Origin of the sequence: Dolichospermum sp. UHCC 0260, assembly GCF_009711985.1 — a bacterium.
GTDB classification, from domain to species: Bacteria; Cyanobacteriota; Cyanobacteriia; order Cyanobacteriales; family Nostocaceae; genus Dolichospermum; species Dolichospermum lemmermannii.
Genome location: NZ_VIKZ01000004.1, coordinates 57,672 through 115,342, shown reverse-complemented (window position 1 = coordinate 115,342; position 57,671 = coordinate 57,672). Strand labels below are relative to the sequence as shown.

46 protein-coding genes and 3 tRNA genes (1 of these 49 only partly in view) are annotated in these 57,671 nt (G+C 39.1%); 27 read left to right on the top strand and 22 right to left on the bottom strand.

The window, feature by feature from the left end; translation table 11 throughout:
- From FJR08_RS03155 to alr, 6 genes are all read right to left on the bottom strand, one after another.
- Window positions 1-257, bottom strand: the 5' portion of a protein-coding gene (locus FJR08_RS03155) for an NUDIX hydrolase (RefSeq protein ID WP_174782899.1). The gene continues 211 nt to the left of window position 1, outside the view; the window shows 257 of its 468 coding nt (coding positions 1-257); its start codon is at window positions 255-257; its stop codon lies beyond the left edge, outside the window.
- A 69-nt stretch (window positions 258-326) separates the two neighbouring features.
- Window positions 327-3,236 carry a hybrid sensor histidine kinase/response regulator gene (locus tag FJR08_RS03150; protein ID WP_168632124.1) on the bottom strand — a complete coding sequence of 970 codons (2,910 nt, stop codon included), beginning with the start codon at window positions 3,234-3,236 and terminating at the stop codon, window positions 327-329.
- 50 nt (window positions 3,237-3,286) lie between these two features.
- Window positions 3,287-5,911, bottom strand: a complete 2,625-nt coding sequence (locus FJR08_RS03145) for a methyl-accepting chemotaxis protein (protein WP_168632123.1) — start codon at window positions 5,909-5,911, stop codon at window positions 3,287-3,289.
- 60 nt (window positions 5,912-5,971) lie between these two features.
- On the bottom strand, window positions 5,972-6,469 hold the full coding sequence (locus FJR08_RS03140) for a chemotaxis protein CheW (protein ID WP_168632122.1): 498 nt from the start codon (window positions 6,467-6,469) through the stop codon (window positions 5,972-5,974).
- 181 nt (window positions 6,470-6,650) lie between these two features.
- Window positions 6,651-6,732, bottom strand: a tRNA-Leu gene (locus FJR08_RS03135).
- Window positions 6,733-6,837: 105 nt separating this feature from the next.
- Complete coding sequence (gene alr, locus FJR08_RS03130; RefSeq protein WP_168632121.1) at window positions 6,838-8,025, bottom strand: alanine racemase; 1,188 nt, start codon at window positions 8,023-8,025, stop codon at window positions 6,838-6,840.
- Window positions 8,026-8,404: 379 nt separating this feature from the next.
- Here alr and FJR08_RS03125 point away from each other — a divergent pair, with 379 nt between their 5' ends.
- The 12 genes from FJR08_RS03125 to FJR08_RS03075 all read left to right on the top strand — a co-directional run bounded on the left by FJR08_RS03125 (window position 8,405) and on the right by FJR08_RS03075 (window position 18,894).
- Complete coding sequence (locus FJR08_RS03125; protein WP_168632120.1) at window positions 8,405-8,902, top strand: HNH endonuclease; 498 nt, start codon at window positions 8,405-8,407, stop codon at window positions 8,900-8,902.
- 653 nt (window positions 8,903-9,555) lie between these two features.
- Window positions 9,556-10,845 carry a bifunctional oligoribonuclease/PAP phosphatase NrnA gene (locus tag FJR08_RS03120; RefSeq protein WP_168632119.1) on the top strand — a complete coding sequence of 430 codons (1,290 nt, stop codon included), beginning with the start codon at window positions 9,556-9,558 and terminating at the stop codon, window positions 10,843-10,845.
- Window positions 10,846-11,027: 182 nt separating this feature from the next.
- Complete coding sequence (locus FJR08_RS03115) at window positions 11,028-11,438, top strand: RusA family crossover junction endodeoxyribonuclease (protein ID WP_168632118.1); 411 nt, start codon at window positions 11,028-11,030, stop codon at window positions 11,436-11,438.
- Window positions 11,435-12,679 carry a hypothetical protein gene (locus FJR08_RS03110; protein WP_168632117.1) on the top strand — a complete coding sequence of 415 codons (1,245 nt, stop codon included), beginning with the start codon at window positions 11,435-11,437 and terminating at the stop codon, window positions 12,677-12,679. The genes FJR08_RS03115 and FJR08_RS03110 overlap by 4 nt, the downstream gene beginning before the upstream one ends.
- Window positions 12,680-12,869: 190 nt before the next feature.
- A complete protein-coding gene (sixA, locus tag FJR08_RS03105) occupies window positions 12,870-13,364 on the top strand; it encodes a phosphohistidine phosphatase SixA (protein WP_168632116.1) in 495 nt (164 codons plus the stop codon).
- Between the two features lie 87 nt (window positions 13,365-13,451).
- A complete protein-coding gene (locus FJR08_RS03100) occupies window positions 13,452-14,588 on the top strand; it encodes a citrate synthase (protein ID WP_168632115.1) in 1,137 nt (378 codons plus the stop codon).
- A 29-nt stretch (window positions 14,589-14,617) separates the two neighbouring features.
- Window positions 14,618-14,755 carry a hypothetical protein gene (locus FJR08_RS23085; protein WP_158310528.1) on the top strand — a complete coding sequence of 46 codons (138 nt, stop codon included), beginning with the start codon at window positions 14,618-14,620 and terminating at the stop codon, window positions 14,753-14,755.
- 318 nt (window positions 14,756-15,073) lie between these two features.
- Entirely contained in the window at window positions 15,074-16,192 is a 1,119-nt protein-coding gene (gene nuoH, locus FJR08_RS03095) for an NADH-quinone oxidoreductase subunit NuoH (RefSeq protein WP_015080283.1), read from the top strand.
- Between the two features lie 88 nt (window positions 16,193-16,280).
- Window positions 16,281-16,856 (top strand): NAD(P)H-quinone oxidoreductase subunit I, encoded by a 576-nt coding sequence (gene ndhI / locus FJR08_RS03090; protein ID WP_015080282.1) that lies wholly within the window; start codon window positions 16,281-16,283, stop codon window positions 16,854-16,856.
- Window positions 16,857-16,945: 89 nt separating this feature from the next.
- Window positions 16,946-17,557, top strand: a complete 612-nt coding sequence (locus FJR08_RS03085) for an NADH-quinone oxidoreductase subunit J (protein ID WP_015080281.1) — start codon at window positions 16,946-16,948, stop codon at window positions 17,555-17,557.
- A gap of 104 nt (window positions 17,558-17,661) precedes the next feature.
- On the top strand, window positions 17,662-17,967 hold the full coding sequence (gene nuoK, locus FJR08_RS03080; RefSeq protein WP_015080280.1) for an NADH-quinone oxidoreductase subunit NuoK: 306 nt from the start codon (window positions 17,662-17,664) through the stop codon (window positions 17,965-17,967).
- Window positions 17,968-17,973: 6 nt separating this feature from the next.
- Window positions 17,974-18,894 (top strand): NAD(+) kinase, encoded by a 921-nt coding sequence (locus FJR08_RS03075; protein WP_015080279.1) that lies wholly within the window; start codon window positions 17,974-17,976, stop codon window positions 18,892-18,894.
- Window positions 18,895-19,137: 243 nt separating this feature from the next.
- Here the strand turns inward: FJR08_RS03075 and gntT are convergent, their stop codons facing one another.
- Together gntT and FJR08_RS03065 are read right to left on the bottom strand one after the other, a co-directional pair.
- Window positions 19,138-20,484, bottom strand: coding sequence for a guanitoxin biosynthesis MATE family efflux transporter GntT (gntT, locus tag FJR08_RS03070; RefSeq protein WP_168632114.1), 1,347 nt, complete (start codon window positions 20,482-20,484; stop codon window positions 19,138-19,140).
- Window positions 20,485-20,561: 77 nt separating this feature from the next.
- Window positions 20,562-20,855: a hypothetical protein gene (locus tag FJR08_RS03065; RefSeq protein ID WP_168632113.1), complete on the bottom strand. Its 294-nt coding sequence runs from the start codon at window positions 20,853-20,855 to the stop codon at window positions 20,562-20,564.
- A 385-nt stretch (window positions 20,856-21,240) separates the two neighbouring features.
- Between FJR08_RS03065 and FJR08_RS03060 the strand changes: the two genes are divergently transcribed.
- From FJR08_RS03060 to FJR08_RS03040, 5 genes are all read left to right on the top strand, one after another.
- The gene (locus FJR08_RS03060; RefSeq protein WP_015080277.1) at window positions 21,241-22,029 is read left to right on the top strand and encodes a GNAT family N-acetyltransferase; all 789 of its coding nucleotides are present in this window, start codon (window positions 21,241-21,243) and stop codon (window positions 22,027-22,029) included.
- Window positions 22,030-22,262: 233 nt separating this feature from the next.
- Window positions 22,263-23,402: a glutamate--cysteine ligase gene (gshA, locus tag FJR08_RS03055; RefSeq protein WP_015080276.1), complete on the top strand. Its 1,140-nt coding sequence runs from the start codon at window positions 22,263-22,265 to the stop codon at window positions 23,400-23,402.
- Between the two features lie 213 nt (window positions 23,403-23,615).
- Window positions 23,616-24,077 carry a tRNA (cytidine(34)-2'-O)-methyltransferase gene (locus FJR08_RS03050; protein ID WP_168632112.1) on the top strand — a complete coding sequence of 154 codons (462 nt, stop codon included), beginning with the start codon at window positions 23,616-23,618 and terminating at the stop codon, window positions 24,075-24,077.
- A gap of 766 nt (window positions 24,078-24,843) precedes the next feature.
- Window positions 24,844-27,186 carry a peptidoglycan DD-metalloendopeptidase family protein gene (locus FJR08_RS03045; RefSeq protein ID WP_168632111.1) on the top strand — a complete coding sequence of 781 codons (2,343 nt, stop codon included), beginning with the start codon at window positions 24,844-24,846 and terminating at the stop codon, window positions 27,184-27,186.
- A 146-nt stretch (window positions 27,187-27,332) separates the two neighbouring features.
- Window positions 27,333-27,406 (top strand) — tRNA-Met (locus FJR08_RS03040).
- Window positions 27,407-27,490: 84 nt separating this feature from the next.
- Here the strand turns inward: FJR08_RS03040 and FJR08_RS03035 are convergent.
- Window positions 27,491-27,982, bottom strand: coding sequence for a GNAT family N-acetyltransferase (locus FJR08_RS03035; protein ID WP_148760321.1), 492 nt, complete (start codon window positions 27,980-27,982; stop codon window positions 27,491-27,493).
- 81 nt (window positions 27,983-28,063) lie between these two features.
- Window positions 28,064-28,783: a class I SAM-dependent methyltransferase gene (locus FJR08_RS03030; RefSeq protein WP_168632110.1), complete on the bottom strand. Its 720-nt coding sequence runs from the start codon at window positions 28,781-28,783 to the stop codon at window positions 28,064-28,066.
- A 520-nt stretch (window positions 28,784-29,303) separates the two neighbouring features.
- Between FJR08_RS03030 and FJR08_RS03025 the strand changes: the two genes are divergently transcribed.
- Together FJR08_RS03025 and FJR08_RS03020 are read left to right on the top strand one after the other, a co-directional pair.
- Window positions 29,304-30,170 (top strand): hypothetical protein, encoded by an 867-nt coding sequence (locus FJR08_RS03025; RefSeq protein WP_168632109.1) that lies wholly within the window; start codon window positions 29,304-29,306, stop codon window positions 30,168-30,170.
- Between the two features lie 573 nt (window positions 30,171-30,743).
- A complete protein-coding gene (locus FJR08_RS03020; RefSeq protein ID WP_217357472.1) occupies window positions 30,744-31,280 on the top strand; it encodes a sterol desaturase family protein in 537 nt (178 codons plus the stop codon).
- Between the two features lie 294 nt (window positions 31,281-31,574).
- Here FJR08_RS03020 and FJR08_RS03015 read toward each other — a convergent pair whose 3' ends face one another.
- Window positions 31,575-33,242 (bottom strand): ABC transporter ATP-binding protein, encoded by a 1,668-nt coding sequence (locus tag FJR08_RS03015; RefSeq protein WP_168632107.1) that lies wholly within the window; start codon window positions 33,240-33,242, stop codon window positions 31,575-31,577.
- Between the two features lie 361 nt (window positions 33,243-33,603).
- On the opposite strand from FJR08_RS03015, the gene psaC reads away from it, so the two are divergent.
- The 3 genes from psaC (at window position 33,604) to FJR08_RS03000 (ending at window position 36,940) form a co-directional block, all read left to right on the top strand.
- Complete coding sequence (gene psaC / locus FJR08_RS03010) at window positions 33,604-33,849, top strand: photosystem I iron-sulfur center protein PsaC (RefSeq protein ID WP_015080270.1); 246 nt, start codon at window positions 33,604-33,606, stop codon at window positions 33,847-33,849.
- Between the two features lie 256 nt (window positions 33,850-34,105).
- Window positions 34,106-35,983 (top strand): glutamine--fructose-6-phosphate transaminase (isomerizing), encoded by a 1,878-nt coding sequence (gene glmS, locus FJR08_RS03005; protein ID WP_168632106.1) that lies wholly within the window; start codon window positions 34,106-34,108, stop codon window positions 35,981-35,983.
- Window positions 35,984-36,307: 324 nt separating this feature from the next.
- Window positions 36,308-36,940: a thermonuclease family protein gene (locus FJR08_RS03000; protein WP_168632105.1), complete on the top strand. Its 633-nt coding sequence runs from the start codon at window positions 36,308-36,310 to the stop codon at window positions 36,938-36,940.
- A 71-nt stretch (window positions 36,941-37,011) separates the two neighbouring features.
- Here FJR08_RS03000 and hsdR read toward each other — a convergent pair whose 3' ends face one another.
- The 7 genes from hsdR to FJR08_RS02965 all read right to left on the bottom strand — a co-directional run bounded on the left by hsdR (window position 37,012) and on the right by FJR08_RS02965 (window position 44,766).
- Window positions 37,012-39,396, bottom strand: coding sequence for an EcoAI/FtnUII family type I restriction enzme subunit R (hsdR, locus tag FJR08_RS02995; protein WP_148766749.1), 2,385 nt, complete (start codon window positions 39,394-39,396; stop codon window positions 37,012-37,014).
- 513 nt (window positions 39,397-39,909) lie between these two features.
- Window positions 39,910-41,118: a restriction endonuclease subunit S gene (locus FJR08_RS02990; RefSeq protein ID WP_254435671.1), complete on the bottom strand. Its 1,209-nt coding sequence runs from the start codon at window positions 41,116-41,118 to the stop codon at window positions 39,910-39,912.
- A complete protein-coding gene (locus FJR08_RS02985) occupies window positions 41,111-42,148 on the bottom strand; it encodes a PDDEXK nuclease domain-containing protein (protein WP_323294486.1) in 1,038 nt (345 codons plus the stop codon). Before FJR08_RS02985 ends, FJR08_RS02990 begins: the two co-directional genes overlap by 8 nt.
- Before the next feature lie 29 nt (window positions 42,149-42,177).
- Window positions 42,178-42,372: a type II toxin-antitoxin system HicA family toxin gene (locus FJR08_RS02980; protein WP_168632103.1), complete on the bottom strand. Its 195-nt coding sequence runs from the start codon at window positions 42,370-42,372 to the stop codon at window positions 42,178-42,180.
- Between the two features lie 210 nt (window positions 42,373-42,582).
- Window positions 42,583-42,801, bottom strand: coding sequence for a type II toxin-antitoxin system HicB family antitoxin (locus FJR08_RS02975; RefSeq protein ID WP_039204653.1), 219 nt, complete (start codon window positions 42,799-42,801; stop codon window positions 42,583-42,585).
- Between the two features lie 50 nt (window positions 42,802-42,851).
- Complete coding sequence (locus FJR08_RS02970; protein ID WP_168632102.1) at window positions 42,852-44,420, bottom strand: N-6 DNA methylase; 1,569 nt, start codon at window positions 44,418-44,420, stop codon at window positions 42,852-42,854.
- A gap of 272 nt (window positions 44,421-44,692) precedes the next feature.
- Window positions 44,693-44,766, bottom strand: a tRNA-Pro gene (locus tag FJR08_RS02965).
- Between the two features lie 125 nt (window positions 44,767-44,891).
- On the opposite strand from FJR08_RS02965, the gene lipA reads away from it, so the two are divergent.
- From lipA to FJR08_RS02945, 4 genes are all read left to right on the top strand, one after another.
- Window positions 44,892-45,761, top strand: coding sequence for a lipoyl synthase (gene lipA / locus FJR08_RS02960; RefSeq protein WP_168632101.1), 870 nt, complete (start codon window positions 44,892-44,894; stop codon window positions 45,759-45,761).
- 80 nt (window positions 45,762-45,841) lie between these two features.
- Complete coding sequence (locus tag FJR08_RS02955) at window positions 45,842-46,813, top strand: NAD(P)H-dependent glycerol-3-phosphate dehydrogenase (protein WP_015080258.1); 972 nt, start codon at window positions 45,842-45,844, stop codon at window positions 46,811-46,813.
- A gap of 763 nt (window positions 46,814-47,576) precedes the next feature.
- Window positions 47,577-48,812 carry an RNA polymerase sigma factor SigC gene (gene sigC, locus FJR08_RS02950; protein WP_168632100.1) on the top strand — a complete coding sequence of 412 codons (1,236 nt, stop codon included), beginning with the start codon at window positions 47,577-47,579 and terminating at the stop codon, window positions 48,810-48,812.
- A 166-nt stretch (window positions 48,813-48,978) separates the two neighbouring features.
- Window positions 48,979-49,434, top strand: a complete 456-nt coding sequence (locus FJR08_RS02945) for a Fur family transcriptional regulator (RefSeq protein ID WP_148760299.1) — start codon at window positions 48,979-48,981, stop codon at window positions 49,432-49,434.
- A 268-nt stretch (window positions 49,435-49,702) separates the two neighbouring features.
- On the opposite strand, the gene FJR08_RS02940 is transcribed toward FJR08_RS02945, so the two are convergent.
- Complete coding sequence (locus FJR08_RS02940; RefSeq protein WP_168632099.1) at window positions 49,703-50,740, bottom strand: peptidoglycan-binding protein; 1,038 nt, start codon at window positions 50,738-50,740, stop codon at window positions 49,703-49,705.
- Window positions 50,741-50,759: 19 nt separating this feature from the next.
- Window positions 50,760-54,533, bottom strand: coding sequence for a cobaltochelatase subunit CobN (cobN, locus tag FJR08_RS02935; RefSeq protein WP_168632098.1), 3,774 nt, complete (start codon window positions 54,531-54,533; stop codon window positions 50,760-50,762).
- Between the two features lie 171 nt (window positions 54,534-54,704).
- Here cobN and FJR08_RS02930 point away from each other — a divergent pair, with 171 nt between their 5' ends.
- Window positions 54,705-55,559, top strand: coding sequence for an Rpn family recombination-promoting nuclease/putative transposase (locus tag FJR08_RS02930; protein ID WP_168632097.1), 855 nt, complete (start codon window positions 54,705-54,707; stop codon window positions 55,557-55,559).
- 203 nt (window positions 55,560-55,762) lie between these two features.
- Here FJR08_RS02930 and FJR08_RS02925 read toward each other — a convergent pair whose 3' ends face one another.
- Window positions 55,763-56,980: an RNA-guided endonuclease TnpB family protein gene (locus tag FJR08_RS02925; protein WP_168632096.1), complete on the bottom strand. Its 1,218-nt coding sequence runs from the start codon at window positions 56,978-56,980 to the stop codon at window positions 55,763-55,765.
- A complete protein-coding gene (locus FJR08_RS02920) occupies window positions 56,958-57,569 on the bottom strand; it encodes an IS607 family transposase (protein WP_168632095.1) in 612 nt (203 codons plus the stop codon). Before FJR08_RS02920 ends, FJR08_RS02925 begins: the two co-directional genes overlap by 23 nt.
- Window positions 57,570-57,671 lie beyond the last annotated feature (102 nt).

Genomic DNA, 57,671 nt, shown 5'->3' with positions numbered 1-57,671 from the left:
CCCACTAAACGGCGAATTGTGACCACTTCTAGCCCTGTTTCCTCCATCAATTCCCGACGGACTGCATGAGGAACATCTTCTCCCCAATCCACCATACCACCAGGCAATGACCAACGACCATCATCCTTTCTTCTAATGAGAACAATCTGACCATCAGGTAAAATGGGGATAATACTTGTACCAGTAATGGGGTGGCGGAATATAATACCCAGTACCGTTTGTCCAAAGTGCCATAAACCCCGTGTGGACTGAATCATTGGTTTAAAAACAGCCAAAATTTTCAAATTTAAAATTGCTTTATTGTATTTTATATATTTTTAATTCAATCATGTTGTTTCTGCAATCTGGAAAATTATTTCTTCTAATGTCCTTAATAATTCTTGCTCATTATATGGTTTGGAAAAATAGGCTTTTGCCCCTAATTGCATAGCTAACTGACGATGTTTACTACTACTACGGGAAGTTAACATGGCTACAGGAATATTTCTTAACTCTGTATTGTTATTAATCCGCTCTAAAAAGCTATAACCATCAATACGGGGCATTTCAATATCACAAATTACCGCTTGCACTTGTAAACCACTTTCCAGCTTTTCTAAAGCTTCTTGACCATCTTTAGCTTGTTCTACTTGATACCCACCTTTTTCGAGAGTTAGGGCGAGGTAACGGCGGACATTAATCGAATCATCAACAATTAAAATCACCCCTTTTTGGCGACTAGGTTGTTTGACAGTTGCTACTTTTGGCGGTTTGAGGAATGCAGTTTGTAATCTTGTTGTTGGTAATTTATTACTGATATGGGGACGTTCACCTGTTGTAATCCATAAGACTAAATCATTAGTATTAATCAGGGGAACTACTCGACCATCACCAAGAATTGTACAGTTATTAAACCCACTGGGAAGGGGAATATTACCTTCTACTTGACGAATAGCTACCTCTTGCTCACCCCAGCAGCGTTCTACTTGAACTGCGACCTGTTGATGATCATGTTTGACTATCAATACACTTATAGCATTAATGATCGGCAAAGTTTCTAATTCCAGGTTATTGTAGCGGGAGCAGTTAAACTCAAAGTAACTATTTAGACGCAGCAATGGTAATTGATGGTTTTGCCAGTTAATAAATTCTTTGCCGTCTAGGAAGAAGATTTGCTCCTGTTCTAGGAGGAAAATTTCCTCGATTACGTCTGTAAAAAATGCTAACACTAAGCGATCGCTCTCAACCAATAAAACCCGCGCGACTGACAAGGTAAATGGGACTGATAAAGTAAATTTCGTCCCCACTCCGGCTTGGGTGTCAACATTCACATCTCCTCGCGCTAATTTCAGGTTATTACGGACTACATCCATGCCTACTCCCCGACCAGATAAAGCTGTTACCTGTTCCGAGGTGCTAAATCCTGGTTCAAAAATCAATGATAGTAGTTCTTCATCACTAGCGCTCGCCAATAAAGAATCATCCAAACCCATTTTTAAAGCGCGGTGACGAATTTTTTCTAAAGAAATACCTTGACCATCATCACGAATAGTAATAATTGTGCGATTACTATGATAAACTGCCTTCATTTCAATTAACCCTTGTTCGGGTTTTCCTTGAGTTCTACGAGTAGTAGGATCTTCAATTCCATGATCAAAAGCATTGCGTAACAGGTGCATTAAAGGCTCATTTAAAGCCTCTAAAATACCTCTTTCAATTAAAGTATTTCCACCTTCAATTTTCAACTGCACATTTTTTCCATATTCAACATTTAAATCTCTAATAGCTCTAGGAAAACGTTCCACTAAATCAGAAAAAGGACGCATTCTCACCTGAGTTAATTGTCTTTGCAATTGTTTAGAAGTTTTATTCAGTTTTCGCGCTATTTGGTCTGTATCATCCACACTTAATTGGATATCACTGGTAACTTCTGCAACTTGAACAATAGTTTCCATGACATTTTGAGATAAAAGATTCAATTTTTGATAGCTATCTTGTTCTATAAAATTGTTTTCTGTTCCTTGATTACCATGATTAGTTGATTCTTCTACCAGATGATTATGGGTTATCATTTTTGCATAAGCTGTTCGCAGTTCTTGATTTTCTTGATCAAGAATTTGGACTCTTTGACTAAGATTACGCACCAATTTACGTAATCTTTCCATTTGCACATTTAACCCATTACGTTGAATAATTACTTCTCCAAACAAATCATTAATTTTCTCTAAATGTTTACTAGGAACTCTAACTGTATTTTCCTGATTTTCTCTTTCTTTGGGAAATAAATGAATATCAGTTTTGCGTTCGGTATATTTGTAATCTATTGGCAGATTCTCTGAAGCCAATCCGCTATCAGCACTAACAAAATCAGCACTTTCTGGAGATAATTCGACATTTTCTAATAATTGAAGATCAGAAATAGCTGATTTATTTAATAAATAATCCTGTTTATTTAATGGCTCAGAAAGATTATGATTAATAACTTCACCAAAATCAATTCTTGTTGGTAAATTACCTCGAAGATTACTTAATACTAAAGCTTGAGATTGTCGCCATGCTTTTAATGCTAAATCAGCAATTTCCATAGCACTATCAGGATCAGTTTCTAAGTAATGACTAACTGATTGACATAGTTGGGTAAATGCCGTTAATTGCAGCATTTCTCCTAACCCACCTAACTCAGTTGCCATCATTACTAACTCTGCTCTTAATCCCGATTTGTTACTATTTTTTAATCTAGCTTCTAGGTGTTGTAAATACTCTTCAACTTCAGTTTCAAATAATAAAGAAATAATTTCTGGATCATCTTCTGATGATAGTAAAGTTGTGATATCTTCTGGGGTAGGTTCACCTAAACGCTCATAAAGTTCGTCAAAAATTGGGTAACAAAATTTTCCTAACCAACTATCATCTAAATCATTACCCTTGGCCAGTAATTCCACAATCTGTCGCAGCCAATCAACACTAGATAGTAATAAACTTTGTAAATGAGTATCAAGTTCCAAGGAATCTTTCTGAGTCTTTAAAACTTTAAAAGCATCTTCCAATTTATGAGCTAAATCACTTAATACCCGAAATCCCATCATAGCTGCTCCACCTTTAATAGAATGAGCGGCTCGCATAGCAGCATTAATATGTTCTAGTTCGATGCGTTTACTGGTGTCAATTTCCAGTAATATTCCTTCTAAAGTATTGAGATAATCAGTTGCTTCTTCCAGAAATTGCATCTGGATTTCTAATTCTTTATCTTTCGTCATTAGTCCTTAGTCCTTAGTCATTAGTTATTAATTCAGAACAAATGAGAATATCAATTAGGTGGAAAAGTCTCAATAGTATCTTTTAACTCCTGAAAAATATTTACTACTTTTTGTAAAGATTGGGAAACCTCAAGAGAATTATCACTATTACGGGCTGATATAATAGTAATATCCTTAATAGTTTGACTAACAATTTGTGATGTTTGGACTTGAGATGTAGTAGAAATCAAAATTGACTGAACTAAGGTATTTATTTGCTGTGATCCATTAACAATTTGTTGTAAACTATGTTTGGCATCTTCGATAATATGGCTACTTTGGGTAACTTGATTAGTTCCCATGATCATTGTTTTTAATACTTCACCAGTTTCTCGTTGAATTTTCTCAATTATTTCCTCAATTTCTTGAGTTGCGGCTGCACTTCTGGCGGCTAATTCTCCTACTTCTTCAGCTACTACCGCAAACCCTTGACCCTCTTCCCCGGCTCTTGCAGCTTCAATTCCGGCATTAATTGCTAATAGATTAGTTTGCATAGCAATTTGATTAACTACAGAAACTACACGGGAAATTTGTTGGGAAGATTCTCCTAACCGTCTGACCTTTTTAGCTATTTCATTAACTGTTTCTTGGACAGAGAAAATATTTTGCAATGTTAAATCCATCGCTGCTTCAGTTTTAGTAGCCCTATGGTTAACATCATTAACAATGGTAACAGCTTGTTGTGCTATATCAGCTATAGATTGAATAGCAATAGTCATATTGTCAATGGTTTCTAAGCTTAGGTGTATTTTTTCAGGTTCGATAATTGCTTCTGTTGTGAATTTTTCCAAATAAACATTTACTTCACCAATAGCTTGTTGAATTTGATTGACAATTTGCTGAATACTATTCTGAAAATTCTGGAGTTCTGAATTGTCTTGATTAGTGTTTGTCTGACTATGTGCTTTTAATCTTTTTATCTCTACTAGTAAATGGGATTGTTCTAAAGCATAGCCAATTTGTGTAGCAATTTGGGTCAAAAAATTAATTTCTTCAGATTGCCAAATATGAGAATTATGGCAATGATGAGCAATCAAAAATCCTTGAATTTCTCCATGACTTAAAATTGGTGCTGTTAAACTGCTTTGCACAGAAAATTTCTTTAACCACTCGATATAACTACTCGTTAAACTTGACTCTTGTTCAATATTTGATATTGCCTCAAATTGACTATTTTTACCAAGTTCTCGCCAGTGGGAATCATTATTATATACACCGAGCATTTTTTGGTAATCATCAATTACTGATTCAGCAATTACCTTAACAGCTTGGGTTTTTCGATGCAGTTTATAAACGATAACTCTGTCTGTTTTTAGAACTTGACTAACTTCGGAAATGGCAGTTTGATAAATAACCTCAGACTGAAGATTTAGACGAATTTTTCTAGTAATTTCTAGGAATAATTTTAGCCATTCAATTTCTTTTTCTTGTTCCTCTTCTTTATTAAATACATCTAAATGTATTTGCTCTTGAATTTCCTTAGAGGATATTATAGATGTACTAAAAATTTTAGAATTAATCCACTGACCTAACCAAGCTATAAACAACGTCATCAATAATGCAATTAATGGTGTTGTACTAGCAATTAATGTCAAAAATTCTCTCTGCGGCTTAAAGGCAATTGCTGCATCTTTCGCCACAAGTAACTGCCAATTGATATTCGGTAAACCTGATAATATTGGCAATGGTACATAACTAATGAGTTGCTGCTTTTGATTATTTTTCGACCTGGCTGTAAATGTATCAATATTTTTCGCATTTAAAACATTAGTTAAACTAGGATATATACCTATCAACTTCTCACCAAATAAATTTTGATCGGAACTAATTAAAATTCTTCCTGTTCCATCTAAAAAATAATATTGATTAGTCTCATCTATATAACCTTTTATTACTGTTTCTAAAGCCTTTACAGGCATACGGGTTCTGACTATACCAATAGTATTACCCCGAATTGGATCTTTAATTGGTGCAGCTATATAAATTACTGCGCCTATATTTTTAACTATTTCTGCTTGACTAATAATAGGAGTATTTTGTTTGATTACTTCTTGAAAATAGATCCGTTGTTTTTCGGAAATTAAAGATTCTCCGGCTGATTGAATAATCACTTTTCCATTAAGATCAAATACAGCGACACTATCATAAACCTTAACAGTTTTTATCAAGCGATCCCAGGATGCTTGTGTTTCTATATTAATGATGGTGACATCAACTTTACTGGTTTTCCTAGATTTTTCTGATCCGGCTTTGTTTCCAGAATTAGCAGGACTTAAAAAAGATATACCAGATAATACTTGAATATCTCCATAACGTTGTCCAATAAAATTATTAACTTTATCACTCAAGTTAATTGCTTTAGTTTCTTGGGATGTAATAATTTGCTTTGTAATTAATTTGCTCCCAAAAAGATAAGCGATCGCCCCAATTCCCAAAACTGGTAAAGTACCAATAGCTATGGATAAAATTATAGCTTTTGTACTCAATTTAAATTGTCGCAAATATCCTATTCCCTGATGCCACACCCTATTATAACTAGAATTTTCTCCTCTAACATCAACAACTTTTGCTGAAGAAATTAAAGATGGGTTATTTTGAGAATTGCCACTTTGTTTGATATCAGTTTTATTCAACATATATTCCTCATACCACATCTATAAAATAAAAAAACTACCCCTTCTTCCGAGTATTAATTATTAGTTAATACCAAGAATATCCGAACGTAAAATATGCACTGCATCTAATACCAATAAAATTTCTTCCTGTTGCACCACACAACCACACAAGTAAGGTACTAAACTAGATGCTACTTGTCCTACGGGAGAACGAATATCATCAGCAATAAATTTAGTTGTGCCTTTAATCTCTTGAACAACTAAACCCAAGATCATTGATTCTATTTGAATAACAATGATATTATACTGACGCAACCGATGATCAAGACATTCTAAATTAAACATCTTAGGTAAATCAACTACCCAAATTATATGACTGCGCCAATTCATCAATCCTAATATACAAGCGGGCATATTCGGAATAGCTGTAACCGATGTCACAGGCACAACAATTGCTTCTTGAGTATGAGCAATGGATAAAACAGCACCAGTTTGTTGATTAAGTTGAAATTTAAGATAGCCATTTTCTCGGCTGTTGTATACGGCTTGATGATTAAAGTCAATGTGTAATTTTTTCATGGGCGAGTATTATGAACATTAATTTATGGGGTTATATAGCAATACCTTTGCTGTTTTTTTTGTAAAATATATGTCTAAAATCACTCTGCTATGTTTTGATCAATGAGTATAATATACAGAAAAAAGCACTATCAGGATTTAATTTTCCTGAGTGCTTTTAACTTGGCTATTTATTTAAAAGTGCGGATAAAAGGACTTGAACCTTCACTCCTTTCGGAACTAGAACCTAAATCTAGCGCGTCTGCCAATTTCGCCATATCCGCATCTATACCTTACCTTAGCACAATAAAATATTTATGGCAATAGGTAAAAATACAAAATTTAAAATCAGGGTATGGGGTATTGCTGATTTCCATAACCCCAAGCCTTTAGATCACAGCTACACGAGGTAGACGGTGCTTGAAGCCGCAAAGAATTTCCCAAGAGATGGTATTGAGGCAATTTGCCCAATCATCAGCGGATATTTGTTCTTTTCCCTGTTCTCCTAGCAAAGTGACGATTTCCCCTTCTTGCAAATCGGGGATGGAACTCACATCTAACATAATTTGATCCATGGTAATTGCGCCAATTTGTGGCACACGCTGTCCACGGATTAACACCTGCATTTGGTTAGAAAGATGACGAGGAACTCCATCTGCATAACCAATGCCAACTACAGCCAGACGCATTTCTTGAGGAGCAATAAAATGATGACCATAACTAACTCCAGTTCCTGCGGCTATGGTTTTAACTTGGGTAACTCTAGCTTTGAGTTGTAAAACGGGTTGCAGTTTGATGTGATTTTGTAAGTGATTAGCAGGATAAAGCCCATAAATGGCTAAACCTACCCGCACCATATCATAGTGTAATCTTGAATCTGCCAGGGTAGCGGCTGAGTTGGCTAAATGTAAACTGGGAATTGTGATCCCTTTAGCTTTGATGTGGGCGATCGCCTCTTCAAATCTGCTATGCTGTTCCATCATCACCGTAGCGTCGGGACTATCTGCTGTTGCTAAGTGAGAATAAATACTGGCAATATCTAAATGGGGTAATCCTTGTACCAACTGCACAAACTCCGCCGCCTGTTGCCAATTAGTGCCTAATCTAGACATTCCCGTATCTAATTTGATATGTACAGATAAAGAAGAATTATAGTTAATAGTTTCTAATGTGTTGGAAAATTCTAAAGCTTGCTTAGGACTACACAGTGTGGGCTGAAGTTGCCAATGAGCGATCGCCTGAATTTGCTCTGGCGTGTTGGTTGCCCCTAAAATTAAAATCGGGGCTTTAATGCCATCTTCCCGCAATTGAATACCTTCAGGAACAGTCGCCACACCTAACCAACCAGCACCCGCTTCTAAGGCAGTTTTAGCAACTGCTACCGCCCCATGTCCATAGGCATCCGCTTTAACAACTGCCATTAATTGGGTGCGTGGTGATAAAAACTTGACCAACTGCTTGACATTATCAGACAACGCCCCTAAATCAATTTCTACCCAAGCCCGCTGAGAAAACCAAGCGTAAGTATCACATTCCTGATTGTCAGCAAAAATCGGGGTTTGCTTGCGACTTAACATTGCACTTCACTCCTATCACACCACCGAAAAGCTTCTCACATCCCCTAGAAGCTATATCACTTTAATCAGGAAGTTTAACTTTGATCCGGTAATTTACACAAGATAGTAGCACGAGCAATATTATTAGTGTGTCTGAATACTCAATAATTCCAAAAATTATTGGAAGATAGTTCTTCCTTATCAGTTTCATCATAACAAATTTAAAATCAAATGTCAACCCCTAAATCCTCTTTTATGGCGATTTTAGGTAAATAAGATCCCGGACTTCTTTAAGAAGTCCGGGATCTGAGTCAAGGACAAAAGTATAAATTATTCTCATATCCCCAGCGGAGTATATTTGTGTTAATATGTGTAAAACTAATACCTTGAGCGCAGATTCATGAGGAAGGTTTTAGTCCTGAACGCCTCTTACGAACCGCTCAACATCACCAGTTGGCGACGTGCCACCGTGTTGTTGATTAAAGGCAAAGCTGAACGCTTAGAATACAACGGTAAATTCCTTTACTCGGATTTTCCCATGCCGACCGTGATCCGGTTGCGCCATTATGTCCGCGTTCCTTATATGGAAATTCCTCTCACTCGGCGAAATATCCTGCATCGTGATAGCCATACCTGTCAATACTGTGGTCACACAGGGGACGGGTTAACTCTAGATCATGTGATACCGAGATCACGAGGAGGTGGAGATACCTGGGAGAATATTACTACTGCTTGTGTACGCTGCAATATCAAAAAAGGCTGTCGTACACCTCAAGAAGCCCGAATGCCTTTGCGTCATTTACCCCGTCAACCTTACAGTAGCCTCTACTTTGAGGTAACGAAGCATCTGAAAAGTGGACTTCACCAGGAGTGGCAAAAGTATGTCATAGGTCTTTGACATTACCCAAAATTAACTACAAAAGTTCAGGTCAAAATTTACCTGTAGATATATCCGTTTGACTAAATAAAGTCAACGATAGTGACTACAAGTAGGGGTTTCACTTGCTTTTGATGAGTATTGAATACAGCTTATGGCAAGTTTCCACTAAGCTGATATTTTCATGTCCGCAGCATCAAACAACCTTAATTTCCAGAATTGGCGTTTTGTCCTTTAAAAAACGATATATAGATAGATTTTGTTCTTAACTGATAATTTGTTACAATTATAAGTGGATGACTTGCCAGCTAGAAATTGAGATGTCAATTTGCACACGGAATGTCCAAGATAACACAAGTCAAATAAATATTCAAGATAATTATCAAATTTTTTTCATAAAAATCTGCATATTTGTTTAGACAAAGCCACAAATTATGAGGTTTTATATAACCCAAGAGGTAAAGCGTACCTGATTTTCAGCATCTCTGTAGCACTTGAGGTAGATGTAGTAGATCCTTGACTCATGCTATTGACAAAAATAAACCGCCCGACAAAGTGCCAAGACAATTAATTTTAGATTGTTGCCAAGTCTCCTGTAGCTTTACAAGCGCATTATTGCTTGGATTATGCCTGAATGGACACCCCCCTTTCCCCGCTTAAAAATACAGTTACTTATGTACGTGAATTATCCGGCTTCTCAATTTGAGAGTTTATCATTGACCACAGATCCGCATCCAGAGGAAATAGAGAAAGAGAAAGAGAAGGAGAAAGAGCTAATTGAGCTTCCACCTTTAACCCGGACTTCCTTATCATCCTCTAATGGTGATGGAGGTATCTATTTAGTTCAGCGTGGCAATTCTCTAGCATCTCAAAAATCAGAAGAGTTACAGAAAACGCTGCTTGCACATCGCCATGAACGTCAATTAGTGATTTTACAGGATTTTCCCGATCCTGATGCTCTTTCTTGTGCTTGGTCTTACCAACTAATTGCCCAACAGTATGATATTAAGTGTGATATTGTTTACGCGGGAACTTTAAGCCATCAGGAAAATATTGCTTTAGTTAAACTAACTAATTTACCTGCTCAACGCTGGACGATGCAAACTTTAAAAAATAAAGATTTGTCGTCTTATCAAGGGTTTGTGTTAATTGACAACCAGGGAACTACATCTCAATTATTACCAGCAATCCAACAAGCGGGAATTCCCCTGATAGTGCTGGTGGATCATCATAGTTTACAAGGGGAACTCAAGTCAGAATTTGTTGATGTTCGTCCTTATGTACGAGCTACAGCTACAATTTTTACTCAATACTTACAAGCAGGATTATTAACTTTAGATAACAGCATTAGCCAGCACGTTAAATGTGCTACAGCTTTAATGCACGGTTTGCGCTCAGATACAAATCGGTTGATGCAAGCCCAAGAAGAAGATTTTATGGCTGCTGGGTATTTGAGCAGGTTTTATGATGCTCAGTTACTAAATGCTATTTTGCAAGCAAATCGTTCTAAGCGGGTGATGGATGTGATCGAGCGATCGCTTAAAAACCGCATCGTTCAAAATAACTTTTCCATAGCTGGTGTTGGTTACTTGCGCTATGATGACCGGGATGCAATTCCCCAAGCCGCTGATTTTCTCGTTACGGAAGAAAATGTGCATACCGCAGTAGTTTATGGAATTGTTCATGATGAAGATGACGAACTAGAAGTAGTGATAGGATCTCTGAGAACCACAAAACTTACTTTAGATCCTGATGAATTTATTAAAGAAGCCTTTGGACAAGATAGCACTGGGCGATTTTTTGGTGGTGGAAGAACGGGTGCAGGAGGCTTTGAAATTCCCATGGGTTTCTTATCTGGTGGTAATGAAAACTCGGCTTATGCCAAAATCAAATGGGAAGTTTTCGACGCACAAATCAAACAGAAATTATTGAGATTGGTGAATCCGAGAGATAATCCAATTTAGTCTTGAAACCGGATTAAAAGACTTGATTGATTTAGGGTTTAGCAGTGCTGAACCCATGCAGATGAATTTAGCTTTTGCTGTCAAAGAAACAGGTATAAATTTGGTACAATTTAGAAATATATCCAAGATTTGTTGAAGGTGCTTATAAGTTTGTTAAGTTATAATCAAGAGATGCACTGGGAATGCCAATAATACCTTTTGAATTTCTCATTTCCAGACGGCCTGTTTCATTACAAGCAAAACCAAAAGGACTGAATGAATGGAAAAATTTTGTTCGTTCTGAAGCCGAAAAGTTTTGGAAAGGTGACAGTCCAATTAAAGTATCTTATCTACAGCTTACGCTAGTTTACATTTGTAGTGATGATTCTCCACCTGATACTGATAACATTATCAAACCAATACAGGATGCACTTATAGGCTTAGTTTATGAAGATGATAATTTAGTATTAGATGTAGATAGTCATCGTCGGTTTATGTCAGATCCGATTGATACTACAAATCTACCTTCTTTATTACAGCAAGGTGTCTTCACACGTCAAGAGTGTGTTTATGTAAAAGTGAGTGAATCTAAACCATTGGAAAAATACTTATGATTATTAACAACACTAAAACTCTACATCATGATAAGGTCAAATCTCTAGCAGAGAAGTATGTTAATGAAGGATTTGACGTTGTGATTGAACCCAAAATGAATCAATTACAATTACCCTTCAATTTAGGTAACTATCAGCCGGATATTATTGCTACCAAAAATAACTCAGGTTTGGTAATTGATGTGAAGACCAGCACCAACCGAGTTTCTGTGGAGAATTTACAGGCTATATCTGAGGAAATTAGCAGACATCCAGACTGGCGTTTTTTATTGGTAACACTTGAAGATATAGAAGCCGAATCATTACCTGGAACATCGGAAGAACTACCTTCCTGGGAAGAACTAATCAACTATTTTAGTCAAGTTAGCAAGCTGATTGAAAATAATAATATTGAACCTGCTTTTCTTTTTCTCTGGAGTGTTTTTGAGGGAGCATTAAGAAAAAGAGCAGTTGATGTATCAATTTCTGTTGAACGTTTACCAGTCATAAGATTGCTAAGATCAATGTACTCTTTGGGAGAGTTATCAATTTCTGAATTTGATATTGTTCAAGCTTATTTTGAAAAGCGCAATCGTCTAGCTCATGGATATATTCAGAAGCTAGATTCGGAGGTTTTACATACCTTTGTAATATTGGTTGTTAAGTTATTGGGAGAATGGATTTCTAATATATCTGAGAACCAAAAAATAGCAGTTCTACAGGTTTTCAGGCAAATTATGGTTAGTATGACAAAAAATAATCAGGAAACTACAGCACAAAGGAATCAGAAATTTCAAGAAATATTAGTTTCTGTGTTACACAATGAACCAACAGAAAAAAAAGATGAAATATTTGCAAAGATTAAGCACGCAGTAGAAAAAGAAGAAGGAGGAACTAATTTTTTCAATGAACTTCAACACTTATCTGATGAGTATTACGATCTTTCTACTGAATCTAAAAATCAACAGCCAAACAAAAATGAAATAGTTTTAGATGATAACGCACAAATAGCACTTGATACTTTACCAACTCAAGAGAAAGAAAAGATTAGTTATGCTATTAGTTGTCTAGAAAACTTTCCTGATTGTTCAGAAATTGAATTTTCTAATCTGAATTCAAGCCCAGATAATGATTTTATTGCCAAGGTAGGCATATATCGAATCATTTTTGAAGTTCAACCTAAAAAAGTAACTATTATTGATATAGTTAATTACAAACGGATTCAAATGTTATATGGATTATTAGAAAAGGCTAAAGTATGAAAAATCTAGATTCTTTATCACGAAAAACCTATATTTGTAGGGGTTTAGAACTGCTAAACCCTTACCCACACAATCAAATAATTAAGCCGTGTTGAGTATAAACTACTGATTCCTGCATTCTTCTTTGCGCCTTTGCTTCTTTGCGTCTTTGCGCGAAACAAAAATAATATAAAAACACCCAACTAAAAACATGGAACTATACTTAATTCGTCATGGCATTGCCGAAGAACATCAACCTACACTAAAAGACAAAGAACGACAACTCACCCCAGAAGGACGACAAAAAACCGAGAAAGTCGCTCAAAAATTAGTAAAGCTAGAATTACATTTTGATCTAATTCTTACCAGTCCCCTAGTCCGTGCTTACCAAACAGCAGAAATACTCATTGCTGCTGGACTGAGTTCCCAATTAGAAGCATCAGATCATCTTAGCTTTAATGGTAATATTCAAAATTGGTGGCAAGAATGGCTGAAACCTAGAAATTATCCCCAAAAAACCCGACTAGCATTAGTCGGTCACGAGCCTAATTTAAGCCATTGGGCAGAAATTCTCCTGTGGGGAGAAGCAAAAGAGAGCCTCATCCTCAAAAAAGCAGGTATGATGGGAATAAAACTACCAGATGATGGTTCAGCTTGGGGTCGTAGTCAAATGTTTTGGTTGACACCACCCAAGTACCTGCTGTAATAGTTGTTACATCTGCAACTTTTGTGGTGAAAATAGTCTCTGGTGAGTTAGCGTGAGCAGATATTTTACAAAGTAAATGGTGTTGCCATGACGGTATGCGAATACAAGCCTGGTTTAGAAGGTATTCCCGCAGCCCAGTCGAGTATTAGTTATGTAGACGGGCAGAAAGGAATTCTAGAATATCGTGGTATCAGGATTGAGGAATTAGCCGAAAAAAGTACATTCCTAGAAACTGCATATCTGTTAATTTGGGGTGAGTTACCAAATGAGGAAGAACTAAAAGCATTTGAGCATGAAGTTCTCTTCCACAGACGCATCAAATACCGCATTCGGGATATGATGAAATGCTTTCCTGAAAGTGGTCATCCGATGGATGCTCTTCAAGCCTCGGCTGCTGCTTTAGGTTTATTCTATTCTCGTCGGGATTTACATAATCCTGTCTATATTCGTACCGCCGCTGTCCGTCTAATAGCGACTATTCCCACGATGGTAGCAGCGTTCCAGTTAATGCGGGAAGGTAATGATCCAGTTAAGCCTAGAGATGATTTAGGCTATGCGGCTAACTTCCTGTATATGCTCAATGAGAAAGAGCCTGATCCTTTAGCCGCTAAAATCTTCGATATCTGCTTAATTCTTCATGTTGAGCATACAATGAATGCTTCTACCTTTAGTGCTAGGGTAACAGCTTCAACATTAACTGATCCTTATGCAGTAGTTGCCAGTGCCGTAGGTACTTTAGGTGGACCATTGCATGGTGGAGCGAATGAAGAAGTAATTCAGATGTTAGAAGAAATCGGTTCTGTAGAAAATGTTGTCCCTTATGTGGATAATCTTCTGCAACGCAAAGCTAAAATTATGGGTTTTGGACATCGAGTTTACAAAGTCAAAGACCCCCGCGCTACAATCTTACAAGGCTTGGCAGAGCAGTTGTTTGAGAAGTTTGGCTATGACGAATACTATGAAATAGCCGTGGAAATGGAACGGGTAGTTTCGGAAAAACTGGGTGACAGAGGGATTTATCCTAATGTTGACTTTTATTCCGGTTTAGTGTATAGGAAAATGGGAATTCCTACAGACTTGTTTACACCAGTATTTGCGATCGCTCGTGTAGCAGGTTGGTTAGCACACTGGAAAGAACAACTGGTAGAAAACCGGATTTTCCGTCCTACCCAAATTTACAACGGTCGTCACGAAATCGCCTACACTCCCATGGACCAACGTTAACTAACAAATAAATTAACTCTAGATTTTGGATGTTTAATTCAAGTCCTCTAATGGGCAGATTGATAACTGTCCTATCTACCATTGAGGCTTGTCGTCCAAAATCAAAACCCGCTAAAATTGGCAACTTGACAGCAGCAGCCAGTGTGGGAAAATCAGACAATTTGTAGACCATAGACAACCGTTACCAACTCGGAAGCGGCTAATTTGTCTTGTTTAACGACTTAATGGGGAAACTTTTGCCCATTTCCTCACCCACCAATCATCAATTCCCAATCCCAACCATAAGTAGAAGTTGTCTTGTGGAGTCTCATGGTGAAAACCATCCAAGGATATACTAGACTCATGAATTGGCAAATGTATTGAACTTCAATCGGTCATCATCTCAGCAGAGATTATTACTAAAGCTGAAGACAAAAGATGAAAATTAGAATAACTGATTTCATCCTTCACAGTTCATCAGCACGTTGACTTAAAGAGCAGCAAACATGAATCCAGGAATTGACCTCCAAGGAACTTTTATTCAATCTGTCAAGGACTTAGGCGTACCCCCAGGAGCGGCCAAAGCCCTATGGATGCCATTACCAATGGTATTGATGCTGATTGGGGCTACAGTAGGTGTCCTAGTGGCCACATGGCTAGAACGGAAAATTTCTGCGGCAGCACAGCAACGGATTGGTCCTGAATACCAAGGACCATTTGGATTGTTAGTGCCTGTGGCAGATGGTCTGAAGCTGGTATTTAAAGAAGATATCATCCCCGCTAAAGCAGATCCTTGGCTATTTACCATTGGTCCAATTATTGTCGTTTTACCAGTATTTCTGTCCTATTTAATTGTGCCATTTGGACAGAATATTATCATTGCTAACGTCGGCATGGGCGTATTCTTGTGGATTGCATTATCCAGTATTCAGCCCATTGGCTTATTAATGGCGGGTTATGCCTCCAATAATAAATATGCCTTGTTGGGAGGTTTACGGGCAGCAGCGCAGTCCATCAGTTATGAAATTCCCTTAGCATTGAGTGTACTAGCGATCGCTATGATGTCCAACAGTCTCAGCACCGTTGACATCGTTAATCAGCAATCTAATTTTGGCATTTTGGGCTGGAACATTTGGCGACAACCATTAGGTTTCGTGATCTTTTGGATAGCCGCCCTAGCAGAATGCGAGCGCCTACCCTTTGACTTACCAGAAGCAGAAGAAGAACTAGTTGCAGGGTATCAAACCGAATATTCAGGCATGAAATTCGCCCTCTTCTACCTCAGTTCCTACATTAACCTGGTACTTTCTGCCTTACTAGTAGCAATTTTGTACCTTGGTGGTTGGCATTGTCCTATACCCCTGGAGATGATCACTGGTTGGTTAGGAGTCAGCGAAAGTGACCCAGCAATTCAGGTAGTCACAGCGGTTATAGGTATTACCATGACCGTAATCAAAGCCTACTTACTAGTATTTTTCGCCATCCTCATTCGTTGGACAGTACCACGGGTACGGATTGACCAATTGCTAGACTTAGGATGGAAATTTCTCTTACCAATAGGCTTGGTAAATCTCCTATTAACCGCAGCCTTCAAACTAGCCTTTCCCTTCGCCTTCGGTGGGTAAGGCAATTTTAGATTTTAGATTTTGGATTGAATCTGAAATCTAAAATCCAAAATCCAAAATCCAAAATTGTAAAGAGAGAGACACAAAAATGCTTAAATTCCTCAAACAAGTTGGTGATTATGCCAAAGAAGCAGTCCAAGCAGGTCGTTATATTGGTCAAGGATTATCTGTTACTTTTGACCACATGAGACGGCGACCTGTTACCGTCCAATACCCCTACGAAAAATTAATTCCTGGTGAAAGATTTCGCGGTCGCATTCACTATGAGTTTGACAAGTGTATTGCTTGTGAAGTCTGTGTGCGTGTTTGTCCCATTAATCTTCCTGTCGTTGACTGGGAAATGGACAAAGGCACTAAAAAGAAAAAGCTCAAACACTACAGTATTGATTTTGGAGTTTGTATCTTCTGCGGTAACTGTGTGGAATATTGTCCCACCAACTGTTTATCCATGACAGAAGAATATGAACTAGCTACTTATGATCGCCATGAACTTAATTACGATAGCGTAGCCCTGGGACGTTTGCCCTATAAAGTTACAAACGATCCAATGGTGACACCATTACGAGAACTTGTTTACCTACCTAAAGGCGTAATGGACCCCCACGGAGTCCCCGCCGATGCCCCCCGTGCAGGTTCTCGTCCAGAAGACTTGGTAGAAAAATAATTGACAACTAACAACTGACAACTAACAAATGACAAATGACAACTAACAACTGACAACTAACAACTAACAACTAACTAAGGACAAAAACAGTGAATCTAGCCGAAGGAGTACAGTCTGTATCACTTGGCATTCTTGGCGTAATGATGATTGGGACAGCACTAGGTGTGGTGCTATTCTCTAACATTGTTTATTCCGCCTTTTTGCTGGGAGGTGTATTCATCAGCATGGCGGGAATATACCTATTGCTAAATGGTGATTTTGTCGCATCAGCACAAATCCTAATTTATGTTGGTGCAATTAACGTTTTAATTCTGTTTGCCATTATGTTGGTAAACAAAAGACAGGATTTTTCACCATTACCTAGTGCGGGATTACGGAAAGTATTTACAGCTTTAGTGAGTTTTGGACTATTTGCGCTTTTAAGTACAATGGTATTAGCTACGCCTTGGGCTTATACAACTAATCCCGTAGTTAGTCAAAATTCCATCATTGTCATTGGTGAGCATTTCTTCAGCGACTTTTTGCTACCCTTTGAATTAGCTTCCGTTCTGTTGCTAATAGCAATGGTAGGAGCAATTATTTTGGCACGTCGGGAATATTTACCTGACCAAGTACCAACTTCTGACCTACAACAAACAATTTTAACCCTACCAGAACGCCCCAAAGAACTCATCGGCACTGGTAGAAGTTCTGACAACTGACAACTGTACGGGCGAAGCATTTGGAAGATAAATTATCGGTAGTTGCGAAAAATGCTTCTCCAAATGCTTCGCCCCTACCAACTAACAACTGACAACCGACAATCATGCAACTCCAATACTTTTTATTACTAGCCGCAGCTTTGTTTTGCATTGGGATTTATGGTTTAATTACCAGTCGCAACGCAGTGCGGGTACTGATGTCAATTGAGTTATTGCTGAATGCCGTTAATCTAAATTTAATGGCATTTTCCAACTTCCTTGATTCAACCTTAATTAAAGGTCAAGTTTTCACAGTTTTTGTGATTACAGTCGCAGCCGCAGAAGCGGCAGTGGGTTTAGCGATTGTGCTGACGATTTATCGCAACCGCGATACCGTTGATATGGAGCAGTTTAATCTTCTGAAGTGGTAATAGTGCGTGCAACTCAAGCAGGTAATCATTGCTTATAAAGCACGAGATCCCCAGAGTAAAAGCTGGGCTGAACTTTGTGCTAAACAACTAGAAAATCGTCATTGCCAAGTATTGATGGGACCTAGTGGTCCAAAAGATAACCCCTATCCGGTTTTTTTGGCCTCTGCTAATCAACCAATTGATCTCGCTTTGGTACTTGGTGGTGATGGTACTGTCCTCACAAGTGCCAGACATTTAGCCCCAGCTGGTATCCCCATTCTCGGAGTGAATGTAGGCGGCCATTTGGGGTTTTTAACTGAGTCAGTAGATGAGTTTCAAGATCCAGAAATAGTTTGGGACAGGCTGTTAGAAGATCGTTATGCTATTCAACGGCGCATGATGTTACAAGCAGCGGTATATGAGGGAACTGGCTCAAATTTAGAACCAGTAACAGAAAGTTACTTGGCTTTAAATGAGTTTTGTGTCAAACCGGCTTCTGCTGACAGAATGATTACCTCAATTTTGGAAATGGAAATTGATGGTGAGATAGTAGATCAGTATGTGGGAGATGGGTTAATTATCTCTACTCCCACAGGTTCTACTGGTTATACTGTTTCTGCCAGTGGACCAATTATGCACGATGGGATGGAAGCAATTACCATCACTCCTATTTGTCCCATGAGTCTTTCTAGTCGTCCTCTGGTTTTACCCCCTGGTTCTGTGGTCAGTATTTGGCCTTTGGGCGATTATGATTTAAGTACCAAACTCTGGATGGATGGTGTGTTATCTACTTCCATTTGGCCAGGACATCGTGTTGATGTCCGAATGGCTGATTGTCGCGCTAAGTTTATTGTGTTACGGGCAAATAATTCATATTATCAAACACTGCGGGAGAAGTTACTTTGGGCTGGAACGAGAGTTCGCTACAACAATAATCACCGCAATTGATTTTTATGTTTATTTTCTAAATATTGTCCCGTTAAGTCCGTCATAGTAAATTCAACTTCGCCCCCAATTTTAAGATATTTGGGGGTTTTTAATATCTATTCTTACTGACAATTGAAAGTATGAACTATAGCAGGAGTCAGAATTTACCGAATCAGAATTCAGAAGTTAAAAGTAGTTGTCAACGAAGTTTCATCAACACCTAATAACTCTCTTTTGTAAGTTTTTGTAATTAGGTGTATTGATTCAATTTAATATGGTCTCGATCTTCAACTCTTTGCTTTTCACGAGATATACTCCAAGAATCACCATTCTAATCACCATAAACATAGACATAGCCAACCACAACATATGGTTATTGTGATAAAACCATGTTGATATAGCTAGAGGGATAAATCCCGCCAAGGTACTGATTAAGAAAGTATTGCGGAGAACAACCCCTTCCGCTAGACCCGTAAAGTATCCCTCCAGAACTAAACAAATTGAGGCACACCCCAGAACCACTAATAACCAAGGAACATAGGTCTTAATTAGCTCTATGATTTCGCTGTGGTTGGTTAACAAACCAAATATGGTTTGTGGAGAAAGGACACAAAGACCAGCGCAGGTAAGTCCTATGGAAAGACTAGTTCCTATTGCTATTTGCAATAAAGGCAAATACTTATGAGTTGTCTGTTCACCTTTAAATGTTCCAGTTAAAGCAGCGGTAGAAATTCCTACACCATTAAAAATATCTATAGTCAGCAGTAACACCTGTAAAAGTAAGGCATTGCCAGCAAATATCATTGTATTCATTGTTGCGCTCAAACTGGAAAAAATGACATAGGTGAATCCAATAGTTAAAGACCTCACAAATAGATTTCCATTCAACCGAGCAATGGATTTGAAACCTGACGATTCCAAAATTTGCTCCTTTAATGCTGCTACCTCTTTTAAAGGAACATCACGGAGTAAGAAAATTAACCCCGTCAACAACATTAAATATTGGCTGATTCCGGCAGACATTCCGGCTCCGGTACTTGCCCAATGCCACTGGTTAATATATAGGTAGTCTTGCAGTATATTAACCACATTGTAAACAATGGTCATTAGCAATACCCTACTACTTTTTTCCTGTCCAATAAACCAGCCAATTAGTACATAGTTGAGTAAAACTGCTGGTGCGCCCCAAATACGGGCATTAAAGTAGGCAAGACCAGCATCCTTGACCTCTGGAGAAGTAGTAAACAGTGCAAACCCCAAATTCCCTAAGGGTTCATGTATAACCAGAATGAGTATCCCCAAACCTAAAGCGATCGCGCTATTCCGTATTCCTACTAGTAACATAGCCTCTCGGTCATCTTCACCAACAGCTATTGCTGTCATGCCTGTAGTTACTAAACGTAAAAAACCTACACTAAAGTATATATAATCAAAAAGAATTGCACCCAGAGAAGCACCTGCAAAATAGCGGATATCTGTCAAATGACCTAGAAAAACTGTACTGGTAAAACCAGCTAACGGTATAATAGTACAAGATAAAATATTAGTAAGGGTAATTAGATAAAAGCGAGAGATAAATTGATATTTACCTGACAAGGGGAATAATAGCATCGTATAAAAAGCCCGATTTGAAGAGGTTTTGCCCTACAGAAAATTTCATAAATAACTACAAATATGAAATTACATGATTACGATTCTTTGACTACAGCAGAATTTTGCAGTAAAATAATATTCTTTTTTGAAATATGTTGTTGAGATAGTAGTGATAAAGTTGTGCCTGTGGAAGAACCTATATCATATATAACACTATTATCTTTGATAAAATACTCGCTAATTTCAACTACCATTCTCTGAATCTCTTCATAAAAAGGCACGCTCTTTATAACATGACTGTCAAAACTTTCACTAACTTGCTGATCAAATTTCCAGTTACCATGACTAGCTAGAATTAAATCGTCAACAGACTCAATTGAATTACTCATATTTTCACCTTCTTATGTTTCTATTATTACATTATTATTTGATTTGCAGCATTTCCGTCTAAAATATCACATCTACAACGACAAGTCAATATTTCAAAAAGTATTTAACAGGTTCTAGGAGAATATAATAGAGCCTACTGCTCCTATAAGAGATACACTAACTACTAAAAGACCAAAACCTCTTCTCTATTTTTTTATTTGGAAGTCTCTAACGCCAAATTTTAACGCTAATCTACTTGTATAACTAAATTTGTATCTTATTACCAGATTTTTTGAGCAGTTAAGCTCATAATGAAAAAAAGATAATAACCAGATCCCCGACTTCTTTAACAAGTCGGGGATGTATCTTCTATCAAATATTTTACAAATCTATGTAGGAAAATAGATGAAAGTTTCTGATCGCTACAATAATTATCAACTCCATCTTTCTGATTTTCCCATTTTGCAAACTGATAAATATATCCTGCGTCTAGCTGCAAATCCTCAAGAACTAGAATCTATTTTCCAATTGCGATTTGAAGTATTTAATTTAGAACTCGGTTTAGGATTATCTAATTCTAATATTGCCCAAATGGATCAAGATAAATTTGATCAAGTTTGTCATCATTTATTACTCATTGCTAAAAATACGGGTGAAACGATTGGTACTTATAGAATGCAAACTTATACAATGGCTGCTCAATATCTAGGATTTGATGCGGCTGATATATTTGATCTTCATGGTATTCCTGATGCTGTTCTTCAATCTTCTGTTGAGGTGGGACGTGCTTGTATAGCTAAGAAGTACCGCAATAGTCATACTCTATTATTACTGTGGAAAGGATTAGCTAATTATTTACTTTGGACTAAACAACAATATTTTTTTGGCTGTGCATCTTTACTTACACAATCTCATCGAGAAGCAGCTTGTACTTTTAATTATTTAAAACAAAATAATTTTATCCATCCTCATATTTTAGTATGTCCTCATGCAAAATACTTGATAGAAATTCCGCAAAGTTATCCAGAAAAGTCTAATATATCAATTCCTAATATTTTTCAGGCATATCTAAATATTGGGGCTAAAGTATGCAGTTTACCAGCTATTGATCAGCAATTTAAAACTATTGACTTTTTAGTTATTTCTAATATTGCTGATTTTACTAGATGGCATTATGGCATGAGATTGAAATAATGACACTGTTTTTTTCGGGCTACGCATCTTTTAAAAACATCTTTTTTTTGACTGAAGCTCTAAACTGGTGAAAATGAGTGTTTCTTATCTGTTCCCTATTCCCTATTCCCTGTTCCCTTTTTTGTAATTCTGATGACTTTTTCCTTACTTAAATTTATATATACATAAAAAATGCAAAAAATCGTCTAATTAGATACAATTTATGAACATTAGAAGAAGTTTTGGAGAATAATATGGTCTTATTAAAAGGCTTTGAGATTGAGATGTACACTGGTACGCATCAAGGTGATATTGTCGGACTATCGGATCAAATTACTACAAATTTAGATGGATTTATGCGTGAGCCGGATAGCCGGAATGTGGAGTATATAACTCAACCATCTATGAATTATGACAATTTATTGTGCGCTTTACTACGTCCTAGAAAAGAGTTGCGGAACTATCTCCAAAGCTTGGATAATTATACTTTGATACCGGGTAGTACATTATCTTTGCAAGGAAGCGATCTCTTTTTGCGTTCTGACCCCACCAATCCCTATCATGATTACATTGAACAAACCTATGGCACAAAGGTAGTTACTGCCAGCGTCCATATCAATGTTGGTATCAGTGACCCAGAGGTATTAATGCGTGCCTGTCGGATCATGAGAATGGAAGCACCTCTATTCCTAGCTATGAGTGCCTCATCTCCTTTCCTAAATAGTAAAACTACTGGTTATCATTCCACCCGCTGGGGACTATTTCCCCAAACTCCCCATCATGTCCCCTTATTTGCTAGTCATGCGGATCATATTCAATGGGTAAATGAACAGTTAGCATCTGGGACAATGCAAAATGTCCGACATTTGTGGGTATCAGTGCGTCCAAATGGCGATCGCCGTCCTTATGATTTAAATCGCTTAGAACTGCGAATTTGTGACTTGGTAACAGATCCCATTGCTTTGTTAGCAATGACAGCTTTATTAGAAGCGCGGTTAATCCAAATTATCAATAACCCAGCTATTGATCCTTTAACTCAAAGTCCGTTTTCTCCCGAAGAATTGATCACCTTAACCATGAAAAACGAAATGGCCGCTGCTACTGACAGTCTTGATGGAAGATTGCAGCGATGGCAAGATGGTAGGAGTATTCTTGCCAGAGATTGGATAGCAGAAATATATGATGAAGTTTGGAGTATTGCCAAACAACAGGGCTTTAGTTGTTTCCTCTCCCCCTTGCAAAAAATTCTCCGAGAAGGTAATGAAGCTCAACAATGGTTACAACTACACAAAATAGGCGTTGATATTCAGCGTGTAATTGCCCAAGCCATTATTTCTACCCAAGAACGGGAAACCGAACTAGAAAGTAAACTATGTTCATCTGTGCGGGAATAGACACCAGACAAGAGGGAATAGGCAAGAGGGAATAGGCAAAGATACATATTCTCCTCACTCAGATTCTTATTTCCTCTCGCTGAAATGATTAAAAAAAATAATCAATGGAAAATACTTCGTAACATATTAAAAAAAACTATATATCGCCTCTACATTTTGGTAGATTTTTAGACAGCAAGAAATTTCCTAATATACAATTTAGATTTGCAAAAGATGCCCCAGATAGTTTTAGTGAACCCACAAATTCCTCCGAATACTGGCAATATTGCCCGGACTTGTGCCGCTACAGGCACGGAATTACATTTGGTCGGTCCTTTGGGATTTGAAATTAGCGATCGCTATCTGAAACGAGCCGGGTTAGATTATTGGCCTTACGTTAAATTCCATTATCATGACTCCATAGAAGTATTTCAAAACGTACAAAAACAACGTGGGGGTAGATGCTTAGGTTTTAGTGTTCGTGGTGATTTTAACTACATTAATTTTGAATTTCAAGCGGATGATTGGCTGCTTTTTGGCAGTGAAACAGCAGGTTTACCAGCAGCTACTCTCTCAACTTGTGACTCTACCTTATATATTCCCATGTATGAACCTGGTGTTCGTAGCCTGAATCTATCAGTCAGTGTGGCCATAGGTTTATTTGAATGTCGTCGTCAGTTAGGCTATTTACAATAATTCATATTCACCAACAAAAATTTAGGATTAAGTGTGATAGAAACATATCTATCAGATCAATCACACCAAAACTTGCTATAATAATGTTGTATAACATACATAAGCAAAAGGTGAATAGTGATAAATACTGATAAGCTCCGCTAACATGACATAAGAAATTTGTATAGATATTTTCAGGGTGATCTAACCACCAAGGATAGAATTTAGTTAATTCTTTAGATGATGACTCGAAACAGGAAAATTACCGAAAACCATTACTCTCAATGATTTGGATAACTTTGTATCCAGAAATACACCAAAATAATGCGAAAATTGCAGATGTTGTATACGGTTGTTTTTTAGGGAAGAATAAAAGTAAAGTGTCATGTTGATAAAACGGATTTAGTCAAAAAATCTTGAAAACGTCTACAGCGGGATCATTGCTATTGCAGAAGTTGTCCAAGCTCATGAACTAATAAAGACAATAGACCTAGCCAAGTTATGATATTTGTTTAGTTCAGTGGTTTTGTAGCAAAATGAGTGGAGATAACTCTCAAGAGTGAGAATTTTTAGGTTGTGAGGAGTGACTTAGACAAGACAGCACCAAAAACTTGAAAGTTTAGTCAGGTGTAGAACTTGTTTAAATCAGAGAAGCACGTTAATCTTGCGTAAGTGTCTCTGGTGAATGTGATCTTGATATATGGTTTGATGTGAGATCAATCATGAATTAATATCCAACTTAAAAATCGAGATCAGTTAAACGCTAGTGATCATTAGGAGGTCGTCTTTGAAACGAGCATTGAAAAAAAGAGATAAGGCTGTGTTGAACAATACCCCCAGCGGCGATGATGCCCCGGTAGAGCAAACAAATTATGAGATCAATCCCAAAATGACCCGCCGGGCGCGGACTCATCAGGCAGCTATGATTGGCTGGGCAATATCAATGGGAGCAACCAGCCTTTTGGTGACTCGACAAAGCGATCAAGCCCAAGCAGCGGCTCCTGTTGGCAGTCAAAAAGCAGCTTCAACAATGCCGGTTGTTTCCGAGACTGAGATGAAATTTGCCACCTCCAAACTGGAGTCCCCAAGCATCTCACCAACAGGCGCGGTAGCAACTCCCGTTATATTGGAACCAACAGTGGTTTCACAAGTACCTGGGCTTGAAGCTAAATGGCAAATTGCCACCAAAAACATAGCCGTCGAAGGCACTGCATCCAATGTAATTTCCCCAGCCAATCCCGCTGATAGAAATTCTGTTCAACTAGGGCAGGAAGTGAGCTATCGTCCAGTTCAAGCGACATTACCCATAAATAACCAACTGCCTGAGACAGCGCCACAGTTGTCTAAAGTGGAAGCGGTAACTGGCAGTACCCAAAATTTGCCAGCAGGGGAGTTAGCCAGCGGTAATGTTAATGCTCAACTGAAAGCACAGCAAGAGTTTGCCCTGAATCGCTTACAGGAAAAGTCAACTCGGTTAAGAAATAGTTTGGCAGATTTGCGGTCTGAACAAACCCAAGATTTATTAAAAACTGGGATTAAGGAAGCACAACCAACCACTGTAGCTAATAAATCCGTACCAGAACAATCGGAAAATTTGACTGATTCTCAACAATCCGAGCTTATTTCTCGGTTGGAACCGAATAAACAAACAAGTCCGACGATACAGGAAATACCCATACCTGCATCAGCATCAACAAAAGTTGTCGCACAATTGTCTCCCTCAACATATCAAGTTAAGCCTGGAGACACCTTAGCAGAAATTGCTAACAATTACGGTACTTCAGTTTCTGAGCTAGTTAGAGCTAATGATCTGAGTGATCCTAATCAACTGCAAATTAATCAAAGGTTAATTATTCCTCCGAACAAGATATTAGAAACCTCTGGCCGGGTAGATAATTCTTCTTTAAATAATTCTAGTTTTAACCCCAGATCATTTGTTGCTAACAATACCAGCGTTCCTGTTCCTCCACCAAGAGTAATAGAGCCGCTAGAACAGACGGAAACTCCTGGTGTGACTATCCCAGTCCCAGTGGTGACAGGTGAGCAAGAACGGAAAAATTATCCTAGTATCGCTAACCGGATTAATGTTCCTGCGCCAATAGAGACAGACAGCCAAGGACAGACTGCTATTTCTATTGTTGTCCCACAGGCTTTACCTACACCCAGTGACTCTTATGGCTTAGGTGGTGATGCTCCATTACCAAGAGCTTCTTACCAAAAGCATGGGTCACAAAAACCAGTGCAAAAGGTATCTAAAGCCAAAGGTAATGAACGTATCCGCAGCTTGCAAGCAGAAATTGAGAGATTGCGATATAAATACCGCGCTCAACAAGCTGGTGTGGCTGTTACAGGATCTGAAAACAATAGTCAGTCTGTACCTGTTGCTATTGAATCATCCAATAATTCGGTAGTGTCTCAAGCCAATGCCATCCAGATTGCTGTACCTCAAGCAATATTGCCAAGTTATAGTCATCAACCGCTCAAGACTCTAGTAACAGCATCTGCTCCCACCAATGAGCCGATTAACCCAGAATTCCTGCCCGGTAAAACTGGTGCGAGATGGAATTCTCCCCGCAATTCATCTGGTATTAAGTTGACAGTGCCTCCTGCTCGTGCTAATGCGTCTGACTCTTTAGGAAAATTGCGAGGAACTTCTGTTTCTCCAGCTTTACCACCTATAGCAGCAGTGGATATACACTTGCCTCAAACCACTGAAGACAATCCCAGTTTCCCCTCTAATTCTGCCGCTACAGGCTACATTTGGCCTGCTAAGGGGGTTCTTACCTCTGGTTATGGCCGACGCTGGGGAAGAATGCACAGAGGAATTGATATTGCTAACTCAACTGGCACACCTATTTATGCTGCATCTGCTGGTGTAGTTGAGAAGGCTGGTTGGAATAGCGGTGGTTACGGTAACCTTGTGGATATCCGTCATGATGATGGTAGCTTAACTCGCTATGGACACAACAGCCGGATTTTGGTGCAAGCTGGTCAACGAGTGCAACAAGGTCAGACAATTGCAGCTATGGGTAGCACTGGTTTCAGCAGTGGTCCTCACACTCATTTTGAAGTTCATCCATCTGGCAAGGGTGCTGTTAACCCTATCGCTTTCTTACCAAATCGGATTTAATTGCAGATAATCTGGAATTAAGTGATTCTCTGGTTAATGGAGGGAGGTAAACTCCCTCTCTTTATTTTTGGGGCAAAAATTTGGAAATTGATAGTTGTCAGATGCAAATTTCTATGCTATCTTAATATAAGTTGATAAAACAACGTGGCTCAGTAGCTCAGTTGGTTAGAGTACGGGACTCATAAGCCTGGGGTCGTCAGTTCAAATCTGACCTGAGCCATTAAAAACAATATCATATACAATAGTTTCAGCCTTCAGTCATTTATAGCACTGGGGCTGAATATTTGTTTGAAGGCTTTCCTGACTACATTACCCGCAAACCTAAAATCATCAAATCTCGTTCCACTCCGTCCAAATCAGCAATTTTCGGTAAATTCCCCCAGGCTTGAAAACCGAACCAGGCAAATAATTTTAAACTGGGTTGATTATGAGCGAAAATAAAACTAACTAACGTCTTTAAACCTAAATTGGGACTTTCTTGGATGGCTTTTTCTAAAAGTTGTTTTCCCAAACCACGTCCTTGAAAATCTGGGGAAATATAAATACTAATTTCCGCGGTAGAATAATAGGCTGGTCTGCCGTAGAATGATTGGAAACTCAACCATCCAGCAATTACACCCTCCGTTTCCACTACCCATAGGGGACGTTGTGAGGGGACTCGTCCTTGAAACCAAGCTAAACGACTTTCCACAGACACAGGTTCTAAGTCAGCGGTAGCCATGCGACTAGGAACAGCAGCGTTGTAAATGGCGACAATGGCGGGTAAATCAGATTCTAGGGCATGGCGGATCATCATTGCGGCTATTTGGGCAAAATTCTTGATAAAATCTTTTCAAATAATACAGCGTTAAGAGGCTATTTATTCGATAGTTTTATCTTAAAACCGAACTTTGTACAACTCGAATAATTCTCCTAATTGCCGTTTAACGATTTTAGCACCTCCAACTTTAATGGTTTTTTCCCACTCCGCGACAGTTTCTAGAAATACCTCTGCACCCAAATAAGTTTCTAACACAGCCCAATCTTCAGCTAAAGGCTGTTCTGAATTAAGAATATCAAATACAAAATGTCCCCCTGGTTTCAATACTCGTTTGACTTCCACCAAGACAGCTTGCCAATATTCTAGAGGAAAATAGCAACTAAATCCTGTAGCAATGACTAAATCAAATTGACTTTGATCATAGTTTAAATGGTGAGCCGGTCCTAATTCTACACCTTTGAATAATTTTGAGTTTAACTGTGAACCACGAGAGTTAAGGGTGTCTTTGGCTATATTACTAATTTCTTGCCCATAAAAGAATGCTTGCCAATCTCTCCAAGGATAGATTAAAAAACTGACACCGCAACCAATATCTAAACAATGTTCGTTTTTTTGAGGTTGAGCAATTTCCCAAAATGGTGAAACTATTCTCTCACTTAATCTGCCATTAATCCATTCTCGAAATATTGGCATTGCTTCTACTTCGTCGGGAACTGCAAATTTCTGATTTTGATATTGGTGATTAAAGCGATATGCTATTTGTCCTATTCTCTCTTGCCATTTATCTGAGGAATAGCTATTTCTTTTATAAGAATTAGAAGGCAAATTTTTAGACATTTATTACTTTGGTAAGTAGGTGAACACAATAAAACCAAACTGTGTAAGTAAGTAGACGAAAATAAATCAAAGTAGATTAAGTAATGTAAAAAATCTGGAGATGATTTCGTAGTAAGGGCTTCAGCCCTCAAATGAGGAATAAATTCCTCACTACAAACTTTGAATTATTCAAGCCGTTCTACTTAAAGAAACGTAAAATCGCTGAAAACTTTTTTACTCTTGCCTCTTGCCTCTGGTTACTGAGCGAAGTCGAAGTATTGCCTCAAGCCTAGTGCTATAACGACAATTTTCAACGCCAACCTACTTAATGGGTAATTGGTAAAAATATTTACCCTTGTATCATTCAGGGATTTGGTGTCTCAAATCCGCTGTATAAGTAGGTGAACACTGTGGAATTTGCAACCAGGTCAGCATTAATTATCAAAGAGAAGCTAGGGATAATTACTTGACAGTGCTGGTAATTTAGTGATACTGTCCGTGTAGAGTTTTCTCCAACTTACTTCATATCATCATACATATCATGATGCCGAAAATCAAACAATTAACAGCCTTACGCAACTCAGCCATTCTAGGCCTTTCCTCAATAGTCCTTTCTTCCGTTAGTCTTCCCGCACAAGCCATTAATATAGTCCAAAATGGTGATCTAGTTCCCAATCAAACAATACAAAATACCTATTCAAATACACAGCATCGTGTTGACATTTCAACTGGCACAAATATTAGTGATATCCCAAACTGGACTTTTACTGCTCCTGGTAACACTACTGATAGCTGGCTGAATGCCTATGCAGTTATAACGCCAACTGGTAATGCCGCTAGTAAAAGGGGAGAAGCGTATGCATTAAACCTTGCAAATGGACAGACTGTTAATTCTCCTACTGGTGGCTCAGGATGGTTCGTTCAAATGGACGGAGATACAGAACATGGAGCCAGATTGACTCAAACATTAACTGGTCTTACAGCAGGGAAGAACTATCAGGTCAGCTTTTATCAGGCGGCAGCAACTGTTATTGGAGGACCTGAATTCAATCAACCCACTAAGAACAAAATCGCAGTTTATTTTGGTAGTGATTTTCAAACTTATCAATGGGCGGATGAGATCAACATGGCTGTTAGCCAGAACGTTACACCGTGGCAGAAACAAACCATGACCTTCACCGCTTCTGCTCCCACCCAATATCTTGCTTTCCTCAATGTAGGTGGGCCAGTTGGACAACCCCCCATGGCACTATTATCAGGTATTTCAGTCGACGACGGAACGCCGCCTGCAACCCCTGTTCCCTGGGAAACCGATGCTCTTCCCATTGTTGGTAGCGTGATTGCCTTTGGTTTTGGTCTGCGGGCTAAACAAAAACTTGCTCAAAAGAAATTAGTAAAATTTGAATAGTTTTAGATTTGCGCGATATTCCCCTGCTTCAAACTGGGGAATTTGCAACCAGGTCAGCATTAATTATCAAAGAAAAGCTAAGGATAATTACTTGACAGTGCTGGTAATTTAGTGATACTGTCAGTGTAGCATTTTATCCAATTTATTCTATATCAATCATGATGCCAAAAATCAAGCAATTAACATCCTTACGCAACTCAGCCATTCTAGGCCTTTCCTCGATTGTGCTTTCTTCCGTTAGTCTTCCTGCCCAGGCGATTCAATAAAGTTAAAAAAATTTGAGAAATGCAACAATATTTTTCTGCGATCACCTTAAATATTTTCCGATTGTGTGTATGGTTGGTATTACTGTCCATTCTTTTCATCCCACTGGAAAGACTTACCCCCCAAAACCGACAAAAGGTATTCCGTCCAGAATTTTTTGTGGATTTGGTCCATTACTTCCTGAATAGTCTTCTCCCCCCGGCAATGCTTATCCTCCCTCTTTCAATCATTGCCTGGGGAGTTCATCATCTTGAACCGATTGGGCTGTATGGATGGGTGCGAAGTCTGCCCTTTTTATGGCGTTTTCTCATGGCGATAATCGTGGGAGAGTTCGGAGCTTATTGGATTCATCGTTGGTCTCATGAAATTCCGTTTCTGTGGCGTTTCCATTGTATTCATCATAGTGCGAAGGAGATGGACTGGCTCGTGAATACCCGCGCCCATCCCCTGGATATATTCTTTACCAGATTATTCAGTTTACTTCTAGTGTATGTTCTCGGTTTCGGACAGATAACTAGTAAGACAGCCGATTTGGTGCCGATGCTTTATGTCCTTGTTGGTACAATCTGGAGCTTTTTCATTCATGCTAATGTCTGCTGGCGTTTCGGTTTTCTAGAAAAGTGGGTATCAACTCCTGCTTTTCACCATTGGCATCACACTAATGATGATCCGAAATATATCGACAAAAACTACGCCGCAATTTTACCAGTAATGGATATAATTTTCGGCACATTTTACCTACCAAAGAATCGCTGGCCAAGTCAATATGGTATTGATATGCCCGTTGCACCCAGTTTTGCGGAACAAATTTTGGAACCCTTAACAATAACAACTAAGGTCAAGTAAGTAGGTGAACGGAAAAAAACCGTAGACGCGGAGCGGCTTCTCGAAGAGTAATATGTAACGAAAAGTAAAATCCCCCAAACCCTCTTCACTCTTGCCTCTTGCCTCTTGCCTCTTGCCTAGTGCCATAACGACGATTTTCAATGCTAACCTACTTAGCTCAATTTATTTAAAGTTTTAGAGGATATTGTAAAAGTAGTAAAGTTTACAGGATCACCTCTCTTCAAACCTCTTCTTGTCAAGTAGATGATATATGCGATTTGACAAATAAGAGGTATGACCTTAGCTTCATAAGTGTTAAGCTTTTGCTAATAAAGGTGCAGCAGCTAAGAGAGTTTGGGTGTAGGGATGTTGAGGATGAGCAAAAATTTGCTTAGTCTGTCCTAATTCAACTATTTTACCACCATTCATTACGGCAATGCGATCGCACAAAAACCGCGCTAACCACAAATCATGGGTAATGAACAAATAGGTTAATTTAAATTCATCTTTTAGTTGTAACATCAAATCGAGAATTTGTGTTTGCACACTGGCATCTAACATACTCACTGGTTCATCACATATTACCAGTTTTGGCCGAGTAATTAAAGCCCTGGCTATAGCTACCCGTTGTTGTTGTCCTCCAGATAAATCGGCGGGATAACGGTGATAATAGAGTTCTGCTGGGGTTAAACCCACTTTTTCCAACATCCATAAAACCTGTTCTTTAGCTTTTACAGCATTAGCTAAATTATGAATTAATAAAGGATCTGCTATACTTTGTCCTACCGTCATAGCTGGATTTAAACAAGCATGAGGATCTTGAAATATCATTTGGATTTGTCTCCGAGAAGAGCGGATTTTTTGCCGAGATAAACTGGTTAATTCCTGTCCTAAAAATTCGACTTTTCCCGATGTCGGACTAATTAATTGTAAGATAGTTCTCGAAAGTGTACTTTTCCCACAACCAGACTCTCCAACTAATCCTAAAATTTCCCCAGCATACAATTCTAAATTAATCCCATCTACAGCTTTAACCGTTTGTCCTTCTCCTTTAAATATCCGTTCAATAAAATTCGGTTCTATAGTATAATGTTGCTTGAGTTCTGTAATTTTTAAAATGGGATTTGCCTTTTCTGTTCCCTGTTCTCTTTTCCCTGCGATGCACTGAGCTTGTCGAAGTGTTCCCTCTTCCTTTTGAATATGTAAAGCGGCTTTTAATAAAGATTGAGTATATTCATGTTGTGGATGAGCAAATACAGTTTCCGTTTTTCCCATTTCCACCATTTTACCCTGATACATTACCCCAATGCGATCGCAATATTCCCCCACCATTGCTAAATCATGGGAAATTAATAATAATCCCATATTTTCCTCTGCACACAATCGCGTTAGTTCTTGGAGAATCTGAGCAGAAACAGTCACATCTAAACTAGTCGTTGGTTCATCAGCCACAATTAACTTAGGACTTAAAAGTAAAGCTAAAGCAATAGCTACCCGTTGACGCATTCCCCCGCTAAACTCATGGGGGTACTGACTCCAACGACTAGCGGGAATTTTCACCTTTGCCAAAGTCGCTAAAGCCTTTTCCTTCGCTTGCTGTTTCGATAATTCCGGTAAATGGGCTTGTAGAGTTTCAATACAGTGATTCCCAATTGTCATCAATGGATCAAGGCGCGTCCTGGGGTCTTGAAAAATCAAAGCTACCGCTTCACCTCGAAACTTTTGCATCTCAATTGGTGTTAAATCTAATACACGTTGTTCTTGAAAATTTACTATTCCTTCAACGCGACTAGAGGCAGGCAATAAACGCATTATCGCTTTTCCAATAGTGGATTTACCACAACCGGACTCTCCCACCAATCCCATTCTTTCACCAGGCTTGAGAATAAAAGATACACCATCAATCGCCCAGCTTTCTACCTCTCCACTCCGTCGCGGATAAGCCACACGGAGATTTTCAACACTAAATAAAGCTTCACTCATAATTAATTATTTTATAACCTTTAATATTGTTGGGGATTCATCATAACTCGACCAGGATTAATCAATCTATAGATTATAGATAATGGGTATGATAGATAACCTCTAAAAAACGACTATTAATTTACACATCTTTACAATTCGGCATCTGGGGAAGAGAGTGAGTTGGGTAAACACTTGATGGCGATGTTCCTGATTACAGCCATATAACAGCGATCTTAGTAGATAAATTATTTAAAGTGTCTATTACATTGTTTAAAGTTATGTAGCCTTTTGCTTACAAGCTATCAAGCCCTGGGGTAAACTATGCCTTGATTATGATTCTTTCACTCCAGAAGAACACCCGCAAGGAGCAGTTTTTTAAATGTCTCATACCGTTAAAATCTACGACACCTGCATTGGCTGTACACAATGCGTCCGCGCTTGCCCTACGGACGTGCTAGAAATGGTTCCTTGGGATGGCTGTAAAGCTGCTCAAGTGGCTGCTTCTCCCCGCACCGAAGACTGTGTAGGTTGTAAGCGTTGTGAAACTGCTTGCCCCACCGATTTCTTGAGTATTCGCGTTTATCTAGGCGCTGAAACAACTCGCAGCATGGGCTTGGCTTACTAAGAATTTCATTTCTAAATTCTTGGTACTTTAGTGCTGAGGAGTGAGAACGGGAGAAACATCAAGATTCTTTCCTCATTCCTCAGCATTTTTTGTCAGTTGGTAGGGGCGAAGCATTTGGAGAAGCATGTCTCGCAACTACCGATAATTTATCTTCCAAATGCTTCGCCCGTACAGTTGTCAGTTGTCAATGACCAATCACCAATTCCAGCAACTATACTTAAAATTTAATCATCCTGAAACCGGAGTGGTTTAAGCAATGTGTGGAATAGTTGGATATATAGGCACTCAGCCAGCGACAGATATTTTACTGGCTGGACTAGAAAAATTAGAATATAGAGGTTACGATTCAGCCGGAATTGCCACTATTTTGGCAGGTGACGTGCATTGTGTCCGAGCTAAAGGCAAATTACTCAACCTGCGTTCTAAACTGGAACAAATCGAAAATCCTGCCCAAATAGGGATTGGTCACACGCGCTGGGCAACTCATGGTAAACCAGAAGAGTATAATGCCCATCCTCATCTAGATACGGCATTGCGGATAGCAGTGGTACAAAATGGGATAATTGAGAATTATCGAGAATTGCGGGAACACTTAAAAGCATTAGGACATGAATTCCGTTCAGAAACAGATACAGAAGTAATTCCCCATTTGATTGCTGAGTGTTTAAAGCATTCTCCTGAAAATCCTCTTTCCCCTTCAGTATTTTTAGACGCTGTGCAGGAAGCTGTCAGTAAATTAGAGGGGGCTTATGCTATTGCGGCTATTTCTGCTGACTACCCCGATGAGTTGATTGTAGTTCGCCAACAAGCGCCTTTAGTCATTGGTTTTGGCCAAGGTGAGTTTTTCTGTGCTTCCGATACCCCGGCGATTGCCCCCTATACCCGCGCTGTATTGTCCCTAGAAAACGGCGAAATTGCTCGTTTGACTCCTTTAGGCGTGGAGGTCTATAACTTCGCTGGACATCGCTTAAAAAAGCATCCCCGCACTTTGAACTGGAATCCCATTATGGTGGAAAAACAGGGATTCAAACATTTTATGCTCAAGGAAATCTATGAACAACCGGGAGTAGTGCGGGATTGTTTGGAGGCTTATTTCCCTGCTAGTTCGGAATCACCAGTAAAATTAGATTTACCGGCAGATTTTTATGCAGATTTAGAACAAATTCAAATTGTCGCTTGTGGTACAAGTTGGCACGCTGCATTAGTAGGTAAATACTTATTAGAACAATTGGCAGGAATTCCTACTCAGGTACAATATGCTTCGGAATTTCGGTATGCACCATCACCGCTAACGCCTCATACTTTGACTATTGGCGTAACTCAATCTGGAGAAACTGCTGATACTTTGGCAGCTTTGTCTATGGAAAAAGACCGCCGACAAGGGAAGGAAGCTAAGTATCAAGTACGACTTTTGGGGATTACTAATCGTCCAGAAAGTAGTTTAGGTAATATGGTGGCGAATATTATCAATACTCATGGGGGAATTGAAATTGGTGTGGCGGCAACGAAAACTTTTGTGGCACAATTAATGGCGTTTTATGCTTTGGCTTTAGATTTAGCTTATCGTCGTCAGGAAATTAGTGATTCGAGATTTGAGGAAATTCTTACAGGTTTACGTCAGTTACCAGGGGAAATTGAAGCGATTTTAGAAACGCAAGAACGTTATATTGAACATTTAGTACATGATTTTTCAGAAACCAAAGATTTTATCTTTATTGGTAGGGGAATTAATTTTCCTATTGCGTTAGAAGGGGCTTTGAAATTAAAGGAAATTAGTTATATTCATGCGGAAGGATATCCAGCAGGAGAAATGAAACATGGACCAATTGCGTTGTTAGATGCGAAAGTTCCGGTGGTAGCGATCGCTGTTCCTGGTAGTGTATATGAAAAGGTAATTTCTAACGCTCAAGAAGCAAAAGCCAGAGATTCCCGGTTAATTGGGATAACTTCTGTTAAAGATGGGGAAGCGGCGGAGATTTTTAATGATTTAATTCCGGTTTCTGAAGTTGAGGAAATTCTGTCTCCAATTCTCACGGTTATTCCGTTGCAATTGTTAGCTTATCATATTGCGGCGCGGCGGGGTTTGGATGTAGATCAACCCAGGAATTTGGCGAAATCGGTAACAGTTGAATAAATTCTAAGTAGGTCGGCGTTAAAAGAATGCAGAATTTAGAATTTAGAATTTAGAATTACGTTTTGCAACGGGGATTTTACCCCGACGCAAAACCCGCTGCTTGTAGAAGCAGGGGACTTTAACCCCCAAAGGTAAGTTAAAAATTATCGTTGTGGAAAGGCAAGAGGTAATACTTCGACTTCGCTCAGTAACCAGAGGCAAGAGGCAAGAGTGAAGAGGTTTTTGGAGATTTTACTTTTCTTTACACAATTTGGTTTTATTATGTTGACCTACTTAGCGCAATTTTACACAAGAACAGGCTAAATTGTTTTTGGGAGATGTCTAATGAATAAATTAGTGAAACAAGGATTAGTTTGGCTAGGTGCAGCTATGATTGCAGTTAGCTTAATAGCGTGTGATAGTTTGTTTGCTCCTCAAGGTGATCTAGTTGAACGGGTAAGTGATGGTGATACATTAATATTGAAAAGTGCTGATGGTAAAAAGTTCACGGTGCGGTTTGCTTGTATTGATGCTCCAGAAATAGCGCATTCTCAGACAGAAAAGAAGAGTAAAATTACTCAAGATGTCAATCAGTTTGTTTGGGGTATGAAAGCGAAAACACGGATAGAGGAACTGATTAAACAAACAGATAATCGTGTAAAGTTAAATATTACAGATAGCGATCGCTATGGGAGAAAAGTTGCTGAAGTTCGTTCAAAAGATGGTACGTTTTTACAGGAAGTCTTGTTAAAAGAAGGATTAGCTAAAGTATATCGTCCCTATTTAAGCAAATGTCCTAGTAGGGATATTATTCAACAAGCCGAAGCACAAGCGCAAAAACAAAGGATTGGTATTTGGAGTGATCGAAAATTTATTGATCCTTGGGATTATCGGAAAGCAAATAATTTACAGAATAGAATGAAGAGAACCACTGATCTAAAATACAGCGGTTTCCGCTCTTATGAGGTACAAAGTTGAATCATGAAACTCTTGTAGTGCGGGCATCTTGCCCGCTAAATAAGTACCTCATAACACCGGGAAGTGCTGTATTAAGCTGCTTTGTTCTGGGAATACAAATATTGTTGAAACTCGATAAATACTTCGCTGATATTAGCAACGCTTCCTAATTGTGTCACAGCATCTCTAACAGTATGATATTTCAACTCTAACAGTTGTGGTAATTTAGCCCGATCTAATTCTTCTACTCCATCTTTAATATATTGATCTAGAACAAAGTCGAGAAACTCCTGCTGTTTACCAATATATCGAGAGAAAATTAAGGATTTATGGGCTAAAACTCGTTCTTTGCGGCTAATAGGTGTGGAATCATAAGCAATATAAGCTAATACATCATATAAATCACTTTTTTCAGCATTAATTAACCGACTAATTTCTGTTAATTGTTCTGAATCATAACCCTTTTCTGATAAACCTGCTAATAGGGCTTTACGAGTATCTGGACGACTCCAAATAGTTCTTAATTCGGCTTCATTTTTGAATAATTCGGGAATTTCCCCAAAAAGACGTTCTATAAATTCTTCCGCGCTCATGGGTTTACCGTCTGGACTCCAAAAGCTGGTAGATATCTGATGTTGAATAATCCGCTCTTTCCCATCAGCTAATTTAATTTTAATGGTTTTAGGAGTGGAAATTTCTATATCTTCTTTTGGATCTTGATCTGTTTTTCTGTCTTGATCAAATGGAGATAATTCCCGTTCTTTTCTGTGGGTAACTATCACAGGTTCTTGAGGTTCTCCGTCCCATTCAGGATCATTAAAATGCTCGTAAGCTTTGACAAAATCATAAATAGTAAAATAGTCTTTTCCATCATATAAACGCGTCCCCCGACCGATAATTTGTTTAAATTCAATCATGGAATTGATAGGACGCATTAAGACAATATTCCGCACATTGCGAGCATCAACCCCGGTAGAAAGTTTTTGAGAAGTTGTTAAAATAGTGGGAATATTTTTTTCATTATCTTGAAAAGTTTTCAGGTGTTGTTCTCCTAATTTCCCATCATTGGCTGTTACCCGTACACAGTAATTAGGATTATTACTAATCTTCATTTGATTGATTAGATCTCGCACTGCTAGGGCGTGATCTTGGTTAGCACAAAATACCAAAGTTTTTTGATTTTGGTTGATTTCTGTCATGAATAATTGCACCCGGTAGCGTTCCCGTTCCTGAATTTCAATAATGCGGTTAAAGTCGCTTTCAATGTAGGTTTTTTCTGCATCTATTGCACCTTCGATGACATCATCATCAAGGCTATAGGTATATTCATCTAGGGTGGTTTCGATTTGTCTGACTTTGAAGGGAGTTAAAAACCCGTCGTTAATGCCGTCTTTGAGGGCGTAGATATAAACTGGATCACCAAAATAAGCGTAGGTATCGGCGTTGTGTTCGCGTTTGGGGGTGGCTGTGAGTCCCAGTTGTACAGCGGGTGAGAAGTATTCTAATATGCCTCTCCAGGTGCTTTCGTCTTTTGCTCCTCCTCGATGGCATTCGTCAATAATGATAAAATCAAAGAAGTTGGGGGGATAGTCGTTAAATTTGGGAGTGGGATTACCTTCTTGATCTTTTCCGGTCATGAAGGTTTGGAAAATGGTAAAGAAGACGCTGCCATTTTTGGGGACTCGTTTTTTCTTGCGAATCTCTTCAGGGTCTATGCGGACTAGGGCATCATCAGGAAAGGCGGAAAAGGAATTGTAGGCTTGATTGGCTAAAATGTTGCGATCTGCTAAAAACAGGATTCGCGGGCGGTGTGTGGGTTTTTGACTGAGATTCCAGCGACTTTGAAACAGTTTCCATGCCAGTTGGAAGGCGATAAAGGTTTTACCTGTTCCTGTGGCCATTGTTAATAAAATTCGGTTTTGTCCTTGAGCTATCGCTTCTAAAACATATTTGATAGCATTATGTTGATAATATCGAGCCTCCCACGTACCGCTTTTGTCTTCAAAGGGGATAGCTGCAAATAAATCACGCCATGTATTTTCTTCCCTTCGACTCCCTTCGACTTCGCTCAGGGCAAGTCGCTCAGGGAACTCATTAAAGGTGGCTTCCCATAGCTCATGGGGGGTGGGATATTGATTTATATAACTTTCTTTCCCGGTGTGCATATCTACTTGGTAGATGCCAATACCATTGGTAGAGTAAGCAAAGCGAGTTTGTAATTTTTCGGCGTATTTTTTCGCCTGTCCTAAACCTTCGGTGTCGGGTAAGTCGCGTTTTTTTGCTTCAATAACGGCGAGTTTTTCCCCACGATAAACTAATACATAATCGGCGATGTCTGCTTTGGCTCGTTTACTATTGCCAATTAAACGACCAGGGGCGATGACTTCGCGGCGAATACGGCTATTTTCAATAACTCCCCAACCTGCGGCTGTGAGGGCAGGATCTATTAATTCGGCGCGGGTTTCGGCTTCGCTCAACCTAAAGGTTTCTGCTTCGTTCATAGTTTTTTGTCAGAATCAGGATTTCCAGGATTTGAGGATTTTCAGGATTGATTTCCTCGTTTTCTGTCGGAAATAAATACTATTTGATTATATCAATAAACAGCCAGGACATTTTTTGTCAGAATCAGGATTTCCAGGATTTGAGGATTTTCAGGATTGATTTCCTCGTTTTCTGTCAGAAATAAATACTATTTGATTATATCAATAAACATCCTGTAAATATTTTGTCTGAATCAGGATTTCCAGGATTAGAGGATTTTCAGGATTGATTTCCTCGTTTTCTGTCAGAAATAAATACTATTTGATTATATCAATAAACATCCTGGACATTTTTTGTCAGAATCAGGATATCCAGGATTTGAGGATTTTCAGGATTGATTTACTCGTTTTCTGTCGGTAATAAATACTATTTGATTATATCAATAAACATCCTGTACATCCTTAAATCCTGAGCATCCTGATTCAGACAAAATATTTTTATCATCTTTTCTATTTTTCCCCTTTATCTGCGGTGAGTTCTCCTGTAAATGCTTTTTGTAGGATGGATTGTTTTAGTTCTTTTAATGCGGCGATTTTTTGGCGGTAGATGTTTTCGAGGCGTTGGGTTTCGGCTGATAGTTCGTCCAATTTGGTGACTATTTCTTGTTGTGCATATAATGGAGCGATAGGAATAAAAACGTTATTTAATTTTGTTAAAGTAAGCCTTGTTATTGCTGCACCATCAATATATCCTAGAAAATTTTTCCTACCTAAGTTGCTATTAGCATAATGTACAAGATATGTATTTAAAATCTGTGAAGAAGTTTTAAATACTGCAACACTTGATAATAAGGAAAATTCTTCTTCAAAATTATTAATTGCCGCAATACCTGCTGTTGCACCATCTTTTATATATAAAACATCACCTTTTTTTACAGGACATCTTGAATAAATTTTTTGATGGTCTTCCTCTGATATAAAAGTGATTTTAGTCAAATCTATATAATAAGGTTTAATGTTTTTGGCTGTTATATACATATACTTGCCATCTTCACTATTTTTTGGGGAAAAATGTGTTCCATCTTTTACTTGACATACATCCCCTAACTTCTTCTCTTCCCACCCGTCGCCTTTTTGGGTAAAGATTGAATTTAGATAACTTTCAAATAATTCGCGGGCATTAGAGAGGTTTTTTTCCGTGTTACGAATCGCTCTATCAATCCCCTCAAATGCTTCATCTGCGATCGCTACAATCCTCTTTTGTTCTGGAAGTGGGGGAATAGGAATCGCTATTGAGTTTAGCGATTTTTGATTAAGTTTTGGTTGAGCCATACCGCTTACATACGACTCAAGGGATATAGAGTTTAAATAATATTCAATGAAACTTTGTGTGATTTTTTCTTTAAATCGGAGTACATGAGCGTGGTTATTTACCCACGTTTTCCCTGTAATTGAGAATGCTATTGGATAGGTTCTTGCCAAAAGATTTGCACCATCTTCAGACACTAAAAGTAAATCTTCATTAAAGATATAATCGGCAACGTAATCAACAATACCCGAAGCACCATAATAGGGAATATTGCCAGATTTTCTTGAAGATTTTGTGATAGGTATTCTTTTACTATCTAGGTTTTCACAAAGTTCATCTAAATATTTTATATTCCAACCCACTGGCAACTGTCCACTATCAACCATCAATTCCATCTCTCCACTACTCATTATTACTACCCTCCTGCCATAATCTTAACCGTTTAGCAATCTCTTCAGGACTAGGCAACTGCTCACGATAAGCATCAGGCAACTGCGGTACAATTGTATATGTCGCCACCCCAATCGGACGGGATGCCGTTCGCAAAGCATATTCCACCACCGTTTTATTTTTATAACGACAAATAATCATTCCTATCGGCGGATTTTCACCCTCCATCTTTTCTTGACAATCCAAAGCCTCCAGATAAAATTCCATTTTGCCCTTATGTTCCGGCTTAAAATCACCTATTTTCAACTCAATTGCCACCAAACAGCGTAACCGACGATGAAATAATAGTAGATCAATAAAGTATTCCTGACCACCCACCTCCAGCCGATATTGATTACCAATAAACGCAAACGCACCCCCCAACTCAGACAGAAACCCCCGTAAATTCTGCACCAAAGACCGCTCTAAATCCCGTTCTGAATGTTGTTCCGCCAAATCCAGAAAATCAAAAGTATAGTTATCTTTAACCGCCAGTACCGCCTGTGCCTTGATATCATCGGTTACAGTGGCATCAAAATTAGTTTGATTCAGTAAATATTTCTCATAACTCTTATTATCTACTTGATGCTGAAGTACCGCCTTTGTCCAGCCATAACGAGCCGTAGCCCGGAGATAAAATTCCCGCTCCAAATCATCTTTACAACGACTAAAAATAATCAGATTTTTCGTCCAACTAATTTCTCTAACCAATGGTTGGAGATTTGGCTTATCCACATATTCACCGTAAAACTGGCGCATAAACCATAAATTTGCCGCCGAAAACCCATTCCGTCCTGGAAACTCACCTTGTAAATCTCGCGCTAGAGTTTCCACCACAGATTTACCCCAGCCCAGGGTTTCCTGCTTGTGATGAATTAACTCGCCAATTTCCCAATATAGCCGCACTAATTCCCGATTTACACTGCGTAAAGCTGCCAATTGGCGATCGCGGATTCGCTGTTTAATCTCATAGCAGAAATTAGCATAATCCTGAGAACTTATCTCACTCACAACATCCCCCAATCAGAGCAAATATATTTCTAATCTTGTTCATAAGCAGCAATAAAATCATCCCGTGAAATACCAGATTGAGTACAGATACTTCTGAGAGTAGAACCTTTAATAAGTTTATGATTTGGTAAAGTTAAAGGAGTATTTGTGCCATCAGAATTTTGTCTAATCATAGAAATATGCTCTTTTTCTCGTACTATTAAAAATCCAAAACTTTCAAGCACCTTAGAGGTTGTTTGAAAAGTATTATATCAAACCCGTAATCTCCAAAAACCTAACCCCCCTACCCCCCTTCCCTGCAAGGGAATGGGGGTTTTAAAGCCTCTCCCCTTGCAGGGGAGAGGTTTGGAGAGGGGTCAGTCTATACATTCAAAACTTTTCAAACATCCTCTTAATCATTTTTGCTTTAGGAGCATCAACCGGAAACTTTGTCATTATACCGTTGCCTCTGCCACAAAAGCCTCTAGTATTGAAGATTCAGATTCAAGCACCGATTCTCCAAAAGTTTCAATATGAAATAAAATAGCCGAACGCACATCATTTAAAGCCTCTTCATAAGTATCACCCTCACCCACTACAACCCCCTGAATACCTAAAGGATAAGCAACATAACCATCAGGGTGTTTTTCGACAATGATTTTGATATTTTTCATAGTACCTTAGAACAAAAAAAAGACACCAAAAATAAGCCTAACACAGTCCATCAACTGTTAACTGTCAACTGTAAAATACTTGCCAAAATCTCCGCACTTTCCCCATCTAAAATCGCAATTTCATCCAAAATTTCCTGGGGTTCTCGTAAAGCTGCTTCCTCCCCCTTATGCGGATTCTTCACCGACAGATCAAAACTCTCCTGATCAATATCCGTAACATCCACCAACCAAGACTTTTCCGACTCCAAAAAAGTAGATTGTAACTCCACAAACTCCCGTAAATCATCATCATTCAGGGAATTAGTTTTCCCCATATTCCGCCCCGGATCTAATTGATAATACCAAATTTTCCGAGTCGCCATTTGTTCATTTATAGACTTCCCTTGATTAAAAATCGGTGTCATCTGAATCGAGTCTAAAGGCTTTCCCTGAGCGGAGTCGAAGGGAACTTTATCAAAGAATAAAACAACAGTTTTCACCCCCGCCCCGATAAAAGTCCCCCCAGGACAATCTAAAATAGAATGTAAATTACAACTACTCAAAAGCTCTTGACGCAAAGCCCGCGAAGCATTATCAGAATTAGAAAGAAAGGTATTTTTAATAACTACCGCCGCCCTACCGCCAACCTTCAACATTTTGATAAAATGCTGCAAAAATAAAAACGCTGTTTCTCCAGTTTTAATATTAAAATTATTCTGTACTTCCTTCCGTTCCTTCCCTCCAAATGGCGGATTTGCTAAAATCACATCAAAACGATCTTTATCTTGAACATCACTAAGATTTTCCGTCAAAGTATTAGTATGAATAATATTCGGCGCATCAATGCCATGTAAAATCAAATTCATGATCGCAATGACATAAGCCAAACTCTTCTTTTCCTTACCCGTAAAAGTATTTTTCTGGAGTATTTCCAGTTGTTTAGTTGTCAGATTACCCTTGGGTTGAGCGAAGCCGAAACCCTGTCTTAAATAGTCGTAACTTTCACATAAAAAACCCGCAGAACCACAAGCACCATCATAAATTTTTTCCCCAATTTTCGGCTTAACAACCTGAATAATTGCCCGAATTAAAGGACGTGGTGTATAATATTCCCCACCATTACGCCCCGCATTGCCCATATTCTTGATTTTCGCTTCATAGAGATGGGATAACTCATGTTTTTCCTGTTGGGATCTAAATCTTAATTCATCAATATATTCCAAAGCATCCCGCAAACTATAACCACTTTGAAACCTATTTTTAATCTCGCTAAAAATCTCGCCAATCTTATATTCTATCGTATCTGGACTAGTAGCTCGTTCCTTAAAACCCTGTAAATATGGAAATAACTTGCGGTTGACATAATCAATCAAATCATCACCAGTCAGCGCATGATTTTGATCTAATTTCCCATTTTGATCTTTAGGTGCAGCCCAAACAGACCAACGATGGGTTTCATCAATGATAAACTGATAGGAATCCCCCGCTAATTTGGCTTTGTCTTCTCTGTCCTGCTCCAAATCATCCAAATACTTCAAAAACAGTAGCCATGAAGTTTGCTCAGTGTAATCTAATTCTGTAGTACAACCTGCCTCTTTCCAGAGAACATCATCAATATTCTTAAAAGTTTGTTCAAACATTTAGCTTTATTCTAGAATTTCTATTATTAATAACTTGACTAAAATTCTACACCTAAGAGGTAAAATAAAAATCTTAACCTTTGCGCCTTTGCTCCTTTGTACCTCTGCGCGTTCGCGCAGCGTGCCGTAGGCATAACATAATTTATACTGCCATAAACTATTGTATAGTTAATTTATAATCAACGAGTTGCCTTTAAAAACTCTTGTAGTGCGGGCATCTTGCCCGCTATATATGTACCTCATAACACCGGGAAGTGCTGTAAAGTCTAAAATCGGGATGACTGGATTCGAACCAGCGGCCCCTTCGTCCCGAACGAAGTGCGCTACCAAGCTGCGCCACATCCCGCCACAAAAATGGCATTATAAAAAGATATTACCACAATCAGCAGAAAATAACAAACTTTCTCTTTTCCACAAAGGTCTTTGCTTGCTACCATAAGATTTGTATAACTAAAATGGTAAAAGTAGACTGTGACTGTAAAACCAGACTGGTTGCGAGTAAAAGCGCCTCAATGGGAGCGTGTTGGTAACGTTAAAGAAATTTTGCGGGATTTAGCCCTGAATACCGTTTGCGAAGAGGCTTCCTGTCCCAATATTGGGGAATGCTTCAACGCGGGTACTGCCACATTTTTGATTATGGGTCCAGCTTGCACCAGGGCTTGTCCTTACTGTGATATTGATTTTGAAAAGAAACCCCAAGCATTAGATCCCACCGAACCGACACGACTAGCGGAAGCAGTGCGGCGAATGCAGCTTAATCACGTCGTGATTACTTCCGTTAACCGAGATGATTTACCTGATGGTGGTGCATCTCAATTTGTCCACTGTATTAATGCTATTCATGAAGTTTCGCCTCATACAACAATAGAAGTATTAATTCCCGACTTATGCGGTAATTGGCAAGCTTTAGAAATCATTCTCCAAGCTAAACCAGAAGTAATTAACCACAACACAGAAACCATTTCTCGCTTATACCGCCGTGTGCGTCCCCAAGGAAATTATGAGCGGACAATGGAATTATTACAGCGCTCGCGCCAAATTTCTCCCAGCACTTACACCAAATCTGGTATTATGGTCGGCTTGGGTGAAACAGATGCAGAAATTTGCCAAGTCATGGAAGACCTACGAAGAGTAGATTGTGATATTTTGACAATTGGGCAATATCTCCAACCCAGTCAAAAACACTTACAAGTATCTGATTTTATCACACCTGAGCAATTTGCCGCCTGGCAAACTTTTGGGGAAGAACTAGGATTTTTACAAGTTGTTTCTTCACCCTTGACAAGAAGCTCCTATCATGCAGAACAAGTCAGAGAATTAATGAAACGTTATCCCAGATAGTCAGTTGTTCGTTGTCAGTGGTCAGTGGTCAGTTGTTCTACCCCAATCACCAATCACCAATCACCAATTACCAATTACCAATGACCAATCACCAATTACCAAATTCAAAATCTGTCGTTATTCTTGGTGCGGGGGCTTGGGGTGCAGCCTTGGCTAAATTAGCAGCTATTAATGATTATCAGGTGCATTTATGGTCACGTTCTGACTCGCAACCTCTAGAAAAAGTATTAGAAAATAAAAATGCTCAAATAGTCTTGTCGGCTATTTCTATGAAAGGGGTCAGAGATGTGGCCTCTATGGTGCAATCTTGCCCCCTGTCTCCACAGACAATCTTTGTGACTGCAACTAAGGGACTAGAACCACACACTACATACACACCTTCGCAAATTTGGCAAGCAGCTTTTCCTAATTCTCCTGTTGTGGTCTTATCGGGTCCGAATTTATCCCAGGAAATTGCCCAGGAATTACCAGCAGCAACGGTAGTAGCGAGTAAAAATACCAAAGCTGCCCAAACAGTCCAATTGGTATTTTCTTCTAGTCGCTTTCGTGTCTATACTAACCCTGACCCTGTGGGCGTAGAATTAGGAGGAACACTGAAAAATGTGATAGCGATCGCCGCTGGTGTATGTGATGGGTTACACTTAGGCACAAATGCCAAAGCTGCCCTAGTCACCCGTGGGTTAACCGAAATGGTACGAATCGGTAATACTTTAGGTGCGAAAACGGAAACATTTTATGGTTTATCTGGTCTAGGGGACTTATTAGCAACCTGCAACAGCCCTTTAAGCCGTAATTATCAAGTTGGTTATCAATTAGCCAATGGACAAACGCTGCCTGGAGTTCTGGCAAATCTTCCAGGTACAGCCGAAGGTGTGAACACTTGTCGGGTATTAATGGAAATTGCCCAACAACGAGGTATTGCTATTCCCATTACTGAACAAGTTTATCAACTACTTGAAGGAGCAGTTACACCCAGACAAGCGTTAGATAAACTGATGATCCGAGATATCAAACCTGAATTTGATAATTTTCCCACAGAACAAATCTGGTAAATAAGGGAGAAATGCTGACAGGATAAGGTGTCCAATTAAAATTAAATGACTACCGCAAAATCCCTAGAAAAAATTTGTCAAATTGTCAGGAAATTACTTTTTGAGTGATGTAAATATGACTATGTAGTTTATAAACATCATCATAATTAGAAGTGAGTTTATAATCAGTTAAAAAAATAACCGTTAATATTCCTAAGCATGGTATTATTGACCAGTTAAATCATAATTGAAAATCTGGCTAAAGATTTCCATAGCTATTTGTTTAATCACACGGATACTAGCAACAAACGACTCATTAAAAGAATGCAGAATTTAGAATTTAGAATTACGTTTTGCAACGGGGATTTTACCCCGACGCAAAACCCGCTGCTTGTAGAAGCAGGGGACTTTAACCCCCAAAGGTAAGTTAAAAATGTATTATTTCAAACTAGTAAACTGTGACGAAAATAACTATCCAGTTAAAACAGTCCAAAAGTTGATAAATTAAGTTTTCTCCTCTCCTCCGCGCTTGGACTAGTACAGTACAGCGTAAGTAAGATAACCATTAAAAATCCCTAAAAAGCTTATACAATCTGCTTTTTAATTTTTAATTGTTAATTTTTAATTCCGCCCTGCGGTACTAGTACAAAGTTTTGCAAAGAATTGTACATCGAAACCCAAACCGTGTTATTTGATGACGAGTTACGGAATAGCAACAGTTGATTAGATAACCGTAATTTTAGCTAACCATAATCTATTGTTACCTGGAGTAATTTGAGACATCATGCCAGCAACATCCTTTTATAAAAATGCCGCCCACGACGGGCAAAATCCTAGTCCACCTTTGGATATTGAAATCAATAATGATGATGATTTGCCAGATTTAGACATGGCTGCGATTGAATCTGATTTAGCTTTAGCCGCGCAAAGTACCAGACGCAGTACCGACTTAGTGCGTCTCTATCTGCAAGAAATTGGCCGAGTCCGGTTATTGGGACGAGATGAGGAAGTTGCTGAAGCCCAAAAAGTACAGCGATACTTACGAATGCGATTAATGCTTAGTGCTGCTGCTGCTGAAGGAGATGCTGTAATTATCCCCTATTCGCGGTTAATGGAGGTACAGGAGCGGTTGAAAGCAGAATTAGGACACCGCCCTTCTTTAGAACGGTGGGCGACTACTGCGGGCATAAGTTTACCTGATCTTAAACCTACCCTAGCCAATGGCAAAAGACGCTGGGCCGAAATTGCTAATTTAACAGTAGAAGAACTAGAACAAGTTCAAACTCAAGGACTGCAAGCCAAATCCCACATGATTAAGGCGAATTTGCGTTTAGTGGTATCTGTCGCTAAAAAGTATCAAAATCGGGGTTTGGAATTGTTGGATTTGGTTCAAGAAGGGACTTTAGGTTTAGAACGAGCCGTGGAGAAATTTGACCCCACCAAGGGCTATCGTTTTAGTACCTATGCTTACTGGTGGATTCGTCAAGGTATTACCAGGGCGATCGCTACTTCTAGCCGGACTATTCGTCTGCCTGTTCATATTACCGAAAAGCTCAACAAAATTAAAAAGGCGCAACGGAAAATTGCCCAAGAAAAAGGTCGTACCCCGACTTTAGAAGACCTGGGAATTGAGTTAGATATGACACCTGCCCAAGTCCGGGAAGTATTATTGAGAGTTCCTCGTTCTGTGTCTTTAGAAACCAAGGTAGGGAAGGATAAAGATACTGAATTAGGAGAATTGTTAGAGACTGATACGATTACTCCAGAGGAGATGTTAATGCGGGAATCTTTACATAAAGATTTGCATAGTCTTCTAGATGATTTAACTGGTCGGGAACGTGATGTGATTTTAATGCGCTTTGGCTTATCCGATGGTCATGCTTACTCTTTAGCAGAAATTGGCCGCGCCCTTGATTTATCACGGGAAAGAGTCAGACAAATTGAATCCAAGGCTTTGCAAAAACTCCGCCAACCCAAACGCCGTAACCTAGTCCGCGACTATCTAGAGTCATTAAGTTAGGAGGCAGAAGGCAGAAGGCAGGAGGCAGGAGGCAATAGAAAGATATTTTCTACTGACAACTGACAACTGACAATCAGCAAATATTCTCAATAGGCAATGATTGTTGCAAATCAACCCCAACATTTGTTATATTCTCAATTAATGAGCTTTGTTGAGAAAATTTAGTATGACTGTCTACACAACTGGTTCACTCAAGGCGGAATTAAACGACCGTGGCTGGCGTTTAACTCCACAACGCGAAACAATTCTGCATATTTTTCAAGAACTCCCCCAAGGTGAGCATTTAAGCGCAGAGGATCTATATCATCGCTTAGAAGCTGACAGTGAAGGAATTAGTTTATCAACTATTTATCGCACTTTAAAGTTGATGGCGAGAATGGGGATTTTGCGGGAGTTGGAATTAGGTGAAGGGCATAAACATTATGAAATTAATCAGCCTTATCCCCATCACCATCATCACTTAATTTGTGTCCGCTGTAATTCGACTATTGAGTTTAAAAATGACTCAATTTTAAAGATTGGCGGAAAAACAGCCCAAAAAGAAGGTTTCCATTTATTAGATTGTCAAATGACAATTCATGCTGTATGTCCTAAGTGCCAAAGGGCATTAATGCCTATTTAGATAACTAGGAACTTGGTATTATAGGGTTCCTTTTAGGAACTACGGTCAGAAACGGTAAGTTCTACCGAGATTGCCTGTGGAGCGGAAAAACCTCTTAGAAGCCATTCTAAGACCGTGATGAAGCAGGAAGTAAACACTAAGGTTATCGCTGTCCAGATGTGTCTAGACTTTGGTAATTTTGGGTAAGTTTTATAGAACGGATAGACATCTGCAATTTTGGAAGATGAATCAAGTAGTGCGGGAATCTAACTGCATTGAGAAAGCGGGATTAAAAACTTCCGCTTTTAACATCTTTAAGGCTGATACCATAAAATTCTTGAGCGCGACTAATTGCTTTTTTGGTATCAGATGCCATCATGCCGTTGATTTGACCTTTATAGAAACCTTTTTCATGTAGTCGTCTTTGAATTTCTAAAGTGGTAAAATCACTCTTGGCAGAATTTTTAACTAAACTATATAACTTAGAACGGGTGGTTTGTCCAGCCATACCACTAGCTTCTAGTTTGTGCTGTTTTTGAAAGCGATTTACAGCATCAACTGTGTTAGAACCATAGTAACCATTGGGCTGATTTTTTAAGAATCCGGCTATGATTAATTGTTCTTGGAGAATTCTGACGGCTTCACCGCGATCGCCTAAACTAAGTGTATCTTGATTATCTGATTTTTGGGAAGTAGTTATGTCATTTTCATCAGTCACCGCTGGTAATTTCGCTAATGTGGATTTACCAACAATGCCATCAACTGTGAGGTTATAAGCTTTTTGGAATCGTTTGACAGATTCTTGAGTAATTGGACCAAAAATCCCTGTGGAATTGCCATAATAGAAACCAGCGATTTTCAAGCGTTCTTGTAAAACTTTGACATCGGCACCTTCATCACCTTTAACAAAGAAATTGGGGTTTTTGCGTTTGTTGCTTACAGAAATGATATTATGTGGCGTAGTGAGGGTTGTAGGGGCTGTACTGATAAATTGTTTGTTGCTTTTTTCAACCTGAGATGTCGAATTTTGTTCTAGATTTTTCACAACATCACCGTTATTTTCGGTTTCAACGTGAGATGTCGAATTTTGTGCTAGATTTTTGACAGAATTGCTGTTATTTTCGGTTTCGAGTGCGAAAACACTACTAACACTATTAAGAATAGATAAAGTAAGAACCAGAGGAATCATGTATTTCCACGCATTGCTGGAAAAGAGTTGCCAATTTGGTGCTGCTGCTTTTTTGAATAAAGAACTGAGAGATATTAACTCAGTGGTTTCTATGTCTTCATTGGCAAAGGCTAAATGTAAATACGCAAGGTTTTCCATGTTCGTTTCCTAAATTAAATTATTTTTCTTCGATAGTTGCTTCTGCCTGATGGACTAAATTGCGGAGATATTCTAAAGTTTGTATACTTACATCTTGCCATAACCCGCGCTGATTTGCTTCTAGTAGTCTTTCTGCAATATCGCGTAATGCCCAAGGATTTTTATCTTGGATAAATTCACAAACGGCAGCATCTTCTAAATATGCTTCAACAACACCTTGATACATATAATCTTCAACACATTGGGCGGTAGCATCGTAAGCGAAGAGAAAATCTACGGTTGCAGCCATTTCAAATGCACCTTTATAACCATGACGCATAACTCCAGCTATCCATTTAGGATTAACCACGCGAGAACGATAAACCCTGGCAATTTCTGAACTAAGTTGACGGACTTTGGGCTGGGATGTGTTGGAATTATCACCAAAATAAGTTTCAGGATTTTTACCTTGAAGAGAACGCACCGCTGCGGTTAAACCACCCTGAAATTGATAATAATCGTCGGAATCGAGTAAATCATGTTCTCGATTGTCTTGATTATGCAGGACAATTTGCATTTGCTTCAAGCGTTGTTCAAAAGCTTCCACATTATTGCTCCCTGTTTCCTGACTAGAGGAGTAGGCGTAAGCACTCCAATTTGTGTAAGCTTGGGCTAAGTCCTGATCATTTTCCCAGTTTTGGGAGGCCATTAGTCCTTGGAGTCCTGCACCATAAGCCCCTGGTTTTGAACCAAAAACGCGATATTGCGATCGCTCGGCTGCTACTTCTAAAGATAAACCTTCTTGAGTCCATTGTTCAGTTTCTTTGCGAACTGTATCTGCTAGAGGATTTTGATCTGCTGGTTCATCTAAAGCCGAAACCGCTTTCACAGCTTGATCAAATAAGGTGATTAAATTAGGAAAAGCATCCCGGAAAAAGCCAGAAATTCTCAGGGTGACATCCACACGGGGACGACCGACAATGGATAAAGGTAAAATTTCAAAATCTACTACTCGTCGCGCTGCACCATCCCAAACGGGTTGCACACCAAGTAAAGCTAAAGCTTCGGCTATATCATCACCACCAGTCCGCATGGTAGCTGTCCCCCACAGGGATAAACCCAGGGTTTTGGGATATTCTCCATGTTCTTGGGTGTAGGTTTCAATCAGGGTTTCAGCGGCTTTTCTGCCAATATCCCAGGCGGTTTCTGTGGGTATGGCACGAATATCAACAGCGTAAAAGTTTTTACCTGTGGGCAGGACTTCGGGGCGGCCGCGGGTGGGTGCGCCGGAAGCACCGCTCTTGACGTATTTGCCATCAAGTCCCCGTAATAGGTTGGTGGTTTCTTCGCTGGTTTTTCGCAGGGCTGGGAGGAGTTTGTCGCTTATCCAATTTTGGGTTTCTGTTCCCTCGATTATTTGTTCTACTAAGTGGGCTGCTTCTATTTCTAGGAGTTCGATGACATCGCCGATGATATGACAGGATTTAAGTTTCGCGCAAAGGCGCAAAGGAGCAAAGTGGGTTATCGGTGGGGTGAAGGGGGTTGAGAGGTTGTCTGTGAGGGGGTCTATGTCTATTTGCCATTGTTTGGCGATCGCTCTGGTAATGCCGATATAATGGCGGTTGGGGATGCGGGCGATCGCTACTATTAAGTCTCGCAGTTGTGTTCCTTGGGGACATTGGCCGAATATGTGTAAGCCGTCACGGATTTGGGCTTCTTTGAGTTCGCACAAGTAACCGTCTAGGGAGTTTAAGATTAAGGTTTCAAAGTTGGTGATGTCTTTGGGGTTGGTAATTCCTAAGTCTTTATATAGGTTTTCTTTGATGACTAATTCTTGAATACGATCTCGTATTGTTGGTAAACGGGAAGGATCTAAACTTTCGGCTTCGTAATATTCATCAATTAGGTTTTCTACCTGTTGCAATGGTCCATATAATTGGGCGCGGGTCATTGGTGGGGTTAAATGATCAATTATTACGGCTTGGGCGCGTCTTTTTGCCTGTGAACCTTCTCCAGGATCATTAACAATAAATGGATATAAATGGGGCATTGGTCCCAAGGCAATTTCTGGATAACAAGTATTAGATAAAGCGACACTTTTTCCTGGTAGCCATTCTAAGTTGCCATGTTTGCCAACATGAACTATGGCATCAGCATGAAAAGATTCTCGTACCCAATAATAAAAGGCTAAATAATTATGTGTTGGTTCTAAATCTGGCGCATGATAATTTAAACTAGGATCAAGATCGTAACCTCTTGATGGTTGAATGCCGACGAAAACGTTCCCAAATTTAATTCCAGAAATGGGAAATGGTGATTGGTGATTGGTGATTGGTGATTGGGAACAATATTCTCCCCAACGTTCGATAATTTGTTTTTGAATGTTTATAGGTAGGGTAGAAAAATAGTTTTTATATTCTGTTGCTGACAAACTTTGGTTGATTGGTTTCCAATCTTTTCCTTCTGGATCATTAGTAACGCTAGATGTGAGAATCTCAATTAATTCGTCTCCAGTTTCGGGAATACTTCGACTTCGCTCAGTACAAGTATTTCCCAGTTCATAACCAGCTAATTTTAAAGCTTTGAGAATTTCTACACAACTGGCAGGAGTGTCCAATCCTACGCCGTTGGCGAGGCGGCCGTTGGTGTTGGGGTAATTTGCTAAAATTAGAGCTATACGGCGTTCTTGGGGTGGTTTTACCCGCAATCGTACCCAGTTTGCAGCCAGTTGGGCGACAAATTCAATGCGATCGCTCACAGGTTCATAAACTACGACATCGGTTTCTAGTTTATGATTCCGAGTTTGCAAAGTTTTGAAAGACACAGCCCGGCTAATAATTCTCCCGTCTACTTCTGGTAATGCCACATTTATCGCCATATCACGGGGTGTTAAACCTTGTGATTGTGATTCCCATTGTTCAACGGAACTAGCGGAAAGAATTACTTGTAAAACAGGAACATTTAATTTTTCCCAAATTTCAGTTTGTGGTGTTTCTGTTTCTAAACTTGCTAGGGAAAAGCTGGTAGTATTCATCAACAAGCTAACATGATTATTATTTTCTTCTGCAAACAATTCACATAACTTATCGCTGACACCAGGTTCACGTAATGAAGAAACAAAAACAGGTACAGGTTGTAAATTTTTTTCTACCAAAGCATTACATAAAGCATCAATAACCTTGGTATTTCCTGCTAAATAATGAGCGCGATAAAACAAAATCCCAACTTTAGGCTGATTCTTTCTTTCTTCTTCTTTCTTCTCCTGACTCCTCTCATACAATCCCACGCGGGGAACAGATTGGGGTGCTGGTGGATTAAATGCTGTTGATAGGACTGTATCAGTGATAAATTGCAACGCGTTGAGGAAATTTTCTATGCCACCTTCTTGAAAGTATTGCCAAATTTTCTGAACAATTTTTTCCGAAAGCGTAGATTTTGATATTAAATCAAGATCCAGTCCATCATCTCCTGGCATCACAATCAAAGTTGTGCCATGACGTTGTACAATTTCCTGTACCACCTCCAAACCATAAGCCCAGTAAGAACTTCCACCTATGAGACGAAGCACAATTATTTGGGCAGATTCTAAAACTTGCTCACCATAAGCATCTATACTTATTTCTTGCTGTAGTTGTAATAAGTTGGCTACTCGGAGTTCAGGAAATTCTCTAGGTAATTTGGGAACTACAGCCGCTAGGGTTTGAATATCAGTATCGGCTGCTGTAATCAACACGAAAGGGGCAGGAGTTTGTGCGAGGAAAAATAAACCTTCCGACTGATTTAATCCGCCTGGTGTGGCGCTGATTCTGTGCATAGTTGGTAATTAATAATGGAAATTTTGAGTTTAAAACTTGGGCTTTTTTACGTTATTTTTAAATAAGGCAATAAATAAATTCATCAGTAAATATTAGTTTAACATTGATAACAGCTTGCAAATTTATCTGATAAATTTAAAACCATACTCAGTAATTTATAGTAATCCCTGATGGTCAAAAAAGCCGATATCAGCACTAAAAAATTAATCAGCCTCAGTCCCGAAAATTGGGTAAAATGGGTGACACAAATCCCCGACATTACCACCGGAGAAATTCTTAATTCCGAATTTCAATGGATAAGCAGAGAAAGTGATGTATTAGTCAAAGCCACCAGTCCCCAGTACGGCGAATTCCTTGTTCTCAATGAGTTACAATTACGGTATAAGCCAGAAATGCCCAAAAGAATGCGGGCTTATGCGGCATTAGCAGAGGAAAAATATGATCTTCCCACATACCCTGTATTAATTAACATTCTCAAAGAAAGTGAAACAGAAATTCCTAAACGCTATGAATCAGAGTTTGCTGGCTTACAAGCGCGACAAGACTATCGAGTGATCAATCTTTGGGAAGTTGATGTAAAAATAGCTTTGAGTCAACCTATTCCCTCGCTGCTTCCCTTTGTACCAATTCTCAAAGGTGGTGGAGAAGAATCAACAGTTAGACAAGCATTGCAAATGCTTCGTGCTGATGAAAAATTAAGCCAGTTGGAAACAGTTATGGCTTTTTTTGCTACCTTTGTACTAGATAGCGCCTTAGTTCAACAAATCATGAGGTGGGATATGGCAATATTACAAGAGTCTCCTTGGTATCAACAGATTTTCAGAGAAGGTGAAAAACGGGGTGAAAGACAAGCTATACTGTCATCTATTGAACTAAGTTTAGAGATAAAATTTAGTCAAGAAGGTTTACAATTTATGCCCAAAATATCACAGGTTGCTGATTTAGAACGGTTAAAAAACATCCAAAGGAGCATTTTAACTGTCAATAGTCTTGATGAATTGCGGGAATTTATGCAAAGAAATTAAACTTCTGCTTTCACATTAGTATTCCCCCTTTGGTTGGGGGAATAATTTATATAGATATTAATTTAATGAACAAGCATCTCGGACATATAAAGCTCAAAAGCAAATTGACTTAATAAAGTCCTCAAGTTCATAAAAATCTATAGAATCTAAATCTTTTGGATAAATCATTAACGTCAGTTTTCTGGTAATAAATTCTGATACTTTTAACCGAGACATTCCCTGACATCTGAGATATCGTGAATGTCCAGTACAACATCACCAACTGAGTTGGTAAAGGTGGTATCCCACATTGCCTTGAGGAAAATCCCCACGGCTCCATTAAAATCTCGCGGTATTTCATAACCGCAGCTAGGGCAAATAAAGTTCTGAGAACTACCAAGTTTTCTATGAACGTGACCGCATTTAGTACAGGTCTTCGACGTATATTCTTCAGTTATTCTCACTAATTTGGAACCGTAACGGTTACACAAATGCCCAAGAGTTTGAGAGAACTGATAAAATGCCCAAGTCATCATTGCTCTAGCCGTTTTGTTTCTCAGTTTCCGTTTCTTTTTGACAACCATTTGGGAAGTCTCAAAGGTAGGAAGTACAATCACATCATAGTTTTTGGCTAGATATGAACCGACTTGTTTATGGCACTCAGAGCGAAGATTTTTAATCCTAGTTCTGAGTCTTTCCATCGCCAGTCTAAGTTTGTATCTAAGACGTTTGAATTTGTGTCCAACGCTTAGATCATGTTTTGATTTAAGCTTATCAAGGTGTGAGCAAAGTTTAGCTATTTTGTTGAAATCTCCATTCCCAAACTCTAAGAAGTCGCTGCCATCAAAACCAGTCATAAAAGTTCTGATGCCGGGGTCAAGTGAAATTATTTTATTTGTAACACTTGCGGTCTGCTGCAATTCTACAGGGAAGTGAGCAAACCAGCGACCCTTGTTGTAGGTGAGTTCTGAAGACCCGTCAGTTAAAACACAAAAATCTTGTCCTCTAAATTCAGGACGCGGTAGATGTTTAGTTGTTGATACCATCCATCTACCATTTTTATATGCTGACGGGTCAAATTGAATGGTTAGTTTTTGGTCACGGATACTTCGGAACTTAGCAATCCTTAGTCCTGCTTGATGATGCGGTTTTTTGTCTTTACCTTTATTAATTGTTTTGGGGTTTTTGGCTGTTTCTGACCAGGCTTTATATGCTGCCATTGAAGCGTTGTCTAGTATTTTAGAAACATTCAAATCTAAACACCATTGAGGGATTAAACCGGAGGCTTTAAGCATGGTTCTAAACCCCATTTTTCCACCTTTTTTACCAACCTTACTAAAGCCTTGATTTTCGTTTAAGTAGGCAATGGAAATGTTGTAAACCTTGCGAACGGCAGCCACCCATTTTTTCCAAATAAACTCAAGTTCCTTTACTGGATACACTCGGTAACTCACTGTCTTCAGCGACTTGTTTTTTGTACTTTCTGAGTCCGTACAATCGGCAACTGAAGACATGGATAATGGCAAGAATATCTTCAACCATTTCGCGTTCTGGACTGAGGTTCGCTTGGTTGAGAACCAATACTTGAGTTTGCTGCCTAGCACAGAGCCATGAGATAAGATCGAATCCAAAGCGACAAAGCCGATCTTTGTGGGCAATGACAATAAGTTTGCAAGTGTTGCCGAGAACTCTGTCCAGTAAGGTTTGAAGACCTTTCCGCTTGAAGTTGAGTCCACTACCGATGTCGGTAATGATTTCTGCGTCAGGGTAACGAGACTGGAGAAACTGAACTTGTTGCTCAAGGTCGTTTTTCTGACTGCGGCTTGAAACTCTGGCATATAAAAGGGTGGCTCGCTCGTCTGGCGGATTGCCATGTCGAACAGGGATAATTGAATCGAGGTTGTATCGTCTTTGACCACCTTGGGTAAAGATGCCTTCGATTTTCCCGTCTTCAAGCCACCTTTCAAGCGTTTTGGTGCTGACTCCCAATCTGGTAGCAGCGACTCTTGGAGGTACATAATTTACTGTCATCTGATAGAACTAAGTTTGTTGCTTGTCCTATCATACCACGAATGTCCGGCTATGTCTAGTATGTCATGGTAAATTACGTCCTATCTCTAACTCTCTGATGAT

Coding starts and splice junctions, on each gene's coding strand:
- gntT (WP_168632114.1), bottom strand. CDS start 20,484: ATGCTATTATTCCCCTTGTCAGGTAAATATCAATTTATCTCTCGCTTT.
- FJR08_RS03050 (WP_168632112.1), top strand. CDS start 23,616: ATGCCCCAGATAGTTTTAGTGAACCCACAAATTCCTCCGAATACTGGC.
- glmS (WP_168632106.1), top strand. CDS start 34,106: ATGTGTGGAATAGTTGGATATATAGGCACTCAGCCAGCGACAGATATT.
- cobN (WP_168632098.1), bottom strand. CDS start 54,533: ATGCACAGAATCAGCGCCACACCAGGCGGATTAAATCAGTCGGAAGGT.
- FJR08_RS02940 (WP_168632099.1), bottom strand. CDS start 50,740: ATGGAAAACCTTGCGTATTTACATTTAGCCTTTGCCAATGAAGACATA.
- FJR08_RS03110 (WP_168632117.1), top strand. CDS start 11,435: ATGATTATTAACAACACTAAAACTCTACATCATGATAAGGTCAAATCT.
- psaC (WP_015080270.1), top strand. CDS start 33,604: ATGTCTCATACCGTTAAAATCTACGACACCTGCATTGGCTGTACACAA.
- FJR08_RS03030 (WP_168632110.1), bottom strand. CDS start 28,783: ATGTCTAAAAATTTGCCTTCTAATTCTTATAAAAGAAATAGCTATTCC.
- ndhI (WP_015080282.1), top strand. CDS start 16,281: ATGCTTAAATTCCTCAAACAAGTTGGTGATTATGCCAAAGAAGCAGTC.
- FJR08_RS03035 (WP_148760321.1), bottom strand. CDS start 27,982: ATGATGATCCGCCATGCCCTAGAATCTGATTTACCCGCCATTGTCGCC.
- FJR08_RS03120 (WP_168632119.1), top strand. CDS start 9,556: ATGTACGTGAATTATCCGGCTTCTCAATTTGAGAGTTTATCATTGACC.
- FJR08_RS03025 (WP_168632109.1), top strand. CDS start 29,304: ATGATGCCGAAAATCAAACAATTAACAGCCTTACGCAACTCAGCCATT.
- FJR08_RS02955 (WP_015080258.1), top strand. CDS start 45,842: ATGACCAATCACCAATTACCAAATTCAAAATCTGTCGTTATTCTTGGT.
- FJR08_RS02990 (WP_254435671.1), bottom strand. CDS start 41,118: ATGAGTAGTGGAGAGATGGAATTGATGGTTGATAGTGGACAGTTGCCA.
- FJR08_RS03015 (WP_168632107.1), bottom strand. CDS start 33,242: ATGAGTGAAGCTTTATTTAGTGTTGAAAATCTCCGTGTGGCTTATCCG.
- FJR08_RS02920 (WP_168632095.1), bottom strand. CDS start 57,569: ATGACAGTAAATTATGTACCTCCAAGAGTCGCTGCTACCAGATTGGGA.
- FJR08_RS03150 (WP_168632124.1), bottom strand. CDS start 3,236: ATGACGAAAGATAAAGAATTAGAAATCCAGATGCAATTTCTGGAAGAA.
- FJR08_RS02945 (WP_148760299.1), top strand. CDS start 48,979: ATGACTGTCTACACAACTGGTTCACTCAAGGCGGAATTAAACGACCGT.
- FJR08_RS03115 (WP_168632118.1), top strand. CDS start 11,028: ATGCCAATAATACCTTTTGAATTTCTCATTTCCAGACGGCCTGTTTCA.
- FJR08_RS02970 (WP_168632102.1), bottom strand. CDS start 44,420: ATGTTTGAACAAACTTTTAAGAATATTGATGATGTTCTCTGGAAAGAG.
- nuoH (WP_015080283.1), top strand. CDS start 15,074: ATGAATCCAGGAATTGACCTCCAAGGAACTTTTATTCAATCTGTCAAG.
- FJR08_RS03000 (WP_168632105.1), top strand. CDS start 36,308: ATGAATAAATTAGTGAAACAAGGATTAGTTTGGCTAGGTGCAGCTATG.
- sixA (WP_168632116.1), top strand. CDS start 12,870: ATGGAACTATACTTAATTCGTCATGGCATTGCCGAAGAACATCAACCT.
- FJR08_RS02930 (WP_168632097.1), top strand. CDS start 54,705: ATGGTCAAAAAAGCCGATATCAGCACTAAAAAATTAATCAGCCTCAGT.
- FJR08_RS03100 (WP_168632115.1), top strand. CDS start 13,452: ATGACGGTATGCGAATACAAGCCTGGTTTAGAAGGTATTCCCGCAGCC.
- sigC (WP_168632100.1), top strand. CDS start 47,577: ATGCCAGCAACATCCTTTTATAAAAATGCCGCCCACGACGGGCAAAAT.
- FJR08_RS23085 (WP_158310528.1), top strand. CDS start 14,618: ATGTTTAATTCAAGTCCTCTAATGGGCAGATTGATAACTGTCCTATCT.
- alr (WP_168632121.1), bottom strand. CDS start 8,025: ATGTTAAGTCGCAAGCAAACCCCGATTTTTGCTGACAATCAGGAATGT.
- FJR08_RS03125 (WP_168632120.1), top strand. CDS start 8,405: ATGAGGAAGGTTTTAGTCCTGAACGCCTCTTACGAACCGCTCAACATC.
- nuoK (WP_015080280.1), top strand. CDS start 17,662: ATGCAACTCCAATACTTTTTATTACTAGCCGCAGCTTTGTTTTGCATT.
- FJR08_RS03020 (WP_217357472.1), top strand. CDS start 30,744: ATGGCGATAATCGTGGGAGAGTTCGGAGCTTATTGGATTCATCGTTGG.
- FJR08_RS03060 (WP_015080277.1), top strand. CDS start 21,241: ATGAAAGTTTCTGATCGCTACAATAATTATCAACTCCATCTTTCTGAT.
- FJR08_RS03065 (WP_168632113.1), bottom strand. CDS start 20,855: ATGAGTAATTCAATTGAGTCTGTTGACGATTTAATTCTAGCTAGTCAT.
- FJR08_RS02975 (WP_039204653.1), bottom strand. CDS start 42,801: ATGAAAAATATCAAAATCATTGTCGAAAAACACCCTGATGGTTATGTT.
- FJR08_RS03145 (WP_168632123.1), bottom strand. CDS start 5,911: ATGTTGAATAAAACTGATATCAAACAAAGTGGCAATTCTCAAAATAAC.
- FJR08_RS03140 (WP_168632122.1), bottom strand. CDS start 6,469: ATGAAAAAATTACACATTGACTTTAATCATCAAGCCGTATACAACAGC.
- gshA (WP_015080276.1), top strand. CDS start 22,263: ATGGTCTTATTAAAAGGCTTTGAGATTGAGATGTACACTGGTACGCAT.